This is a genomic window from Pseudomonas imrae (genome assembly GCF_046352735.2).
GTDB classification, from domain to species: domain Bacteria; phylum Pseudomonadota; class Gammaproteobacteria; order Pseudomonadales; family Pseudomonadaceae; genus Aquipseudomonas; species Aquipseudomonas imrae.
Genome location: NZ_CP110853.2, coordinates 5,258,004 through 5,314,037, shown reverse-complemented (window position 1 = coordinate 5,314,037; position 56,034 = coordinate 5,258,004). Strand labels below are relative to the sequence as shown.

Annotated in this window: 52 protein-coding genes and 3 pseudogenes (2 of these 55 running past the window's edge); 24 read left to right on the top strand and 31 right to left on the bottom strand. The window is 58.3% G+C overall.

Annotated features, from left to right (window positions below; all coding sequences use genetic code 11):
• From OQ460_RS24340 to exbB, 6 genes are all read right to left on the bottom strand, one after another.
• Positions 1–1,320: the 5' portion of an HDOD domain-containing protein gene (locus OQ460_RS24340; RefSeq protein WP_410019807.1), read on the bottom strand. The gene continues 81 nt to the left of window position 1, outside the view; the window shows 1,320 of its 1,401 coding nt (coding positions 1–1,320); the start codon lies at positions 1,318–1,320; the stop codon falls past the left edge of the window.
• Positions 1,321–1,425: 105 nt separating this feature from the next.
• Positions 1,426–3,501 (bottom strand): ATP-dependent DNA helicase RecG, encoded by a 2,076-nt coding sequence (recG, locus tag OQ460_RS24335; protein ID WP_410019806.1) that lies wholly within the window; start codon positions 3,499–3,501, stop codon positions 1,426–1,428.
• A 9-nt stretch (positions 3,502–3,510) separates the two neighbouring features.
• A complete protein-coding gene (locus OQ460_RS24330) occupies positions 3,511–4,431 on the bottom strand; it encodes a hydrogen peroxide-inducible genes activator (RefSeq protein ID WP_410019805.1) in 921 nt (306 codons plus the stop codon).
• A 146-nt stretch (positions 4,432–4,577) separates the two neighbouring features.
• Positions 4,578–5,324: an energy transducer TonB family protein gene (locus OQ460_RS24325; RefSeq protein ID WP_410019804.1), complete on the bottom strand. Its 747-nt coding sequence runs from the start codon at positions 5,322–5,324 to the stop codon at positions 4,578–4,580.
• A complete protein-coding gene (gene exbD, locus OQ460_RS24320; protein WP_084381544.1) occupies positions 5,321–5,746 on the bottom strand; it encodes a TonB system transport protein ExbD in 426 nt (141 codons plus the stop codon). The genes OQ460_RS24325 and exbD overlap by 4 nt, the downstream gene beginning before the upstream one ends.
• Positions 5,747–5,752: 6 nt before the next feature.
• Entirely contained in the window at positions 5,753–6,760 is a 1,008-nt protein-coding gene (gene exbB / locus OQ460_RS24315) for a tonB-system energizer ExbB (protein WP_410019803.1), read from the bottom strand.
• A 189-nt stretch (positions 6,761–6,949) separates the two neighbouring features.
• Between exbB and OQ460_RS24310 the strand changes: the two genes are divergently transcribed.
• Complete coding sequence (locus tag OQ460_RS24310; protein ID WP_410019802.1) at positions 6,950–7,801, top strand: SDR family oxidoreductase; 852 nt, start codon at positions 6,950–6,952, stop codon at positions 7,799–7,801.
• A gap of 43 nt (positions 7,802–7,844) precedes the next feature.
• Here the strand turns inward: OQ460_RS24310 and OQ460_RS24305 are convergent, their stop codons facing one another.
• The 6 genes from OQ460_RS24305 to OQ460_RS24280 form a co-directional block, all read right to left on the bottom strand.
• Positions 7,845–8,588, bottom strand: a complete 744-nt coding sequence (locus OQ460_RS24305) for a hypothetical protein (protein ID WP_410019801.1) — start codon at positions 8,586–8,588, stop codon at positions 7,845–7,847.
• A gap of 56 nt (positions 8,589–8,644) precedes the next feature.
• A complete protein-coding gene (locus tag OQ460_RS24300; RefSeq protein ID WP_410019800.1) occupies positions 8,645–9,025 on the bottom strand; it encodes a RidA family protein in 381 nt (126 codons plus the stop codon).
• A gap of 41 nt (positions 9,026–9,066) precedes the next feature.
• Entirely contained in the window at positions 9,067–11,172 is a 2,106-nt protein-coding gene (gene spoT, locus OQ460_RS24295) for a bifunctional GTP diphosphokinase/guanosine-3',5'-bis pyrophosphate 3'-pyrophosphohydrolase (RefSeq protein ID WP_410019799.1), read from the bottom strand.
• A gap of 60 nt (positions 11,173–11,232) precedes the next feature.
• Positions 11,233–11,496, bottom strand: a complete 264-nt coding sequence (rpoZ, locus tag OQ460_RS24290) for a DNA-directed RNA polymerase subunit omega (protein ID WP_003176920.1) — start codon at positions 11,494–11,496, stop codon at positions 11,233–11,235.
• Positions 11,497–11,663: 167 nt separating this feature from the next.
• Entirely contained in the window at positions 11,664–12,284 is a 621-nt protein-coding gene (gmk, locus tag OQ460_RS24285; protein ID WP_410019798.1) for a guanylate kinase, read from the bottom strand.
• Positions 12,285–12,294: 10 nt separating this feature from the next.
• Complete coding sequence (locus OQ460_RS24280; protein ID WP_410019797.1) at positions 12,295–13,158, bottom strand: YicC/YloC family endoribonuclease; 864 nt, start codon at positions 13,156–13,158, stop codon at positions 12,295–12,297.
• Positions 13,159–13,386: 228 nt separating this feature from the next.
• Between OQ460_RS24280 and rph the strand changes: the two genes are divergently transcribed.
• Together rph and OQ460_RS24270 are read left to right on the top strand one after the other, a co-directional pair.
• Positions 13,387–14,109 (top strand): ribonuclease PH, encoded by a 723-nt coding sequence (gene rph, locus OQ460_RS24275; protein ID WP_124388763.1) that lies wholly within the window; start codon positions 13,387–13,389, stop codon positions 14,107–14,109.
• 23 nt (positions 14,110–14,132) lie between these two features.
• Positions 14,133–14,501, top strand: a complete 369-nt coding sequence (locus tag OQ460_RS24270) for a DUF4870 domain-containing protein (protein WP_410019796.1) — start codon at positions 14,133–14,135, stop codon at positions 14,499–14,501.
• A 58-nt stretch (positions 14,502–14,559) separates the two neighbouring features.
• Here OQ460_RS24270 and OQ460_RS24265 read toward each other — a convergent pair whose 3' ends face one another.
• Positions 14,560–15,339 (bottom strand): exodeoxyribonuclease III, encoded by a 780-nt coding sequence (locus tag OQ460_RS24265; protein ID WP_003176915.1) that lies wholly within the window; start codon positions 15,337–15,339, stop codon positions 14,560–14,562.
• An 82-nt stretch (positions 15,340–15,421) separates the two neighbouring features.
• Here OQ460_RS24265 and pyrE point away from each other — a divergent pair, with 82 nt between their 5' ends.
• Positions 15,422–16,066: an orotate phosphoribosyltransferase gene (pyrE, locus tag OQ460_RS24260; protein WP_410019795.1), complete on the top strand. Its 645-nt coding sequence runs from the start codon at positions 15,422–15,424 to the stop codon at positions 16,064–16,066.
• A gap of 270 nt (positions 16,067–16,336) precedes the next feature.
• Here pyrE and argB read toward each other — a convergent pair whose 3' ends face one another.
• From argB to coaBC, 4 genes and pseudogenes are all read right to left on the bottom strand, one after another.
• Positions 16,337–17,242: an acetylglutamate kinase gene (argB, locus tag OQ460_RS24255; protein WP_410019794.1), complete on the bottom strand. Its 906-nt coding sequence runs from the start codon at positions 17,240–17,242 to the stop codon at positions 16,337–16,339.
• Positions 17,243–17,262: 20 nt separating this feature from the next.
• Positions 17,263–18,666, bottom strand: a pseudogene (locus OQ460_RS24250) (phosphomannomutase/phosphoglucomutase); the annotation flags it as partial.
• A 255-nt stretch (positions 18,667–18,921) separates the two neighbouring features.
• Entirely contained in the window at positions 18,922–19,377 is a 456-nt protein-coding gene (gene dut / locus OQ460_RS24245) for a dUTP diphosphatase (protein ID WP_005792483.1), read from the bottom strand.
• Positions 19,378–19,382: 5 nt separating this feature from the next.
• A complete protein-coding gene (gene coaBC / locus OQ460_RS24240) occupies positions 19,383–20,591 on the bottom strand; it encodes a bifunctional phosphopantothenoylcysteine decarboxylase/phosphopantothenate--cysteine ligase CoaBC (protein ID WP_410019793.1) in 1,209 nt (402 codons plus the stop codon).
• Between the two features lie 130 nt (positions 20,592–20,721).
• Here coaBC and radC point away from each other — a divergent pair, with 130 nt between their 5' ends.
• The gene (radC, locus tag OQ460_RS24235; protein ID WP_410019792.1) at positions 20,722–21,396 is read left to right on the top strand and encodes a RadC family protein; all 675 of its coding nucleotides are present in this window, start codon (positions 20,722–20,724) and stop codon (positions 21,394–21,396) included.
• Between the two features lie 50 nt (positions 21,397–21,446).
• Here radC and OQ460_RS24230 read toward each other — a convergent pair whose 3' ends face one another.
• Complete coding sequence (locus OQ460_RS24230) at positions 21,447–23,039, bottom strand: ABC transporter substrate-binding protein (protein ID WP_410019791.1); 1,593 nt, start codon at positions 23,037–23,039, stop codon at positions 21,447–21,449.
• Between the two features lie 458 nt (positions 23,040–23,497).
• Between OQ460_RS24230 and rpmB the strand changes: the two genes are divergently transcribed.
• Complete coding sequence (rpmB, locus tag OQ460_RS24225; protein WP_007920377.1) at positions 23,498–23,731, top strand: 50S ribosomal protein L28; 234 nt, start codon at positions 23,498–23,500, stop codon at positions 23,729–23,731.
• A gap of 11 nt (positions 23,732–23,742) precedes the next feature.
• Complete coding sequence (gene rpmG / locus OQ460_RS24220) at positions 23,743–23,898, top strand: 50S ribosomal protein L33 (protein WP_003176906.1); 156 nt, start codon at positions 23,743–23,745, stop codon at positions 23,896–23,898.
• A 94-nt stretch (positions 23,899–23,992) separates the two neighbouring features.
• On the opposite strand, the gene OQ460_RS24215 is transcribed toward rpmG, so the two are convergent.
• Together OQ460_RS24215 and OQ460_RS24210 are read right to left on the bottom strand one after the other, a co-directional pair.
• Positions 23,993–24,199 carry an I78 family peptidase inhibitor gene (locus tag OQ460_RS24215; RefSeq protein ID WP_410019790.1) on the bottom strand — a complete coding sequence of 69 codons (207 nt, stop codon included), beginning with the start codon at positions 24,197–24,199 and terminating at the stop codon, positions 23,993–23,995.
• 97 nt (positions 24,200–24,296) lie between these two features.
• Positions 24,297–24,659 carry a cupin domain-containing protein gene (locus OQ460_RS24210; protein WP_410019789.1) on the bottom strand — a complete coding sequence of 121 codons (363 nt, stop codon included), beginning with the start codon at positions 24,657–24,659 and terminating at the stop codon, positions 24,297–24,299.
• Between the two features lie 228 nt (positions 24,660–24,887).
• On the opposite strand from OQ460_RS24210, the gene OQ460_RS24205 reads away from it, so the two are divergent.
• Together OQ460_RS24205 and OQ460_RS24200 are read left to right on the top strand one after the other, a co-directional pair.
• On the top strand, positions 24,888–26,381 hold the full coding sequence (locus OQ460_RS24205; RefSeq protein WP_410019788.1) for an aldehyde dehydrogenase: 1,494 nt from the start codon (positions 24,888–24,890) through the stop codon (positions 26,379–26,381).
• Between the two features lie 165 nt (positions 26,382–26,546).
• Positions 26,547–27,689 carry an MFS transporter gene (locus OQ460_RS24200; RefSeq protein ID WP_410019787.1) on the top strand — a complete coding sequence of 381 codons (1,143 nt, stop codon included), beginning with the start codon at positions 26,547–26,549 and terminating at the stop codon, positions 27,687–27,689.
• Here OQ460_RS24200 and OQ460_RS24195 read toward each other — a convergent pair.
• Both OQ460_RS24195 and OQ460_RS24190 read right to left on the bottom strand, forming a co-directional pair.
• Entirely contained in the window at positions 27,686–29,251 is a 1,566-nt protein-coding gene (locus OQ460_RS24195; protein WP_410019786.1) for a phospholipase D family protein, read from the bottom strand. The genes OQ460_RS24200 and OQ460_RS24195 overlap by 4 nt on opposite strands.
• A gap of 62 nt (positions 29,252–29,313) precedes the next feature.
• Positions 29,314–30,747, bottom strand: coding sequence for a PLP-dependent aminotransferase family protein (locus OQ460_RS24190; protein WP_410019785.1), 1,434 nt, complete (start codon positions 30,745–30,747; stop codon positions 29,314–29,316).
• A 165-nt stretch (positions 30,748–30,912) separates the two neighbouring features.
• Here OQ460_RS24190 and OQ460_RS24185 point away from each other — a divergent pair, with 165 nt between their 5' ends.
• Entirely contained in the window at positions 30,913–31,146 is a 234-nt protein-coding gene (locus OQ460_RS24185) for a DUF1127 domain-containing protein (protein WP_410019784.1), read from the top strand.
• Between the two features lies 1 nt (position 31,147).
• On the opposite strand, the gene OQ460_RS24180 is transcribed toward OQ460_RS24185, so the two are convergent.
• On the bottom strand, positions 31,148–32,440 hold the full coding sequence (locus OQ460_RS24180; protein ID WP_410019783.1) for an NAD(P)/FAD-dependent oxidoreductase: 1,293 nt from the start codon (positions 32,438–32,440) through the stop codon (positions 31,148–31,150).
• A 115-nt stretch (positions 32,441–32,555) separates the two neighbouring features.
• Here OQ460_RS24180 and OQ460_RS24175 point away from each other — a divergent pair, with 115 nt between their 5' ends.
• Positions 32,556–32,909 carry a YkgJ family cysteine cluster protein gene (locus OQ460_RS24175; protein ID WP_410019782.1) on the top strand — a complete coding sequence of 118 codons (354 nt, stop codon included), beginning with the start codon at positions 32,556–32,558 and terminating at the stop codon, positions 32,907–32,909.
• A 16-nt stretch (positions 32,910–32,925) separates the two neighbouring features.
• On the opposite strand, the gene OQ460_RS24170 is transcribed toward OQ460_RS24175, so the two are convergent.
• Complete coding sequence (locus tag OQ460_RS24170) at positions 32,926–33,414, bottom strand: Lrp/AsnC ligand binding domain-containing protein (RefSeq protein WP_003206849.1); 489 nt, start codon at positions 33,412–33,414, stop codon at positions 32,926–32,928.
• Between the two features lie 156 nt (positions 33,415–33,570).
• On the opposite strand from OQ460_RS24170, the gene dadA reads away from it, so the two are divergent.
• The 6 genes from dadA to OQ460_RS24140 all read left to right on the top strand — a co-directional run bounded on the left by dadA (position 33,571) and on the right by OQ460_RS24140 (position 39,656).
• Positions 33,571–34,872 (top strand): D-amino acid dehydrogenase, encoded by a 1,302-nt coding sequence (dadA, locus tag OQ460_RS24165; protein ID WP_410019781.1) that lies wholly within the window; start codon positions 33,571–33,573, stop codon positions 34,870–34,872.
• Positions 34,844–35,197, top strand: coding sequence for a RidA family protein (locus tag OQ460_RS24160; protein ID WP_410019780.1), 354 nt, complete (start codon positions 34,844–34,846; stop codon positions 35,195–35,197). The genes dadA and OQ460_RS24160 overlap by 29 nt, the downstream gene beginning before the upstream one ends.
• Before the next feature lie 68 nt (positions 35,198–35,265).
• Positions 35,266–36,339 (top strand): alanine racemase, encoded by a 1,074-nt coding sequence (alr, locus tag OQ460_RS24155; RefSeq protein ID WP_410019779.1) that lies wholly within the window; start codon positions 35,266–35,268, stop codon positions 36,337–36,339.
• A 116-nt stretch (positions 36,340–36,455) separates the two neighbouring features.
• A complete protein-coding gene (locus tag OQ460_RS24150; protein WP_410019778.1) occupies positions 36,456–37,004 on the top strand; it encodes a cupin domain-containing protein in 549 nt (182 codons plus the stop codon).
• Between the two features lie 181 nt (positions 37,005–37,185).
• Positions 37,186–37,596: a c-type cytochrome gene (locus tag OQ460_RS24145; RefSeq protein ID WP_410022094.1), complete on the top strand. Its 411-nt coding sequence runs from the start codon at positions 37,186–37,188 to the stop codon at positions 37,594–37,596.
• Positions 37,597–37,733: 137 nt separating this feature from the next.
• Positions 37,734–39,656 carry an acetyl-CoA hydrolase/transferase C-terminal domain-containing protein gene (locus OQ460_RS24140; protein ID WP_410019777.1) on the top strand — a complete coding sequence of 641 codons (1,923 nt, stop codon included), beginning with the start codon at positions 37,734–37,736 and terminating at the stop codon, positions 39,654–39,656.
• Between the two features lie 139 nt (positions 39,657–39,795).
• On the opposite strand, the gene OQ460_RS24135 is transcribed toward OQ460_RS24140, so the two are convergent.
• Together OQ460_RS24135 and rep are read right to left on the bottom strand one after the other, a co-directional pair.
• A complete protein-coding gene (locus OQ460_RS24135) occupies positions 39,796–40,368 on the bottom strand; it encodes a xanthine phosphoribosyltransferase (protein ID WP_410019776.1) in 573 nt (190 codons plus the stop codon).
• A gap of 56 nt (positions 40,369–40,424) precedes the next feature.
• Positions 40,425–42,434, bottom strand: a complete 2,010-nt coding sequence (rep, locus tag OQ460_RS24130) for a DNA helicase Rep (RefSeq protein ID WP_410019775.1) — start codon at positions 42,432–42,434, stop codon at positions 40,425–40,427.
• A gap of 267 nt (positions 42,435–42,701) precedes the next feature.
• Between rep and OQ460_RS24125 the strand changes: the two genes are divergently transcribed.
• Positions 42,702–44,366, top strand: a complete 1,665-nt coding sequence (locus OQ460_RS24125; RefSeq protein WP_410019774.1) for a putative bifunctional diguanylate cyclase/phosphodiesterase — start codon at positions 42,702–42,704, stop codon at positions 44,364–44,366.
• Between the two features lie 9 nt (positions 44,367–44,375).
• On the opposite strand, the gene OQ460_RS24120 is transcribed toward OQ460_RS24125, so the two are convergent.
• Positions 44,376–45,779 carry a NorM family multidrug efflux MATE transporter gene (locus OQ460_RS24120; RefSeq protein ID WP_410019773.1) on the bottom strand — a complete coding sequence of 468 codons (1,404 nt, stop codon included), beginning with the start codon at positions 45,777–45,779 and terminating at the stop codon, positions 44,376–44,378.
• 151 nt (positions 45,780–45,930) lie between these two features.
• On the opposite strand from OQ460_RS24120, the gene OQ460_RS24115 reads away from it, so the two are divergent.
• The 3 genes and pseudogenes from OQ460_RS24115 to OQ460_RS24105 all read left to right on the top strand — a co-directional run bounded on the left by OQ460_RS24115 (position 45,931) and on the right by OQ460_RS24105 (position 49,015).
• Entirely contained in the window at positions 45,931–46,851 is a 921-nt protein-coding gene (locus OQ460_RS24115; RefSeq protein ID WP_410019772.1) for a LysR substrate-binding domain-containing protein, read from the top strand.
• Between the two features lie 160 nt (positions 46,852–47,011).
• Positions 47,012–48,112: pseudogene (locus tag OQ460_RS24110) on the top strand (Cache 3/Cache 2 fusion domain-containing protein); the annotation flags it as partial.
• 42 nt (positions 48,113–48,154) lie between these two features.
• Positions 48,155–49,015 (top strand): methyl-accepting chemotaxis protein, encoded by an 861-nt coding sequence (locus OQ460_RS24105; protein WP_410022093.1) that lies wholly within the window; start codon positions 48,155–48,157, stop codon positions 49,013–49,015.
• Between the two features lie 3 nt (positions 49,016–49,018).
• Here OQ460_RS24105 and OQ460_RS24100 read toward each other — a convergent pair whose 3' ends face one another.
• Positions 49,019–49,933 (bottom strand): ABC transporter six-transmembrane domain-containing protein, encoded by a 915-nt coding sequence (locus tag OQ460_RS24100; RefSeq protein ID WP_410019771.1) that lies wholly within the window; start codon positions 49,931–49,933, stop codon positions 49,019–49,021.
• A 113-nt stretch (positions 49,934–50,046) separates the two neighbouring features.
• On the opposite strand from OQ460_RS24100, the gene OQ460_RS24095 reads away from it, so the two are divergent.
• Entirely contained in the window at positions 50,047–50,631 is a 585-nt protein-coding gene (locus OQ460_RS24095) for a TetR/AcrR family transcriptional regulator (RefSeq protein ID WP_410019770.1), read from the top strand.
• Here OQ460_RS24095 and OQ460_RS24090 read toward each other — a convergent pair.
• A pseudogene (locus OQ460_RS24090) lies at positions 50,628–51,485 on the bottom strand (YifB family Mg chelatase-like AAA ATPase); the annotation flags it as partial. The gene OQ460_RS24095 and the pseudogene OQ460_RS24090 overlap by 4 nt on opposite strands.
• A gap of 50 nt (positions 51,486–51,535) precedes the next feature.
• Here OQ460_RS24090 and OQ460_RS24085 point away from each other — a divergent pair.
• Both OQ460_RS24085 and OQ460_RS24080 read left to right on the top strand, forming a co-directional pair.
• The gene (locus OQ460_RS24085) at positions 51,536–53,296 is read left to right on the top strand and encodes a recombinase family protein (RefSeq protein WP_410019769.1); all 1,761 of its coding nucleotides are present in this window, start codon (positions 51,536–51,538) and stop codon (positions 53,294–53,296) included.
• A 256-nt stretch (positions 53,297–53,552) separates the two neighbouring features.
• The gene (locus OQ460_RS24080) at positions 53,553–55,178 is read left to right on the top strand and encodes a hypothetical protein (protein ID WP_410019768.1); all 1,626 of its coding nucleotides are present in this window, start codon (positions 53,553–53,555) and stop codon (positions 55,176–55,178) included.
• 97 nt (positions 55,179–55,275) lie between these two features.
• Here the strand turns inward: OQ460_RS24080 and OQ460_RS24075 are convergent, their stop codons facing one another.
• Complete coding sequence (locus tag OQ460_RS24075; protein ID WP_410019767.1) at positions 55,276–55,836, bottom strand: hypothetical protein; 561 nt, start codon at positions 55,834–55,836, stop codon at positions 55,276–55,278.
• A protein-coding gene (locus OQ460_RS24070; protein WP_410019766.1) for a hypothetical protein crosses the window boundary here: on the bottom strand, positions 55,796–56,034 show its 3' end. The gene runs 244 nt beyond the window's last position; 239 of the gene's 483 nt are visible here — the last part of the coding sequence; its start codon lies beyond the right edge, outside the window — the gene reads right to left on this strand; it ends in the stop codon at positions 55,796–55,798. Before OQ460_RS24070 ends, OQ460_RS24075 begins: the two co-directional genes overlap by 41 nt.

The window sequence follows — 56,034 nt, the reverse complement described above, 5'->3', positions numbered from 1 at the left end:
GTCCCGGGTCAGGCCCAGGCGCTCCAGCAATTGGTCGGGGATCTGGGTGTCTGGTCCGGAGCCGATGCCACGGCTGCGCAGCAGGCGCACGGCCAGGCATACCAGGTTCGCGTATTCGGCGTAATCGCCGGCGTAGTCTGGGTCATGCTGGAAGCGCAGGGCGGTGGACAATTCATCCGGCATGTCCCAATGACGCATCAGCCAGGCACCGATCTGCTCACGGCTGATTCCCAGCAAGTGCTGCTCGATATAGCTGTGGCTCAGGTGCGGGTTGGCTTCCAGGTGTCGACAGATCAGCGAAAAATGGGGCGGGAATACGTGGGCCAGTAGCAGGTAACCAAAGTTGTGCAGCAGGCCCGCCAGGTAGGTCAGGCCGGCTTCCGGGCGCTGCGCGCGCGGCATGGCGCGGGTCAGGCCTTCGATTACCGCAGCGGTGTAGATCGATTGCTGCCAGTACGGCGTGGCCTGTTGTGGCTGGTCTTTGGGCAGGCTCAAGGTTTTACCCAAAGCCAGGCCCAGCGCCAGGTTGATCACCAGGTCAAAACCGAGCACCCGTACAATCGCGTCCTCGACCGAGCGGATCTTGCCAGGTGAGGCGTAGTACGGTGAGGCTGCCCAACTCACCACTTGTGCGGCCAGGGCCGGGTCGGTTTCTACCACGCCGGTGATGTCATCGATGTTAGCGTTTGGGTCGACTCGCAGCTTGATGATTTTTTGCGCGGTATCGGCCAGTGGCGGGATTTCAATGGTGGCTTCAAGACGTTGCTGGATGCGTCGGGCGGTAAACGCCTGCACCGCCTGGGTGATTTCCTCGCCGTCGTCATTTGGCCGGTCAATGTTGGGCCGGATATCACTCAAGGGCTCGCCGAATTTGGCGGCGCTGGCTTTGCCCAACATGCGCTTGAAGTCATCGCTGGCGATCTCCAGCAACAGCGAAGCTTTGCCAGAATGAACCAGCAAAGTGGGTTCGTGCAGCAGGCTTTCTTCGTATAGGCACGGCGAGCTGGTCAGTGGTGGTATGCCGGGCAGTTGGCTCAGGCTGTGTTTACCGAGCATGCGCTCCAGGCGGGCCGACGACACCGCAGTCAGCTTGCGGCCGGTGAGTTCGGTGAGACGATTGAGGTCCAGCAACTGGCTCTGGGGAAACAGCACCATCAGTGCGCCTGCCGTATCATCAAGCAATACGGCTTGAACCTTTTGTGTCGGGCTCTGGCCAGGCCGTTCGGCGACTTCCGTGTAGCTGATGGCGAGTTTTGCGAGCAGATTCCCAATCACCGCAGGTGCGGTTGGCGGGGCTGCGGCATGGGCAACTTCTGACATGGCCGGATCCAATCTTCTACATTTCGTTGGAGTATAACCAGCTTGGTTCGGGCGGGTTCGACTAACTACGGTTTGTGACGGCGTCGGGCATTGCAAGGGCAGGCGTCAAACCTGGCCATATTGCTGACCGTGACGCAGCCAGCGATCCAGCAGCGGACTGACGTGTTGTGGCCAGCGCTCCAGCAGAGCCTGGGCTGCGTCCCGCACGGCGGGTAGCAAGTCGGCATCGCGCATCAGGTCGGCGACCTTGAATTGCAGCAGGCCGGTCTGGCGGGTGCCAAGCATCTCACCGGGGCCGCGCAGTTCGAGGTCTTTCTCGGCGATCACGAAGCCATCATTGGTTTCGCGCATGATCCCCAAGCGCTGGCGACCGATCTGTGACAACGGCGGATGATAGAGCAGCACGCAGTGGCTGGCGGCGCTGCCGCGGCCGACGCGACCGCGCAATTGGTGCAGTTGCGCCAGGCCAAGGCGCTCGGGGTTTTCGATGATCATCAGGCTGGCGTTGGGCACGTCGACGCCGACTTCGATCACCGTGGTCGCCACCAGCAGTTGCAGGTTGCCAGCTTTGAACTCGGCCATGACAGCGGCTTTTTCCACCGGCTTCATGCGACCGTGAATCAGTCCGACCTTAAGCTCGCCCAAGGCACTGGTAAGGTCTTCATAGGTGGTTTCGGCCGCCTGGCAGGTGAGCTCTTCCGACTCTTCGATCAGCGTACACACCCAGTAGGCCTGACGCCCTTCGGCGCAGGCGCCGCGTACTCGCTCGATGACTTCGACGCGCCGTGTATCGGTGACCAGCACGGTGTTGACCGGGGTCCGACCAGGAGGCAGTTCGTCGAGGATCGAGGTGTCGAGGTCGGCATAGGCACTCATGGCCAGGGTGCGGGGGATCGGCGTGGCGGTCATGATCAACTGGTGCGGGCTCATGCGGCCACCTACGCCTTTCCGGCGCAGGGCCAGGCGCTGTTGCACGCCGAAGCGGTGCTGCTCGTCGATGATCACCAGCGCCAGGTTCTTGAATTGCACTTCATCCTGAAACAGCGCGTGCGTACCGACCACCATCGGCGCGCCGGCAGCGATCTGCTCCAGGGCTGTCGCGCGGTTCTTGCCCTTGAGCTTACCGGCCAGCCAGGCCACTTCCAGGCCCAGAGGTTCGAGCCAGCGCTTGAAGGTGATGAAATGTTGTTCAGCGAGGATCTCGGTCGGCGCCATCAGCGCTACCTGATAGCCCGCTTCCAGGGCTTGTAGTGCTGCGAGGGCGGCGACCACGGTTTTGCCGGCGCCAACGTCGCCCTGGATCAGGCGCAGCATGGGTTCTTTCTGGCTGAGGTCGTAGGCGATTTCATTGCCCACGCGCTGCTGGGCGCCTGTGGGGGCAAAGCCCAGGTTGGCCAGGTATTGCGCAGGCAGACGCGTGGCCTTGGGCATTGCCGGCGCACGCAGGGAACGCATGCTTTCGCGCAGGCGTTGCTGGGACAGTTGATGGGTCAACAGTTCTTCGAACGCCAGGCGATGCTGGGCCCAGTGATGACCGAGGGCCAATTCGTCGACATCGGCATCGGCCGGTGGATGATGCAGGTAGCGAATCGCATCATCCAGCGGTGCCAATTGATAGTCGCGGGCCAGCTCATGGGGCAGCCAGTCAGGCAGGCTTTGCGGGCCCAGCATTGTCAGGGTTTGCTGGCACAGTTGGCGCAGACGCTGCTGGGTCAGGCCTTCGGTCAGCGGGTAGATTGGAGTGAGGGTGGTGTCTACAGGCGGCGGTTCATCGCCGGTAATGGCGCGGTATTCCGGGTGGTAGATTTCCAGTCCCGAAGCGCCGGGGCGGGCTTCGCCGTAGCAACGCACGCGGGTGCCGCGCTTGAGGCCTTCCTTTTGTGCATTGCTGAAATGATAGAAGCGCAGGCTAAGCCCGCCGGTACCGTCCTGCAGGCGTACCACCAGGCTGCGGCGCTTGCCCATCACCACATCGGCACCGCTCACGGTGCCTTCGATCACCGCATCCTGCCCAGGGCGCAAATGGCCGATGGGCACTACGCGGGTACGATCCTGATAGCGCAGGGGCAGATGAAACAATACGTCCTGGAGGTTCTCCAGGCCGACCTTGGCCAGCTTCTCGGCCATGGCTTCACCGACACCCTTGAGTGCCGTCACCGACACTTGCGACAACTCGCTCATGACGGCAACTCAGTTTGCGGCAGGCGGCTTGGCCACCGAACACAGACGGATCGAGTCGGCGAGGATTTCAATGGCTTTTGGTCGTGGGAAGCTGGCACGCCAGGCAATCGCCACGGTGCGGAACGGTACCGGTGGCGTCAATGGGCGTACTTCAATGACACCTGTAGCGTAGTGATGGCTGTCCACTGCCGACAGCGGCAGGATCGAAATACCCAGGCCGGACGCGACCATATGGCGAATGGTCTCCAGAGAGCTGGATTCCACCGTGGTGTGCTTGGCGCCGTCGTTGCCCTTGGCCAGGGTTGGGCACGCCTCCAATACCTGATCGCGGAAGCAGTGGCCTTCGCCGAGCAGCAGCAGGCTCTTGTCGTTGAGCAAGCCGGCGTCGATGGTGTCTTTTTTGGTCCACGGATGGGACGCGGGCATCAGCACGTAGAACGGCTCGTCGTAGAGCGGCAGGGTCAGCACGTCTGCTTCGTTGAAAGGCAGCGCGATGATGATCGCGTCCAGCTCACCGTTACGCAGTTTGTCGCGCAGCACGTGGGTGAAGTTTTCTTCGATATACAGCGGCATCTGCGGTGCGACGCGGTGCAGTTGCGGAATCAGGTGCGGGAAAAGGTATGGGCCAACGGTATAGATCGCGCCGACTTTCAGCGGAGCGGTCAGCTGGTTCTTACCCGCCTGGGCCAGCTCGCGGATACTTTGCGCCTGTTCCAGTACCTTCTGGGCCTGGGCAACAATGCCTTCGCCTACTGGCGTGAGGCGCACGGCACTTTTGCTGCGCTCGAAAATCAGCACACCGAGTTCGTCTTCAAGCTTTTTCACACCCACCGACAGCGTCGGCTGGCTGACATGGCAACGTTCAGCCGCATGGCCGAAGTGTTGCTCTTGGGCGAGGGTCACGATGTAGCGTAATTCTGTAAGAGTCATAGCGGACGTCCATGAGGTTGCGGGCCAAGCATACCGGCTGCAATTGATAGACGCACGTTATCAGAACTTTGGCTGGGATTGAGCCGCTGCTACGCAAGATTTTGCGCAAATGTGGGAGCGGCCAGGTCCGCTCCCACACACGCCCACTAACGGCGGCGTTTCTCGATGTTGTAGACAAACGGCGCAACGATTTCGATGCTGCCATTCTTCAGCATGTCGGCCGGCGGCTTGGGCAGCGGTTGGGCGCGACGGATCATTTCGAGGGTGGCGCGGTCCAGGTCAGCGTTACCGGAACGGCCCACCAACTCGTAGGACAGCACCTTGCCTTCGGCATCTACCACGAAACGCAGACGGTTCAAGCCTTCCTTGCCGCGTGACTGGGCACCTGGCGGATATTTCTTGTACTTCGCCAAGTGGCCGAGCAATGTGCTTTGCCAGGTGGCCTTTGCCGCAAGCTGCGCAGGCGAAGGGCCCGGTTGAGGTTGCGCCGATTTTTCCGCTGGCGGATTGTTCTGAGGCGATTCGCTGGGCGGCTGTTCGGAAGGTTTTTCCTTGGGCGGCTCAGGCTTCTTCTCAGGTTTGGGCGGCTGCGGTTTTGGCTTGGGCTTTACTGGTTTTGGCGCCGAAATGGTTGGTTTCGGCGCTTCGGCCAGTTTCGGCAATGGCAGTTCTTCCACCGGCGCGGGCGGTTGCGGCGGCGTCACCACCTTCGGCGGGGCCGGAGGCGGTGGTGCCGGCATCGGTGCCAGATCGATGACCATGGCGGCCGGAGGCAGCTGGACCATCTGTGGCGCCGACCACTGGAGCGCGATGATGATCGCGACGGCGTGGACGCCCAGCACGACGGCAAGGCTGGTGCCATAACGCGTCAGTTTGTGGCGCGTCGTGATCATTTCTTGGCTGCCGTCTCAAGTCCGACCAGGCCTACCTTGAGGTAGCCGGCTGCCCGCAGGGCATCCATCACGCTCATCAGGTCGCCGTAGTCCACGCCTTTATCGGCCTGGAAAAAGATCGTCGTGTCTTTCTTGCCCTGGGTCTTGGCGTCGAGCACCGCACCGAGGGTTTCGGATTTGACCTCTTCTTCGCCCAGAAACAGGCGTTGATCAGCCTTGACGCTGAGGAACACCGGTTTCTCGGGCCGTGGCGCGGGTTTTGCGCTGGAAGCCGGGAGGTCGACTTTGATGTCCACCGTGGCCAATGGAGCGGCCACCATGAAAATGATTAACAGCACCAGCATCACGTCGATAAACGGAGTGACGTTGATTTCGTGGTTCTCGACGAGTTCGTCGTCGCCTTGATTCAAATGCAGGCCCATGGCCGATTACCCCACTTTCACCATGTGCGGTTGCGAGCTGCGCTCGGAAGGCTGGTGATCGAGGTCACGGCTGACCAGCAACAAGACTTCCGCCGAAGCGTCCGATACCTGGGCCTTGTAGCCGGCGATGGAGCGGGCGAAGACGTTGTAGATTACTACCGCTGGAATCGCTGCCACCAGGCCCAGTGCCGTTGCCAGCAAGGCTTCGGCGATGCCGGGAGCAACGACGGCGAGGTTGGTGGTCTGGGTTTTGGCGATGCCGATGAAGCTGTTCATGATGCCCCACACGGTGCCGAACAGGCCTACGAACGGCGCAGTAGAACCGATGGTTGCCAATACGCCAGTGCCGCTGCTCATGTTGCGACCACATGCCGCGACCAGGCGCTCGAGGCGGAAGCTGACTCGCTCCTTGATGCCTTCTTTTTCACGGCTGTTGGCCGACAGGTGCATCTCTTCCAGTGCATCGTGAACCAGCAGGTGCGCCAGGGTGCCCTTGATCGCCGCGCTTTCGCTGGCTTCTTTGAGGGTGGAAGCTTTTTTCAGGCTGGCGATTTCGGAGCGCAGGCGGCGTTTGGCACCCAGCAGCTCGAAGCCTTTGGCGATCCAGATGGTCCAGGTGATGATCGAGGCGATGGCCAGGCCGATCATCACGATCTTCACGATGATGTCAGCGTTCTGGTACATGCCCCAAGGTGACAGGTCGTGGGCCATGCCCAGGGTGTTGTCTTCTTCCAGTACTACGCCGGTATCATCAGTTGGGGCGATACCTTCGGCGGCGGCCGGCTCAACGGCAGGCGCGGCAACCGGTGCATCGGGCGCTGCGGCGTTCTGCTCGGGCGCAGGCGTTGCTGCTACCGGAGCGGTGGCCGCAGGTTGAGCGGCCGGAGCCGTGACATCGGCGAGTGCGGCGGTCGGTGCCAGCAGAACGCTGAACAGCAGCGCAGCAATCGCACGCCAGGCGCGGGATGGGCTGGGGAGCTTGGTTGGCGAAGCGGGGAGTTTATTGCGTGTCATGCTGGCCGGACCTGAGAGAAAAAATGAGTGATCGTCCTTCCAGACCCAAAAGGGGTCGAGGACAAATGGGCGGTCATTATTGCAAGTAATTCTTGTTAACAGAAGTAATACAGTTACTTTATTTCTCAGTTTCCTAGCCGCTGGTCATCTGTGGGGGCTAATCTTGACCTTTGAGAATGGAGTTTTGTGATGTCTGCACCTTCTGTAGTGATTGCCGGTTGCGGCGATGTGGGGAGTCGACTGGCCAGTCAGTTGCTGGCCTCGGAATGGGAGGTTCATGGACTGCGACGCAGTGTCTCGCTACTGCCCGAAGGAGTGATTGGCATCGCAGGCGACTTGTTCAAAAAAGATTGTCCTGACACCTGGCCGATCGGCGGGGTGGATTACCTGGTGTACTGCGCAGCCGCGACTGACCATGACGAGGCCGGCTACCGCAGGGCTTATGTCGAAGGTTTGCAGCATGTGTTGGAGTGGCTGAAGGATTACGGGCAAGAGCCCAGGCACCTGTTGTTCGTATCCAGCAGCAGTGTGTACGGGCAGCAGAACGGCGAGTGGGTCGACGAGTCGTCCGAGACTCAGGCGCAGGGTTATTCCGGGCAGGTGATGTTGGAAGCCGAGCAGGTGGCGCTCAACAGCGGCATCCCGGCGAGTATTGTGCGGTTGACCGGAATTTACGGTCCGGGCCGCGAGTGGCTGTTGACCCAGGTACGCCGTGGCTACCGCGTGGCAACTGATCCCCCTTTGTATGGCAACCGTATCCACGCGGATGACGCGGCGAGCCTGCTGGCCTTTTTGCTGCGCCATGTGGAGCAGGGCGGGTCGCTGGACAAGGTCTATATCGGTGTCGACGACGCACCGGCACCGTTGGCGGACGTGGTGGGCTGGTTACGTGAATATCTGGGCGTTACCGAGTGGTCCGATGACGCCAGTGTGCGGCGCGCAGGCAGCAAGCAATGCAGCAACGCTCGAGCCCGAGCGTTGGGTTGGGCGCCGACATACCCCAGTTACCGCGAAGGCTACGCCGCTATTCTGAAAGGCTGACCCATACCCTGGAGGAGTCGAAAACCCGGCTCCTGCAAGGGGGTTACTGTTTCTCCAGCAACCACTGGCGTGGTCCGGGGGTAAACGAAGGCACTTCGTCGGCCTGGGAGGTATTGATTGCCTGGAAGATCTCCAGTTGCTTGCCGCTGCGGGCAAAGATCCACGGATTGCCCAGGCCGCCTTGCTGCAGCCAGATGCTGTCGTAACCGCCGCTCATCGACGCGCAATCCCCGGCGAGGCACAGCGAATACTGATCGACACCCGGCAGGCCGCTCACCTGACCATTGGCCTGGAACTGTACGGTAGCGCCTTCGCCATTTCCGCTGGTGATTTTCCAACTGCCGCCCATATAGGACGAATACAGCGCGCGCTCGAAGCTGGCGCCCAATGGCGCTCCTTCGGGAGTTGGCTCCTTGGGTCGGTCAAACAGCTGCTCTGGCTCGTTATCATTGGCCATTTGCAGCAATTGTTTGCCATCGCGCTTGAGTTCGGTGGTCGAGCTGCCGTAGAAGTCCACGCTCCAGATACCGGACTGTTCTCCCTGCAACGTACCTTCGGGGCGTTCGAAACCGTTGAAGTAGCGTGCCTGGTTGGCCCGGGTGTTGACCTCCCATTCGAGGTTCGGGCCGTTGGCCTGCAACGCTTCACGCAAAGGGCCGCCCTGGGATGCGGCATCGATGGCCACCTGATTGATCCAGGTACCGCTGACATCGCGATCGGCAGGATTACTGGCGCAGCCACTGAGTAGCAGCGCGAGCAGCGAGGAAGCAACGAGCGCTTTGCGCATGACGAAATCCTTATAAAACGAAATCGGCGCAACCTCTATGGATTGCGCCGGGTGTGTTACTCGATGACCAGAATGGCGTCCATCTCGACCTGGGCACCCTTGGGCAGGGCAGCCACGCCGATGGCGGCGCGGGCCGGGTAAGGTTGTTCGAAGTATTTGCCCATGATCTCGTTGACCTTGGCGAAGTGGCCCAGGTCGGTGAGGAAGATGTTCAGCTTGACGATATCCTTGAACGAGCCGCCCGCAGCTTCGGCTACCGACTTGAGGTTCTCGAAGACCTGGACGGTTTGCGCTTCAAAGCCTTCGACCAGTTCCATGGTCTTTGGGTCCAGTGGGATCTGGCCGGACATGTAGACGGTGTTACCCGCCTTGATCGCCTGGGAATAAGTACCGATGGCGGCAGGTGCCTGGTCGCTGGTGATAACAGTCTTGGTCATGAATGACTCCTTGTAATGGCTGGGCTATAGGGGGGGGGGCGTTATGCGCGCATGCGAGTGATGCGGATAACCCCGGTCAGGGCGCGCAGTTTCTTGATCACGCGGGCCAGGTGTACACGATCGTGGACGCTGACCACCAGTTGGACCACGCTGATGCGACCATCGCGTTCGTCCATGCTGATTTTCTCGATATTGCCGTCGGCCGCATTGACGCTGCTGGCCAGCAGCGCGATCAGGCCGCGCTGGTGTTCCAGTTCCACCCGCAGCTCGACGTTGAATTCGCCGGTGACATCCTTGGCCCAGGACAGCTGGATGCATTTTTCCGGATTGTGGCGCACTTCACTGATATTTCGGCAGTTGTCCAAGTGCACCACCATGCCTTTGCCGGCGGACAGGTGCCCGACAATCGGGTCTCCCGGGATCGGCGTGCAGCACTTGGCGTAGCTGAGTACCAGGCCTTCGGTGCCGCGAATGGCCAACGGACCCTCGGGGCTTGGCAATTGCTCGCCTTCGCCCAATAGTCGGCGTGCCACCACATAAGCCATGCGATTGCCCAGGCCGATATCTTCCAGCAAGTCCTCGATCGTTTCCTGTCGATACTCGTGGAGCATCGTTTGCACACGCTCGGCGGAAATCTTGTCGAGGGAGCTGTCAAAGCCATTGAGCACCTTGTTCAGCAGGCGTTCGCCCAGGCTGATGGACTCGGAGCGGCGTTGCAGCTTCAGGGCGTGGCGGATGTGGGTGCGCGCCTTGCCGGTGACGACGAAGTTGAGCCACGCCGGGTTCGGGCGTGCGCCCGGTGCGCTGACGATCTCCACCGTGGAGCCACTTTGCAGCGGCTCGGACAGCGGGGCCAGGCGTCGGTTGATCCGGCAGGCGATGCAGCTGTTGCCGACATCGGTGTGTACCGCGTAGGCGAAATCGACCGCCGTGGAGCCTTTGGGCAGCTCCATGATCCGGCCCTTGGGCGTGAAAACATAAACCTCGTCCGGGAACAGGTCGATCTTCACGCTTTCGATAAATTCGAGGGAATTGCCGGCACGTTGCTGCATTTCGAGCACGCCCTTGACCCATTGGCGCGCACGGGCATGGGTGCCTTTGGGCTGCTCGTCGCCCGTGGACTTGTACAGCCAATGGGCGGCGATGCCGTTGTTGGCCATCTCTTCCATCTCGCGGGTGCGAATCTGGATTTCGATCGGCACCCCGTGCATACCGAACAGCGTGGTATGCAGCGATTGATAGCCGTTAGCCTTGGGAATGGCGATGTAATCCTTGAAGCGCCCCGGCAGGGGTTTGTACAAATTATGTACAGCTCCCAGTACGCGGTAGCAAGTATCGACTTTGTCGACGATGATCCGGAACGCGTAGACGTCCATTATCTCGTTAAAGGCGCGACGCTTGCCGCGCATCTTTTTATAGATGCCGTAGATGTGCTTTTGGCGCCCGCTGACCTCGCCTTCAATCTCATCGATTGCCAGGCAGTGGCTCAGGGACTCTTCGATCTTGTTGACGATTTCCTTGCGGTTGCCCCGGGCGCGCTTGACCGCCTGGTAGATGCGCGCGGAGCGCATCGGATGCATGGCCTTGAACCCGAGGTCTTCGAATTCGATACGAATGGCATGCATGCCCAGCCGGTTGGCAATGGGCGCGTAGATTTCCAGGGTTTCCTTGGCGATGCGCCGGCGTTTTTCGCCGGATAGCACCTCCAGCGTGCGCATGTTGTGCAGCCGGTCGGCCAGCTTGACCAGGATCACCCGGATATCCCGGGCCATGGCCATGGCCATCTTCTGAAAGTTTTCCGCCTGGGCTTCCGCTTTGGTTTCGAAGTTCATCTGGGTCAGTTTGCTGACCCCGTCGACCAGATCGGCCACGGTTTCGCCAAATTGCGCACAGAGCGCCTCTTTGGCAATGCCGGTGTCTTCGATCACGTCATGCAGCATCGCGGCCATCAGGCTTTGATGGTCCATGTGCATGTCGGCAAGAATGTTTGCCACCGCAAGAGGATGGGTGACGTACGCCTCGCCACTGCGGCGGCGTTGGCCGTCGTGGGCTTGTTCGGCGTAGAAATACGCTCGGCGGACCAGGTTGACCTGGTCGGGACCGAGGTAGGTCGATAAGCGATCGGCGAGGGCGTCTATGCTCGGCAAAGTGTGAACTCCTGCCGTGGGCTGTGACCCCGCGCCGTGCTACGTCGACCAGGCATAGGCTTAGACGGCCTCGTTGGACTCATCCTCGAACGCTGCAAACAGCGGTTCGTCTTCAACGATTTCGGCGTTGGCGATGAACTCGTAGCTCATCAGGCCTTCAGCGATTTCGCGCAGGGCCACAACGGTAGGCTTGTCGTTTTCCCATTGGACCAGTGGCTCTTTGCCGCCAGTGGCCAATTGACGGGCACGCTTGGTAGAGAGCATGACCAGCTCAAAGCGGTTATCCACGTGTTCTAGGCAGTCTTCAACGGTTACGCGGGCCATGGTATTCCTCGGAGCGAATGCAAGATGCGCGCTGCCCGGTTGGGCGAGCGGACTCAACAGTTTAAAAAATCACCAGCGTTTAGGGAAGCGCTGTTTTTTCGGCGGCCATCGCAAACGGGTTGTAAGCGCCAATGTAAGGCCCTTGCAACGGTTTTGGGAAGAGCCAATTAACCCAGCAGCTCAGCCAATAATTTGCCGAAACGCTGCTGTTGACGTTTTTGCTGGAGCTGATTGGCGCGGAAAATCGCCTTCAGGTCATCCAGCGCGTGGGCAAAATCGTCGTTGATGATCAAGTAGTCGTAGTCGACGTAGTGGCTCATTTCGCTGACAGCTTCACGCATGCGGCCCTCAATCACTTCGTCGCTGTCCTGGCCGCGGTTGTTCAGGCGCTGGCTCAAGGCTTCGAGCGACGGTGGCAGGATGAAGATCGAGCGCGCCTTGGGCATCAGTTGGCGCACCTGTTCGGCACCCTGCCAATCGATTTCCAGGATCAGGTCGTGTCCTTCGTCCAGGGTCTGCTGTAAATGACTCTGGGAGGTGCCATAGAGGTTGCCGAACACTTCGGCGCGCTCCAGGAAGTCACCGTGCTCGATCATCTTCACGAACTCGCTGCGCTCGACGAAGTGATAGTTTACGCCGTTCACCTCACCGGGACGCATGGTGCGAGTGGTGTGGGAGACGGAAACGCGGATCTCCTGGTCAGCGTCGGTCAGGGCCTTGACCAGGCTGCTTTTGCCCGCGCCCGAAGGGGCGGAAATGATGTACAGGGTGCCAGTGCTGTGGGTCATGGAAGTTGCCTTACTCAATATTCTGTACTTGTTCGCGCATCTGCTCGATCAACACTTTGAGGTTGACCGCAGCCGTGGTGCTGCGCGGGTCGAAAGCTTTGGAACCCAGTGTATTGGCTTCGCGGTTGAGTTCCTGCATCAGGAAGTCCAGGCGCCGACCAGCGGCGCCGCCGGACTTGAGCACGCGACGGACTTCCAGAATGTGGGTGCTCAGCCGGTCGAGTTCCTCGGCGACATCGCTCTTCTGTGCCAGCAGGACCATTTCCTGCTCCAGGCGCACGGGATCCAGATCGGCTTTCATGTCTGTGAAACGGTCGAGGACCTTTTGGCGCTGGGTGGCGAGCATCTGTGGCACCAGTTCGCGCAGGGTCACCACGTCTTGCTCGATCGCGCTCAGGCGCTCATTGATCAGGCGTGCCAGTTCCGCGCCTTCGCGCTCTCGGCCGGCCTTGAGTTCCTTGAGGCCTTGGTTGAACAGGGCCAGGGCTTGAGCGTTGAGGGCTTGCGGGTCAGTGGCGTCGGCGACCAGTACGCCGGGCCAGGCCAGGACTTCCAGCGGGTTCAGCGCGGCAGGCTGCTTGATCAGGCTGGCGATGGTTTCAGCGGCGGCGACCAGTTGCGCCGCGCGGTCGCGATCAACCTGCAATGGCTTGCCGGTGGTTTCTTCGGTGAAGCGCAGGGTGCATTCCAGTTTGCCGCGGGAAATGCCCTGGCGCAGTGCCTCACGTACGGCGCCTTCCAGATCGCGAAAGGATTCCGGCAGGCGCAGGTGCGGTTCCAGGTAGCGACTGTTGACCGAGCGCAGTTCCCAGCTCAGGGTGCCTTGGGCGCCGGCTTTTTCGACGCGGGCAAAGGCGGTCATGCTATGAACCATGGAGGTACCTCGCGATACAGTCCCGCAAACGGGGGCTGATAGGTAGATTGAAGCCGACAGGCTGCGAAGGCGCAGGATTGTAGCGCAGTGGGGCGAGTGCGCCCAATCAGTGGCGATAACAAAGGGGCGCGGTCGACCATTCGTAACCGAATTTTTTAGAAGTGCCCTGAATCGGTTGGCAGCCCTATAATGCTCGGCAGTTTTTCGTCCTCAGTACAGGTATTCCCTATGAAACGTCCAAGTGGTCGCGCTGCCGATCAGCTCCGCTCGATCCGCATCACCCGCAACTACACCAAACACGCCGAGGGTTCTGTACTGGTCGAGTTTGGCGATACCAAGGTTATCTGCACCGTCAGCGTCGAAAATGGCGTACCGCGGTTTCTCAAGGGGCAGGGCCAGGGTTGGTTGACTGCTGAATACGGCATGTTGCCTCGGGCGACCGGTGAGCGTAACCAGCGTGAAGCCAGCCGTGGCAAGCAGGGCGGTCGTACCCTGGAGATCCAGCGTCTGATCGGTCGTTCCCTGCGTGCCGCGCTGGACATGTCCAAGCTGGGCGACGTTACCTTGTACGTCGATTGCGACGTGATCCAGGCTGACGGTGGCACGCGCACGGCGTCCATCACAGGCGCCATGGTTGCCTTGGTCGACGCGTTGAAAGTCATCAAGAAGCGCGGCGGCCTGAAAGGTGGCGACCCGCTCAAGCAGATGATTGCCGCTGTGTCGGTGGGCATGTACCAGGGCGAGCCTGTGCTGGACCTGGACTACCTCGAGGACTCGGCAGCCGAGACAGACCTGAACGTGGTGATGACCAGCACCGGTGGTTTCATCGAAGTGCAGGGTACTGCCGAAGGCGCGCCGTTCCAGCCGGCCGAACTGAATGCCATGTTGGCCCTGGCCCAGAAAGGCATGAGCGAGATATTCGAGCTGCAGAATGCCGCGCTGGCTGACTGACGCCAGCCCCAAGGAGAAGAGCCATGAGTGACAACCAGCTTCCCGTACCCGCTCCGAACAAGGAAGTGCGCCAGTGGGCGATGCTCTGTCACTTCGCGGCTTTTTTTGGCCTGGTGTTTCCCTTTGGTAGCCTGTTGGGGCCGCTGATCCTGTGGCAGGTGAAGAAGGACATGGATCCGCTCATCGATGATCAGGGTAAGGAGGCGCTGAATTTCCAGATCACTGTGGCCATCGCCTGGCTGGTTTGCATCGTGCTGGGGTTTGTGGTGATTGGCTTCCTGCTGATGGGGGTCGTGGTGATCGCCGCGCTGGTTCTGACGATTATCGCCGGCATCAAGGCCAACAAGGGGGTTGCCTACCGCTATCCCTTGACCTGGCGACTGATCAAGTAGCGACCGCCCACAAAAAAACCGACATTGCTGTCGGTTTTTTTGTGCCTGGGCAATGACCTCAGATGGTCAAGGTCCAGTCGTAGTCCACGATCAGTGGCGCGTGTTGCGAAAAGCGCGGCTGACGCGGCAGGCGTGCGCTGCGTACAAAGCGGCGCAGGCCAGGGGTCAGCAACTGGTAGTCAAACCGCCAGCCCAGATTGAGCATCTCAGCCTGTTCGTTGTCTGGCCACCAGCTGTACTGGTCGCCTTCGCGGCTGACTTCGCGCAGGGCATCCACATAGCCCATATTGCCGACAATCTCGTCCATCCAGGCCCGTTCCGGCGCCAGGAAGCCCGGGGATTGCTGGCTGTCGCGCCAGTTCTTGATATCCAGCTTCTGTTGCGCCACATACAGCGAGCCACAATAAATGTACTCGCGACGTTTGCGCCGCTGTTTATCCAGGTAACGGGCGAAATCGTCCATTAGCTTGAACTTCTGGTTCAAGTCTTCATCGCCGTTCTGCCCTGATGGAAGCAGCAAGGTCGCGATGCTGACCTTGTCGAAATCGGCTTGCAGGTAGCGCCCGTAGCGGTCGGCTGTCTCGAAGCCGAGGCCGCTGATGACCGCCTTGGGTTGCAACCGCGAATACAAAGCCACGCCACCTTGGGCAGGGACTTCGGCATCGCAGGCATAAAGGAAGTAGCCATCCAGTTGGAAGGCTGGGTCGTCCAGTTCAAAGGCGGAGGCGCGGGTGTCCTGCAGGCAGATGACGTCGGCATTCTGGGCTTGCAGCCAACTGAGCAAACCACGCTCGACTGCAGCCTGAATACCATTAACGTTCACACTGATGATCCGCATAAATGGCCCCAAAAATCACGTGCGTGTATGATACACGCCGTCCACCTAATTAGCTAAATCCGTGGTATCTGAGGCTTTTTTCATGCAGGCGTATCAACGCGATTTCATTCGTTTTGCCATCGATCGCGGAGTTTTGCGCTTCGGTGAGTTCACCCTCAAGTCGGGGCGTACCAGTCCGTATTTCTTCAATGCCGGCCTGTTCAACTCCGGTTCTGCCCTGGCGCAGTTGGGGCGTTTCTACGCCGCTGCCATTGTTGAAAGTGGTATTTCCTTCGACGTGCTGTTTGGCCCGGCCTACAAAGGTATTCCGTTGGCCGCCGCGACCGCTGTGGCACTGGCTGAACACCACGGGCAGGATTTGCCATGGTGCTTCAACCGCAAGGAAGCCAAGGCTCACGGCGAAGGCGGTAGCCTGGTCGGGGCACCGCTCGAGGGCGATGTGTTGATCATCGACGACGTGATCACCGCAGGTACTGCCATTCGTGAAGTGATGCAGATCATCGCTTCCCAGGACGGCGCCAGGGCCGCTGGCGTACTGATCGCGCTGAACCGCCAGGAGCGTGGCAACGGTGAGTTGTCGGCGATCCAGGAAGTGGAGCGTGATTTCGGTATTCCGGTTGTGAGCATTGTTTCGTTGAACCAGGTCTTGCAGTTCCTGGAAGACGATCCGCAGCTCAAGCAGCATTTGCCGGCTGTCAAAGCGTACCGCGAGCAGTTCGGTGTCTGACACAGCAGCCCATGTGGGTGGCAGGCTTGTGTGGGAGCGGGCTTGCTCGCGATAGCGGTAGTGCATTCAACACTGATGTTGACTGACAAATCGTCATCGCGAGCAAGCCCGCTCCCACAGGGGATCTCCACTCTGCTGCAGATTGGCGCACATAAAAAAGCCCCCGTTCAATCAGGTTGAACGGGGGCTAATGAGATGGTCACCCCCGCACCCTGCGAGGGCTACGCTTTCGCAGGGTGCGGGGGTGACCATAGATTTTTGTTCCAGCGGTTACGGACGCTTGCGGTTACTGATCAGCGTACCCATGCCGGTGTCGGTGAAGATTTCCAGCAGGACCGCATTTGGTACCCGGCCATCGATAATCAACGAGCTGCCGACGCCGCCTTGTACTGCCTCCAGTGCGCATCGGATCTTCGGCAGCATGCCGCCATAGATGGTGCCGTCAGCGATCAGGTCATCCACCTGCTGAGTGGTCAGGCCCGTCAGCACCTGGCCTGACTTATCCATCAGGCCGGCGATGTTGGTCAGCAGCATCAACTTCTCGGCCTTCAGCGCTTCAGCGACCTTGCCGGCCACCAGGTCGGCGTTGATGTTGTAGGACTCGCCATTGGCACCCACACCGATAGGCGCGATTACCGGAATGAAGTCACCTTTGACCAGCAGGTTCAGCAGATCGGTGTTGATCCCGATCACTTCGCCCACCTGGCCGATGTCGATGATTTCCGGTTGGGTCATCTCTGGGGTCTGGCGAGTGACCGTGAGTTTTTTCGCGCGAATCAGCTCCGCGTCTTTGCCGGTCAGGCCGATGGCGCTGCCGCCGTGACGGTTGATCAGGTTCACGATGTCTTTGTTGACCTGGCCGCCGAGGACCATTTCCACGACGTCCATGGTCTGTGCATCAGTGACGCGCATACCGTCGATGAAGTGACTCTCGATGGACAGGCGCTTGAGCAGGTCGCCGATTTGCGGACCGCCGCCGTGTACCACTACCGGGTTGATACCCACGGCTTTCATCATCACGATGTCGCGGGCAAAGCCGGTTTTCAGCTCTTCGCTTTCCATGGCATTGCCGCCGTACTTGATCACCAGCGTCTTGCCGACATAGCGTCGAATATAAGGCAACGCTTCGGAAAGGACCTTGGCGGTATTGGCAGCGGCTTCGCGTTCGAGGGTCATTCAGGGCTCCGGGGCAAAAATCAGAACGGTAATTGGAGATCAGGGGCAACACGTTTCAACTGGGCGTGGAACACGTCCTTGATGCGCTGCAACTCGGCCTCGGTATCCGCCTCGAAACGCAGGACCAGCACCGGTGTGGTGTTGGACGCGCGAACCAGGCCCCAGCCTTCGGCATAATCGACTCGCACACCATCAATGGTGGTCAGGTTGGCGCCTTCGCCCCATTGCGCATCGTGCAGTGCGTCAATGATGCTGAATTTGCTCTCTTCGGTCACATGGATATTGATTTCCGGCGTGGAAATATCATTCGGAAAGGTCTGGAACAGCTCTTCAGCCGTGGCTTTTTCCTTGCTGAGGATCTCCAGCAGGCGCGCCGCGCTATAAATGCCGTCATCAAAACCGAACCAGCGCTCCTTGAAGAACACGTGGCCACTCATTTCGCCGGCCAGCAGGGCACCGGTTTCCTTCATTTTCTTTTTGATCAGCGAGTGGCCGGTCTTCCACATCAGTGGCCGACCGCCGTATTCCTTGATCAGCGGCGTCAGGCGACGAGTACATTTCACGTCAAAGATGATTTCGGCGCCTGGATTGCGGGCCACAACATCACGGGCAAAGAGCATCAGCAGGCGGTCCGGGAACACGATACTGCCGGTGTTGGTCACCACGCCAACGCGGTCACCGTCGCCGTCGAATGCCAGGCCAACGTCGGCGCCGACTTCCTTGACCTTGGCGATCAAGTCCACCAGGTTCTCAGGCTTGCCCGGATCCGGGTGATGGTTGGGGAAATTGCCGTCGACCTCGCAAAACAGCGGGATCACTTCGCAGTTCAAGGCTTCGAGCAGTTGTGGGGCGATCACGCCGGCTGCGCCGTTGCCGCAATCCACCACCACTTTCAGGCGGCGGTCGAGCTTGATGTCGCCAGTGATCTTATCCGAGTAACGCTGAAGAATATCGACCCGGGTGATGCTGCCCTCGCCACGGGTCAGGTCATTGGTCTTGAGGCGCGTGTGCAGCGCCTGGATCTGTTCGTTGGCCAGGGTGTCGCCCGCGATCACGATCTTGAAGCCGTTGTAGTCCGAAGGGTTGTGGCTGCCGGTGAGCATCACGCCCGATTTGCCGGCCAGCACGTTGGCGGCGTAGTACAGCGCAGGTGTTGGTACCAGGCCGACATTGCTAACATCGCAACCGCTGTCAGCCAGGCCCTGGATCAAGTGCTCGACCAGCTCGGGGCCGGACAGGCGGCCGTCACGACCTACCGAAACATTTGCTTCGCCCTGGGCCAGGCTCTGGGAACCAATGGCGCGGCCGATCCAGTAGGCGGTTTCGGCAGTCAGGGTTTTGGGAACGACACCACGGATGTCATAGGCGCGGAAAATGCTGTCGGGAAAGATCGGTGCGACGTGGGCTGCGTTGCTCATCACTGGGAAACTCCATGGATACGGGGCTGGGCAGGCCTGAATATTGCTGAACAGCAGGCTCAAACTGAAAGGTAAGACGGTGTTTCTGGCATAGAGTTCGTGGTGCAAAAATGCCATCGCGGCCGAAACACGGCTTTTCTGTTTGTCTAACACATTGATTTTTAAATAAAAATCTTACTGATTAGAACTGCTTATTCTTCTTCCTTAAGGGTGATGCATGGCCCGCAAGCCGGGTGGGGCACCCGGCTTGTCTCAACGAAGTCAGTGGCTGCCGGAATGCCCGAAACCACCTGCGCCGCGCTGAGTTTCGTCAAACTCCTGTACCAGCTCGAAGTGTGCCTGCACGACTGGCACCAGCACCAGTTGTGCGATACGTTCACCGACGGCGATGTTGAACGCAGTCTGGCCACGGTTCCAGCAGGAGACCATCAGTTCGCCCTGGTAGTCGGAATCGATCAGGCCCACCAGGTTGCCCAGCACGATCCCGTGTTTGTGGCCCAGGCCGGAGCGCGGCAGGATCAGCGCTGCCAGGCCTGGATCGCCGACGTAGATCGACAGACCGGTGGGGATCAGGATGGTCTGGCCCGGCTCAAGGATGGTGTCCTCCTTGAGCATGGCGCGCAGGTCCAGGCCGGCGGAGCCCGGTGTGGCGTAGGCCGGCAGTGGGAATTCGTTGCCGATGCGGGGGTCGAGGATCTTGGCTTGCAAAGCGTGCATGGAAATTAAACCTGGTTCAGCCGTTGGGCGATAAAGGAGATCAGTTGACGGGCAATCTTGCCCTTGCTGGTCTGCGCGAAAAGGGTGGCATGCAGATCGCGATCGATCACGCTGCAGGCGTTTTCCTCGCTGTTGAAGCCGATGCTCGGGTTGGCGACATCATTGGCAACGATCAGGTCGAGGTTCTTGTCTTTCAATTTGCGCGCGGCGTAGTCCAGCAAGTGTTCGGTCTCGGCGGCGAAACCGACGCTGAACGGACGATCCGAACGGGTTGCGATGGTAGCCAGAATGTCCGGGTTACGGACCATTTGCAGGAGCAGGCCGTCGCCACTTGTAGGGTCTTTCTTGAGTTTCTGTGGCGCAACGACTTCAGGGCGGTAATCCGCTACCGCCGCCGAGGCGATAAACAGGTCGCAGGGAATCGCTGCCTCGCAGGCCGCCAGCATGTCCCGGGCGCTGACCACGTCGATGCGCGTGACTCGATCCGGCGTCGGCAAATGCACCGGGCCAGTGATCAGGGTGACGCGAGCGCCTGCCTCAACCGCAGCTTCGGCCAGGGCAAAGCCCATTTTGCCTGAGCTATGGTTGGTGATGTAGCGCACCGGGTCGATATTTTCCTGGGTCGGGCCGGCGGTAATCAATACGTGCCTGCCGGTCAGGGCCAAGTGCTGGAAGCACTCGGCGGCGCACAGCGCCAAGTCGTTGGCTTCGAGCATGCGGCCCAGGCCGACATCGCCACAGGCCTGGCTGCCGGAAGCCGGGCCGAAGACCTTGAGGCCACGGCTTTGTAGCAGTTGGGTGTTGGCCTGGGTAGCCGGGTCACGCCACATGGCCTGATTCATCGCCGGGGCGATGGCGACGGTTGCGTCGGTGGCCAGCACGAGGGTGGTCAGCAGGTCGTCGGCAATGCCTTGTGCAAGGCGGGCGATCAGGTCGGCGGTGGCTGGTGCTATCAGCACCAGGTCTGCCCATTTGGCCAGTTCGATATGGCCCATTGCAGCTTCGGCTGCAGGGTCCAGCAGGTCCAGGTGTACTGGATGGCCCGATAGCGCCTGCATGGTCAAAGGCGTAATGAATTCGCTGCCGCCACGGGTCATGACCACGCGCACTTCCGCGCCATGGTCCAGAAGCCGGCGAACCAGCTCTGCGCTCTTGTAGGCGGCAATGCCGCCGCCGACGCCGAGAACGATGCGTTTCCGATACAGACGCTGCATTGGCTTGCCTTTCCAGTTCAGTGAAGGCGTTGCGATCCCCCCTCCCCAGGAGAAATCGCACGCAAAAAGAGGGGCTACGATAACACAGCGACCGTCTTGCAACAGCGGCGCACATGCACAGGGAGGTGCTATGAGTATTCGCGATTGGCCGGCAGCGGAGCGTCCGCGGGAGAAGCTTTTGGAGTGGGGTGCAGCGAGCCTTTCGGATGCTGAGCTGCTGGCGATTTTCTTGCGTACGGGGGTGTCTGGCAAAAGTGCGGTGGACCTGGCGCGCCATCTTCTGGTGCAATTTGGCAGCTTGCGTGGGCTGTTGGAGGCGGAGCAGGTGGTGTTCAGCCAACATCTGGGGCTGGGGCCGGCAAAGTTTGCGCAGCTGCAGGCAGTGCTGGAAATGTCCCGACGGCATCTGGCCGAGCGCGTACGCAACGATTCGGTGCTCGAGAGCCCCCTGGCCGTGCGTGATTACCTCAAGGCGCTACTGCGTCATGAACCCCACGAAATATTCGGCTGCCTGTTTCTTGATTCCAGGCATCGAGTGTTGGGGTTCGAGGCGTTGTTTCAGGGCACGATCGACAACGCCACTGTTTATCCCCGGCAAGTGGTCAAGCGTGCCCTGGCGCATAATGCAGCGGCCTTGATCCTGTGCCACAACCATCCGTCCGGAAGCGCCGAGCCGAGTATCGCGGATCGAAGTCTGACCAGGGTTCTGCAAAAAGCCCTTGAGGTCGTCGATGTGCGAGTGCTGGACCACATCATCGTAGGCGAGGGCGACCCGCTGTCGATGGCGGAATACGGCTGGATGTAGGAGCAGAGTCATAGCAGGCTGCAAACCACAAGTAGCTTGCAGCCTGCAGATTACGGTTTGACGCTGGCCTTGGAGTAATCCTGGCGCCCGAACGGGCTGATCTGATACCCCTCGACATTCTTGCGCGTCAAGGCAAAGGCCGTGGGGTGCGCCAGGGGTAGCCATAATGCCTGTTGCTGGATCTGCGTCTGGGCCTGCTGATATAGCTTGCTGCGCACTCCTTGCTCGTTGGTGGTCTTGCCGGCACTTATCAATTTGTCCAGTGCCGGGTCGCAGTAGCGGGCGAAGTTGGTCCCGGACTTCACGGCTGCGCAGGAAAACTGCGGGGTCAGGAAGTTATCCGGATCGCCATTGTCGCCGGCCCAACCCATAAACAGCAGGTCATGCTCGCCGGCCTTGGCGCGGCGGATCAGCTCGCCCCATTCGATCACGCGGATGTCTGCCTGGATGCCGACTTTGGCCAGGTCGGCCTGCAACAATTGGGCGCCAAGGGCCGGGTTAGGGTTCAGCAGGCTGCCCGAAGGTCGGGTCCAGATTGTGGTTTTGAAGCCTTCCTCGAGTCCGGCGCGGGCCAGCAATGCCTTGGCCTTGGCGATATCCAGGGGATAGCCGGGCAGTTCTTTGGCATAACCCCAGGTGGTAGGTGGATAAGGGCCGTTGGCCGCTTCGGCGGTGCCTTCAAACACGGCTTTGAGGTAGCTGGTCTTATCGAAGGCCAGGTTGATGGCCTGACGAACTTCGGGTTTGTCCAAGGGCGGATGCTGGCTGTTGATGGCCACGAACGCGGTCATGAACGCTGCGGTTTGTTCAACCTTGAGCTTGGTGTCCTGCCGGGCTTCGCCGATATCCAGCGGTTTGGGAGACAGGGCAATCTGGCATTCGTCACGGCGCAACTTCTGCAAGCGCACATTGGCGTCCGGGGTGATGGCAAAGATCAAGTTGTCCACAGCGGGTTTGCCGGCGAAGTAATTCGGGTTGGCCTTGTAGCGAATCGAAGCGTCTTTCTGGAAGCGCCCGAAGATAAACGGGCCGGTACCGATAGGCTGGCTGTTGAGTTTTTCGGGCGTGCCGGCCTTGAGCAGTTTATCGGCGTATTCGGCAGGGTAGATCGAGGCAAATCCCATGCTCAGTGTGGCCAGGAACGTCGAGTCGGCGTGATCCAGGGTAAAGCGCACAGTCAGCGGGTCCAGGGCGTCGATTTTCTTGATCAGGGCTGGCAACTGCAGGGATTGGGCGTGTGGGAAGCCGCTTTGCGCAACCTTGTGCCATGGATTGGCCGGGTCGAGCATGCGCTCGAAGCTGAAGCGCACGTCTTCGGCGGTCAGGGTGCGAGTCGGGGTGAAATATCCGGTGCGGTGGAATTTGACGTCCGGATGCAACGTGAATGTGTAAGTCCGCCCATCCGGCGATACCTCCCAGCTGTCGGCCAGGCTGGGCGTCAACTTGCCACTGGCAGAGTCGAAGTCCACCAGGCGATTCATCAGTACATCAGCCGATGCGTTGGTAGTTGTCAACGAGTTGTACTGCACCACGTCGAACCCTTCGGGACTGGCCTCGGTGCAAACGCTCAGGTAAGTGGCCGCCTGCGCCAGCGGCGCAATAAAAAGAGGGGCAAACAATAGCGGTAGGGCTGCGAGGCGCATATCTGGTTTCCTTTGCAGATCGAAGACCCATCTGCGAGTGCAGTCTGGAAAAGTCCTACCGTAGTAGTCTGACTGGAAAATGACTAGTCCATTTTTGGCTGTGCTTTTATGGAAAATGCTGTTTTGATGGTGCCTCACGTCTTTTGGCCCGGCACATTGCGGTGAGCGCGGGGGCAGTAAATCATTCTGTGCGACGAGCGGTGTATTTGCGCGTGGCCCTGTTGTGGCGGCGGTTCAGGCCTCCACACAGCAGATTTAGCCTGGGAAATGCACACCGGCTGTTGTTGCGCTTGGGTCTTTCTGGTATAAAGCAGCGCTCTTTTCTAGGGGCCCGGTTCCTTCGCTTGTAGGTGTAGCCGGTAAGACCCTTAAAGAAACGCGGCGCCTGGCGCCAAATGACTGAGAGATTAAGCGGCCAACCCATGCCGGGTTGGGCATGAGGTTTAGAGGGCTGAGGCATGTCGAGAGTCTGTCAAGTTACCGGTAAGGGTCCGGTGACTGGGAATAACATTTCCCACGCAAACAACAAAACCCGTCGTCGTTTCCTGCCAAACCTGCAGCATCACCGCTTTTGGGTTGAAGAAGAGAAACGTTTTGTCCGTCTGCGCGTATCTGCCAAAGGCATGCGCATCATCGACAAGCGTGGCATCACTGTCGTGCTCGCTGAACTGCGCCGCGACGGCAAAATCTAAGGAGCTATATCATGCGTGAATTGATTCGAATGATCTCTAGCGCCGGTACTGGTCACTTCTACACTACCGACAAGAACAAGCGTACTACCCCGGACAAGCTCGAAAAGAAAATGTTCGACCCGCGCGTTCGCAAGCATGTGATCTACAAAGAAGGCAAAATCAAGTAATTGGTTTTCTTTCTTGTGAAAAAGCCCGCATCTCACGATGCGGGTTTTTTTTGCCCTCGAAAAGCCCAGTCGACAGTTCTGGGGGCCTTTTGCTTCAGCCAAAGGTGATGCCTGTAATCACACCCTGCTCATCCATCTCCAGGTTGATGCGCTCTGGGCAATAATCCGTGGTGCCGTAATGGCCGGCTCGAACCGGGCGTAGGCTTTCCTGTTGCACCTCACGAAGAATGGCCTGTGAGTATTGCTGGCCGATGATGTGCTGAAAGTCGTCGATTACCTGTTCATCGGTAAGCCTGGTCATGCTACCTCCTGCTCTGTTGATCTCATCGCGTGCCTTGGGCTCAAGGCAGTGCAGCAGAGTCGCGTAGCGTGTGCGGACAAGGGAGGTAGATAAATAATCAGGCTTTTCTTTCGAACACCACGTAGATCTTGCGACAGGTTTCCAGCACCTCCCAGGTGCCGCTGAAACCAGCCGGAATCACGAAGCGGTCACCGGCGCGCAGAGTCTTGGCATTGCCATCGGTATCACGCAGCACCGAAACGCCCTGGACGATTTCGCAATACTCGTGCTCGGTATAGTTCACCTTCCATTGTCCGACTTCCCCCTCCCAGACCCCGGCATTCATCTGGCCACAGGGGCTGTTGTAATGGTTGTAGACCGTTTGTTGCGGGTCGCCCTTGAGGATTTTTTCTGCGGCGGGGCTGTAGCGTTCGGCGGCGGTGCTGGCCTGGCTGAAGTCGACGATATTCTGAATGCTCATGTGCGTGTCCCGTCTAGGCCCGTGGTTGTAGAGCCAAAGTCTATGTTTATTAAAATGAACATCGCAAGGGCGTTTGCTGCTGTTATGTCAAATATATTGAAACATCCCCGGTGGCTGGTTTAGGGTGGCGGGTGCCTTGAGCCGAACAGATGGCTGGCCGGGCAAGCATTCTTTGAAGGTGGCTGGGGACTTACCAGGCGCTTTACTTAATAAGAGGAGGACACTCGCATGACCACCCTGACCCGTGCCGACTGGGAACAACGCGCCAAGGATCTGAAGATCGAAGGCCGCGCCTACATCAATGGCGAATACACCTCTGCCGTTTCCGGCGACACATTCGAATGTATCAGCCCGGTGGACGGCCGCCTGCTGACCGCGGTCGCCAGCTGTGACGTCGCCGACGCCCAGCGCGCGGTTGAAAACGCCCGCGCTACCTTTGACTCTGGCGTCTGGTCACGCCTGGCTCCTGCCAAGCGCAAGGCCACCATGATCCGTTTCGCCGCGCTGCTCAAGGCTAACGCCGAAGAGCTGGCGCTGCTGGAAACCCTGGACATGGGCAAGCCGATCAGCGATTCCCTGGGTATCGATATCCCAGGTGCAGCCCAGGCACTGAGCTGGAGCGGCGAGGCCATCGACAAGATTTACGACGAAGTTGCCGCGACCCCACATGATCAGTTGGGTCTGGTGACCCGTGAGCCGGTGGGTGTGGTGGGTGCCATCGTGCCGTGGAACTTCCCGCTGATGATGGCCTGCTGGAAGCTGGGGCCTGCGCTGTCTACGGGTAACTCGGTGGTGCTCAAGCCGTCCGAAAAATCTCCGCTGACGGCCATCCGCATCGCCGCACTGGCTGTTGAGGCCGGTATTCCCAAGGGCGTGCTCAACGTCTTGCCGGGCTATGGCCACACCGTGGGCAAGGCCTTGGCGCTGCATATGGACGTCGACACCCTGGTATTCACCGGTTCCACCAAGATCGCCAAGCAATTGATGATCTATTCCGGTGAGTCGAACATGAAGCGCGTCTGGCTGGAAGCCGGTGGCAAGAGCCCCAACATCGTGTTTGCCGATGCGCCAAACCTGCAGGCTGCCGCTGAGTCGGCCGCAGGCGCCATTGCGTTCAACCAGGGCGAAGTCTGCACCGCTGGCTCACGCCTGTTGGTAGAGCGCTCCATCAAGGATACATTCCTGCCACTGGTGATCGAGGCCCTCAAGGGCTGGAAGCCGGGCAACCCACTGGACCCGGCCACCAACGTTGGTGCGCTGGTGGACACTCAGCAGATGAACACCGTGCTGTCGTATATCGAGGCGGGACACGCCGATGGCGCCAAGCTGGTGGCCGGTGGCAAGCGTACCTTGCAGGAAACCGGGGGCACTTACGTTGAACCGACGATTTTCGACGGTGTGACCAACGCCATGAAAATCGCCCAGGAAGAGATCTTCGGCCCGGTACTGTCGGTGATCACCTTCGACAGTGCCGAAGAAGCCGTGGCGATTGCCAACGACACCCCGTACGGTCTGGCCGCCGCGGTGTGGACGTCCGACATCTCCAAGGCACACCTGACCGCCAAGGCCCTGCGAGCTGGCAGCGTTTGGGTCAACCAGTACGATGGCGGCGATATGACTGCACCTTTTGGTGGCTTCAAACAGTCGGGTAATGGCCGTGACAAGTCGCTGCATGCGTTCGACAAGTACACCGAACTGAAGGCGACCTGGATCAAACTGTAAGTCGGGACCCAGGGACCAAATTGCAGTAGATCCAAGGTGGGAGCGGGCTTGCTCGCGAAGGCGATGGGTCAGTCATACATGTGCTGACTGAAACCCCGCCTTCGCGAGCAAGCCCGCTCCCACACTGTTTTGTGTGACCTGATAATCATCTACAGGAGCGTAGTAATGCGTTGGGCGACTTATTTCGCCGTCCTGTGCTCGGTGCTGAGCGTCGGCCTTGCGTTGGGCGTGAGCATGCCGCTGGTATCGCTGCGCCTGGAAAGTTGGGGCTATGGCAGTTTTGCCATCGGGGTCATGGCGGCCATGCCCGCGTTCGGGGTGTTGCTGGGGGCCAAAGTATCCAGCCGCCTCGCCGCTGGGTTTGGCACGGCGAATCTGATGCGCCTGTGCCTGTGGGCCGGGGCAATCTCCATTGGTTTGCTCGCGGTGTTGCCCAGTTACCCGGTGTGGTTGGTGCTGCGATTGATGATCGGTGTGATCCTGACCATCGTGTTTATTTTGGGTGAGAGTTGGATCAACCAACTGGTGGTGGAGCGCTTGCGTGGCCGATTGGTGGCGCTGTATGGCTGCAGTTATGCCTTGAGCCAGCTGTCGGGCCCGCTGCTGTTAGGCGTCCTCGGCACCGACAATGATCTCGGCTTCTGGGTCGGTGCAGGGCTGCTGATCATCTCGCCTGTGCTGTTGCTCGGGCGTACTGGGGCGCCGACTGCCGACTCTTTCAGTGTGACCTTTGGAGACCTGCTGCGGTTTTGTCGGGGCTTGCCGGCGATTGCCTGGGCAGTGGCGTTGTTTGCTGCGTTTGAAGCGATGATTCTCACGTTGTTGCCGGTGTACTGTCTGCAACAAGGCTTCACCGCCGAAATCGCCTTGGCGATGGTCAGTACGGTGGTAGTGGGCGACGCGTTGCTGCAATTGCCGATAGGCGTGTTGGCGGATTACCTGCCCCGGCGCACTCTGTTTCTTGCCTGTGCTGTGTTGTTGCTGGCGTCTAGCCTGGCGATTCCGGTGTTTTTGGATACGTGGCTGATCTGGCCGATATGGGTGCTGTTCGGCGCCAGTGCCGGAGGGCTGTTCACCTTGTCGTTGATCTTGATCGGCGAGCGTTATCGCGACGATGCGCTGGTGCGGGCCAACGCCCACATTGCCCAGCTGTGGGGGATTGGCTGCCTGATCGGGCCTTTGGTGGCTGGCGCCGGCAGCCAGTGGATCAATGGGCACGCGGTGCCGTTACTGATGGCGGCGGGGGCGTTGGGCCTGGTGGTTCTGTTGCTGCGTCAGGGCGCTTTCGGCACCGTGCAGTTGGCCTAAAGCATGCGCTCCAGCCCGACCGTGGTGGCAAACCAGGCATTGAACCGTCGCCACCACGTCCCGGGTTCACGGGCCAGGGTGTGCAACTGGCCATTGTCCTCGGTTACCCACACCACGTGGCCCTCCTGCAGTTTCGCTTCATAGCTCAAGGCCGGCGCCATGCCTTGCAGCGCAAGGTTGCGTACATGTTCGGCAAGTTGCGGGCTGTCTACCAGCACACCGACTTCGGTGTTCCACAACACCGAGCGCGGGTCGAAGTTGAAGGAGCCGATAAACGACTTTTTCCGATCAAAAATCATCGCCTTGCTATGCAGGCTCGAGTCCGAGCCGTAGATCGAGCGGCTGCCCAGCAGGTGCGGCCCGCTGCCGCCGCTATCGCCCGTTTGGCGGCGCAGTTCATAGAGTTTCACCCCGTGCTCGAGCAGCGCCTTGCGATACGGTGCGTAGCCGCCATGCACGGCCGGTACGTCGGTGGCTTCCAGGGCATTGGTCAGCAGGCTGACCGATACTCCGGCGTCGGCCCGGCCGGTCAGGTACAGCAAGCCGGGCTCGCCGGGCACGAAGTAGGATGAAATCATCATCAGTTCCTGGCTGACACCTTCCAGTTCCGGACCCAGTTGAGTGGTCAGCAACAATTGCGGGTCGGGATCGGCCTTGGCCAGCACCTTGCTCGGTGCGTCCCACAGCGCCTGGTTCCAGGCCCAGATCAACTCGCGACGCCAGATGTCCATGCGCGGCTGGGTCTTGTAGGCACTCAGGCGGTTGTACAGCACATGACTTTGCTGGCGGGACTGGGCGAGGGAGTCTTCCAGTTGCGAACGCATGACGGCCAAGTCTCGTGAGGACGGTGCGCTGGAGATGAATTGATCAATGGGTTTGCTCAGTGCGCTGTTCCAATACTGATCGAAACTGTGACCCAGTTGCTCGGCTACCGGCCCGACGCTGAGCATGTCGATATCGGTGAAATTCAGATTGGGCTCGGCATCAAAATACTCATCGCCCAGGTTGCGCCCGCCGACAATCGCCACGCTGTTGTCGGTCAGCCACAGCTTGTTGTGCATACGCCGGTGCTGGCGCGACAGGTTGAACAGTCGGCCCATGGCGCGGGTCACGCCGGTGCTGCGGCCCAGGTGCAGTGGATTGAACAGGCGGATCTGGATCTGCGGATGTGCGGCCAGGGTGGCGATGATCTGGTCGAGTCCGTCGCTGGTGGTGTCGTCCAGCAGGATACGTATTCGTACGCTCCGGTCAGCGGCTTTGAGCAACTCGTCCACCAGCATGCGCGTACTGATGCCGTCGTGGACGATGTAGTACTGCAGATCGAGGCTGGCGCGGGCGTTACGGATCAGTTCGGCGCGGGCCATGAACGCTTCGCTGCTGTTAGGCAACAGCCGAAACCCGGAGCGGCCCAGGTAGGGCGCGGCCTGGGCCTGGATCGAGCGGCCAAAGGACGAGTCTGTCGCCGGTAACGCCTGGCTGGGTTCGCGTGGCACGCTCATGTTGGCGCAACCGCCCAGGCTCAGCAGCCCTAACAGGAAAAACGCTAAAAGCCGCTGGCTCATCAAGGCTGTGGGTTCCGGATCAATGCAGTTGTTGGCATATGACGGCTGTTCTTCCTGAAAGGTCAGTCCAGGCCCTGTTCGACTTTGGCCAGCATTCTGCTCGCCGCAGCGCCGACCTTGCGCACTGCTTCTTCAATCTGCGGCGTTGGTTTGGCAGCGTAGTTCATTCGCAGGCAGTTACGGTATTTACCGGACGCGGAAAAGATACTGCCGACGGCAATCTGCACACCTTGCTCGACCAGCGCGCGATTGAGCTTCAGGGTGTCAAAGCCTTCTGGCAGTTCGATCCACAACAGGAAGCTGCCTTGAGGGCGGCTGGCCCGGGTGCCATCGGGAAAATAACGGCTGACCCAGTCGAGCATCAGGTCGCGATTGCGCTGGTATTGGCTGCGCATCCGCCGTAAATGAGGCTCGAAGTGACCGTTCTTCAGAAACTCGGCGATGGCGATCTGTGGTTGGGTGGCGGTGGAGCCGGTGCTGATGTATTTCATGTGCAGCACCCGCTCCAGGTAGCGCCCGGGGGCTACCCAGCCAATCCTTAGACCCGGTGCCAGGGTTTTCGAGAACGAACTGCAGAGCAGGACACGGCCGTCCTCATCGAAGGATTTGATGGTGCGCGGGCGAGGGTAGCTATAGGCCAGCTCGCCATACACATCGTCTTCGATGATCGCCACGTCATAGCGTTGGGCCAGGGTCAGCAGTGCGCGCTTGCGGGCTTCCGGCATGATGTAGCCCAACGGATTGTTGCAGTTGGGTGTCAGCTGGATGACCTTGATCGGCCACTGCTCCAGGGCCAGCTCCAAGGCTTCGAGACTGATGCCGGTCAGCGGGTCCGTAGGGATTTCCAGGGCTTTCATGCCCAGCCCCTTGAGCGTCTGCATGGCGCCATGGAAGCTGGGTGAGTCCACTGCGACAATATCGCCAGGTTCGCAAATGGCACGGATGCTGGCGGACAAGGCTTCGTGACAACCGGTGGTGATCACGATGTCCCGGGCGTCGAGCTGACAGCCTGAGTCCAGTGACAGTCGGGCAACTTGCTCACGCAACTCCATACAGCCGTAGATATTGTCGTAGTACAGGCCAGGCAAGTCCTGGCGCCGACTGACCTGCGCCAGGCTGCGTAGAAGCGGCTTGAGCGTGGGAGACAAGACATCGGGCATACCTCGCCCCAGCTGTATGACATCTTTTCGCGGTACGGCGCGTATCAGTTCCAGCACCTGGTCCCACTGGGAAATATCCACCGGCCGCTGCGCCGGGCGACCCACCGCCGGCAGTGCCGGCAGCTCACGTCCTGCCGGGACGAAGTAGCCGGACTTGGGTTTTGGCATCGCCAGGCCGTGGTCTTCCAATACGCGGTAGGCCTGCTGCACGGTACTCAGGCTGACCCCGTGCTCGACGCTCAAGGCCCGTACCGAGGGTAGCCGGTCGCCTGGACGATAGAAGCCCTGTTCGATACGGGTGCCCAACAGTTCCGCGAGGTTGACGTAGAGAGTCATGGTGGTCGCTCCTGAGTGACCAGTACAGATGAGGACAAAATACAGGATTCAATCGCAGATAGGCAGCAACTGTATGGATTTAATAAAGTGTTGCTGGATCTGTAATGGTTTTGCTTGTGGACTCATTCTAGTCACTCATGGCAACAGGCAAATGAGGGCAGGACGATGAGCGGCTTGAGTGATGTGCGGCTGGTATTACGCAATCAGGAACTGGAAGCTGGGCAGCGGCGGTCGATGGTGGGGCTGGAGCCGGCAGCGATCAGTCGCTGGGCACTGTTCTGGCGCCGCCGGTATACGCGCAAGGCCTTGCTTGAACTGACCCACGAGCAATTGCACGATATCGGGCTGAATGTCGAACAGGCGCGCCAGGAAGGTTTGAAACCGTTCTGGCGCGGGTGATTCAGACCAGCTCTTTCAAGCGGTGCCAGAGCATTCCCAGTGCCAGGAGCGGCGAACGCAAGTGTTTGCCGCCGGGGAAGGTAATGTGCGGCACTTTGGCAAACAGGTCGAAGCGGGCGCTTTGCTGGCCGCTGATGGCTTCGGCCAACAGTTTGCCCGCCAGGTGAGTAGCGTTCAGACCGTGGCCGGCGTAGGCCTGGGCGAAGTACACGTTGGGCTGGTCCGCGAGACGACCAATCTGCGGCAGGCGATTGGCGCCGATGCCGATCATGCCACCCCACTGATAGTCGATTTTGGCGTCGGCCAGTTGTGGGAAGACTTTTAGCATTTTGGGCTGCATGTACGCGCCGATATCCTTGGGATCCCGTCCCGAATAATGACAGGCGCCACCGAACAGCAAGCGTCGGTCTGCCGAAAGGCGGAAGTAATCCACAGTCACCCGCTGGTCACACACCGCCATGTTCTGCGGCAACAGCTGCGCAGCTTGCGCTTCGCTCAAGGGCTCGGTGGCAATGATGTAGCTGCCGGCGGCCAGTACCTTGCCGCTGAGGTGCGGGTTGAGGCCGTTCAAATAGGCATTGCACGCCAGCACCAGGGTTTTGGCTCGCACGCAGCCTTGGGCGGTGTGGGCTTTGACTTCAGGGCCGTAGTCGATACGCAACACTTGCGACTGTTCAAACAGCTTGACCCCCAATTGCTGCGCCGCGGCGGCTTCACCGAGGACCAGGTTCAACGGGTGCAAGTGGCCGGAGCCCATATCGATCATGCCGCCGACGTAGCGGTCGGAGCCGATTACGCTGCGCATTTGCCCCGCTTGCAGCAGGCGCAGTTCATGGCGATAGCCCAGGCCGTGAAGTTCCTCGGCATCGGCGGCCAGGCTTTCCAGGTCGCGGGGTTTGTTGGCCAGGTCGCAGTAGCCCCAGGTCAGGTCGCAGTCGATCTGGAAGCGCTCGACTCGCTGGCGCACGATCTCTACGGCTTCCAGGCCCATCAGCTTCATTTCGCGTACGCCGTCGGTACCGACGATGCTCGTGAATTGGTCCAGGCCGTGGCCCACGCCACGGATCAATTGCCCGCCGTTGCGCCCGCTGGCACCCCAACCGATCTTGCGGGCCTCCAGCAGCGCCACGCTAAAGCCTCGTTCGGCCAGCTCCAGCGCGGTGTTCAGCCCGGAAAACCCACCGCCGATCACGCACACATCAACCACCACCTCGCCCGTCAGCGCAGGGTAATCAGGTTGAGGCAGGCTGCTGGCGGCGTAGTAGGAAGCGGCGTGCCGGGCGCTGGCGGTCATGGGAAGCATCCGTGTCTGGAAAATTTGACGCAGGATACAGCGGTCGGCCCAAGCTGTCTCACCAGGGATTTTTAAGGCAGAATTCACGCCTATTCGCCGTTCGGTATGTGCTTCGATGAGTTGTAACAGTCAGAAAGTCAGCGCGTTGCGTCGGCAGATTCCTTCATTCGAATGCGTGCCGGGCTGCCATGACTGCTGTGGGCCGGTGACTACGTCCACTGAGGAAATGTCGCGCCTGCCGCGCAAGACGGCAGGCGAGCAGCAAGCGGCCATGGACGAGTTGAATTGCGTACATCTGGGGCCCAACGGTTGCACCGTGTATGACGAGCGACCATTGATCTGCCGGCTGTTTGGCACCACGCCCAGCCTGCCCTGTCCCAACGGCCGGCGCCCGGTGGAGCTGATTCATCCGCGGGTGGAGAAGCAGATCCATGACTACATGGCGACGACGCGACAGGTGCTGGTCTGATCCCTTGAGCCGCTGTTCAATCCGGGATGGGCAGGTTCAGGCTCTCCTTCACTTCTTCCATCACGATGTAGCTTTTGGACTCCCGTACATGGGGCAGCTTGAGCAAAATATCGCCCAGCAATTTGCGGTACGAGGCCATCTCGGAAATCCGTGCCTTCACCAAATAGTCGAAATCCCCTGACACCAGGTGGCATTCCAGCACATGGGGCAGTTTCAGCACGGCCCGTCGGAACTCTTCAAAGGTATCGCCGGATTTGTAGTCGAGGCTGATCTCGACAAACACCAGCAGGCTTCCCTTCAAATGCTGCGGATTGAGCCGTGCGTTGTAGCCCATGATGATCCCCTCGCGCTCCAGGCGCCGGACCCGTTCGGTGCAAGGCGTAGTCGACAGGCCGACCTTCTCCCCCAGTTCGGTAAACGATATCCGTCCGTCCGCCTGCAGGATGCGCAGGATATTGCGATCAATCTTGTCCAGCTCCCGCTTGGTCTGAGTGTTGGTCCGCATAGGGGATACTCCTCCATGAAAAGGGTTTTTGCCGAGAATTGTCGCCAAATATAGGCATTTATATAGTGAAATGCACTGGCAAATGCTTTTTATACTGCCGACATCTTTGTGCTGAACAACAAACGTCAGCGGTCAGGCCGTGATGAGGGTATAAAAATGCGGGTTTTGGTCTTGGGTAGCGGTGTCATTGGTGTGGCCAGTGCCTACTATTTGGCGCGGGCCGGTTTCGAAGTGGTCGTGGTCGACCGCCAGCCGGCTGTTGCCATGGAGACCAGTTTCGCTAACGCTGGTCAGGTTTCACCTGGCTACGCTTCGCCATGGGCTGCACCAGGCGTGCCGCTCAAGGCTATCAAATGGCTGCTGCAGCGCCACGCGCCACTGGCTATCAAGGCCACCGCCGACGTCGACCAATACCTGTGGATGGCGCAGATGCTGCGTAACTGCACCGCCAGCCGTTACGCGGTGAACAAGGAGCGCATGGTGCGCCTGTCCGAGTACAGCCGTGACTGCCTCGACGAGCTGCGCAGCGAAACCGGCATCGCCTACGAAGGCCGCAATCTGGGCACCACCCAGTTGTTCCGCACTCAGGCCCAGTTGGATGGGGCCGCCAAGGACATCGCGGTGCTGAAAGAGTCCGGCGTACCCTTCGAGTTGCTGGACCGTGCCGGTATTGCCCGCGTCGAGCCGGCCCTGGCCGGTGTCACCGATATCCTGGCCGGTGCCCTGCGCCTGCCTAACGATCAGACTGGCGACTGCCAGATGTTCACCACCCGCCTGGCGCAAATGGCAATCAAGTTGGGCGTCGAATTCCGTTTCGGGCAAGACATCCAGCGCCTCGATTCTGCCGGTGACCGTATCAACGGCGTGTGGATCGACGGCAAGCTGGAGACTGCCGATCGTTATGTGCTGGCGCTTGGTAGTTATTCACCGCAGTTGCTCAAACCGCTGGGAATCAAGGCGCCGGTGTATCCACTCAAGGGCTATTCCCTGACCGTGCCGATCACAAACGGAGCAATGGCGCCGACCTCGACTATCCTCGACGAAACCTACAAGGTGGCGATCACCCGTTTCGACAACCGCATCCGGGTGGGGGGCATGGCTGAAATTGCCGGTTTTGACCTGTCCTTGAACCCGCGTCGACGGGAAACTCTGGAGATGATCGTCAACGACCTTTATCCTCAGGGCGGTGATCTGTCCCAGGCCAGTTTCTGGACCGGCCTGCGGCCTACTACACCGGACGGCACCCCGATTGTCGGCGCTACCGTATTCAAAAACCTGTTCTTGAACACTGGCCATGGGACCCTCGGTTGGACCATGGCCTGTGGTTCTGGTCGTTTGCTGGCGGACCTGATAGCAAGGAAAACCCCGCAGATCAGCGCCGAAGGCCTCGATATTTCCCGTTACGGCAATCCACAGGAGTCCGCAAAACATGTCAATCCAGCGCCAGCTCACCAATGAGCGCATGAGTCAGATCGTTGTTCACAGTGGTACCGTCTATCTGGCGGGGCAAGTCGGCGACGACATGAGTGCCGGGATTGAACAGCAGACTCGTGAGACCCTCGCCAATATCGAGCGTTTGCTCGACCTGGCGGGCACCGACAAGAGCAAATTGCTTTCGGTGACGATCTACCTGAAAGACATCGATGCCGATTTCGCCGGGATGAACGCGGTATGGGACCAGTGGCTACCTAAAGGCGTAGCACCGGCCCGTGCCACGGTTGAGTCGAAACTGTGCGAACCGCAAATCCTGGTAGAACTGTCCGTCGTGGCCGCCCTGCCTTAAATATGATCCCGGTGCCGCTGTAGTTGGCGCCGGTTTTTCCTTCCTCCGCCGCCCAGAAGCCAGCCTCCATGCGCCCAGCCCGTGCCCTGATCGATCTTCAAGCCTTGCGCCACAACTACCAATTGGCGCGTGAACTGACGGGGGCCAAGGCTCTTGCCGTGGTCAAGGCTGATGCCTATGGTCATGGCGCAGTGCGCGTAGCCCAGGCGTTGCAAGCCCAGGCAGATGGCTTTGCCGTGGCCTGTATCGAAGAAGCGCTGGAGTTGCGAGCTGCCGGTATCAGTGGGCCGATACTCTTGCTGGAAGGCTTTTTCGAAGCAGACGAACTGCCGCTGATCATCGAGCATGACCTCTGGTGCGTAGTGCACTCGTTGTGGCAGTTGGAGGCGATTGAACAAGCGGCCTTGAGCGCGCCGCTTACGGTCTGGCTGAAGCTGGATTCGGGCATGCACCGTGTCGGATTGCACCCAAAGGACTATCACGACGCCTACCAGCGCCTGCTGGCCAGCGGCAAAGTGACGAAGATTGTGCTGATGAGCCATTTCGCCCGCGCCGATGAGCTGGACTGTGCGAGCAGCGACGAACAGGTCGCCGTGTTTGAAGCGGCGCGCCAGGGCTTGGCGGCCGAAGTCAGCCTACGCAACTCGCCATCTGTCATGGGCTGGCCGAGTGTATCCAGCGACTGGGTACGTCCAGGGATCATGCTCTACGGCGCCACGCCATTTGGCGAAAACCAGGCCATTGCCGCGCGCTTGCAGCCGGTGATGACCCTGGAGTCGAAAGTCATCAGCGTGCGTGAGTTGCCGGCTGGCGAGCCAGTAGGCTATGGCGCCCGATTCATCACCCAGAAACCGATGCGCATTGGCGTAGTTGCCATGGGGTATGCCGATGGGTATCCACGCCATGCCCCCACGGGTACACCGGTGCTGGTTGCCGGCCAGCGCAGCCAGTTGTTGGGACGGGTGTCGATGGACATGCTGTGTATCGATCTGACCGATGTCCCGCAGGCGGACCTGGGATCGACGGTCGAACTGTGGGGCAAAAATATCCTCGCCAGTGATGTTGCCACGGCTGCCGATACCATCCCGTATCAGATTTTCTGCAACCTGCGGCGAGTGCCACGCGTCTATTCCGGCGCTTAGCCGTTGCCGGCAAACGACGTCGACCGGGATTCAGGTCAAAGTGTTGTAAATACTGAACGCTGTCGCCATGATAACGCTCAATTACAACAAAGCCTGAATCCTAGGAGGCTCCTGCATTGGACGTCGGCGAACGACTGCAATCCATCCGTAAACTCAAGGGTCTTTCCCAGCGTGAACTCGCCAAGCGTGCGGGCGTCACCAACAGCACCATTTCGATGATCGAGAAAAACAGTGTCAGCCCTTCTATCAGTTCCTTGCGCAAGGTCTTGGGCGGCATCCCCATGTCCATGGTCGAATTTTTCTCCGAGGAAATCCTCCAGGAAAAACCGACCCAGATCGTCTATAAAGCCAATGAGCTGATCGATATCTCCGATGGCGCGGTGACCATGAAACTGGTGGGCCGGGCGCATCCAAGCCGGGCGATCGCGTTTTTAAACGAAATCTACCCGCCGGGTGCCGATACCGGTGATGAAATGCTCACCCACGAGGGCGAGGAGACCGGGATTTTGCTGGAAGGGCGCCTGGAACTGGTGGTGGGCCTTGAAACTTTTGTGCTTGAGGCCGGCGATAGCTACTACTTTGAAAGCACCAAGCCGCACCGTTTCCGTAATCCGTTCGAGGTGCCGGCGCGACTAATCAGCGCAGCCACACCCGCGAACTTTTAATAAAAGAGGCGCCCTGCCTACCTTGCAGAGGTGTCCGCAGTTGTATTCCGTCATGCTGAATCTCCCTTTGGACAATAGGGTTGTTTCAGCGCGACGGGCTAACCGTTATACTTTCGCCGCCTGCGAAACCGTGGCCGCAGGCGTGAATAGCCACCATGAGGGTGAACGCGTGAACCTAATTATGAAAATGCTGGCTGTACCAGCAACCGTACTGGCCCTTTGGGCTGTCAGCGCTCAAGCTGCGACCAATGATGAGATTGCCAAGCGACTTGAACCCGTCGGGAAGGTCTGTGTTCAAGGCGAAGAATGCAAGGGGATGGAAGTCGCTGTAGCAGCGGGTGGCGGCGGCGCGAAAACGCCGGACGATATCATTGCCAAGCACTGCACTGCCTGCCACAGCACCGGTTTGCTGGGCGCACCGAAAATCGGTGACACCGCAGCCTGGAAAGAACGTGCCGACCACCAGGGCGGCCTCGATGGCATCCTGGCCAAGGCGATCACCGGGATCAACGCCATGCCGCCAAAAGGTACCTGTGCCGATTGCTCGGATGAAGACCTGAAGGGTGCGATCAAGAAGATGTCCGGGTTGTAACAGGCCGATCTTCGTTGAAAAAGCCGCTGACCAGCGGCTTTTTTGTGCCTGCGATTTTCCTCGCGAGGCTGTTCATTGCAGCAAAGACCCGGCAAGCTCGGTCCAACCCCAATTCATGGAATGTTCGGGAGGGTCGGATGGTGCAGTTGTGTTCAATCGAGCAAGCGGTCGACGATGTACTGGAACGCTTGCCAGCGCATATTCATTTGGGTATGCCCTTGGGGCTGGGCAAGCCGAACCTGTTCGCGAATGCCTTGTACCGACGCATCGCCAAGTTGCCGGATCGTGCGCTGACGATCTACACCGCCTTGAGCCTGGGCCGTCCGCCGTTGGGCGAGGGTTTGCAAAAGCGCTTCCTGGAACCCTTTATCGAACGGGTATTCGGTGATTATCCCGAGCTGGATTTCCTGGCCGACCTGCACAAAGACAGCCTGCCGGCCAACATTCATGTGCAGCAGTTCTTCATGCAGCCCGGCAGCATGCTCCACAGCGCCACGGCCCAGCAGGATTATGTCAGCAGCAACTACAGCCATGCAGCCCGGGATATCAACGCCGCTGGCCTGAACCTGGTGGCGCAACTGGTGGCCAGCAGCAGCGAGCATCCGGACCGACTGAGCTTGAGCTGCAATCCCGATATCACCCTTGACCTATTGCCAATGATCGCCAGGCGCCGCGCAGCTGGGGAAACGATTCTGGTGGTAGGTCAAGTACATAACGACTTGCCCTATATGCCCGGCGATGCTGAGCTGGGCATGGATGAGTTCGATTTTCTGATCGATGAAAAAGACCGCACCACGCTGTTTTCCACGCCGAATATGCCAGTGGGCTTCCAGGATCATTTTATCGGCCTGCATGCCAGTACGTTGGTGCGCGATGGAGGTACTTTGCAGATCGGCATTGGCTCCATGGGCGATGCGTTGACCGCTGCATTGTTGGCGCGCCAGGCGGATAACGAAGGCTATCGGCAGTTACTCAGCGACCTGGATGTATACCAGTGGGCGCCGTTGATCAGTCGTGAAGGTGGGGTCGAGCCTTTTGCCCGTGGCCTGTACGGTTGCAGTGAGATGTTCGTCAATGGCTTGCTGGTGTTGGCCGACGCGGGGATTGTGCGGCGTAAGGTCTACCCGGATGTCGCGACCCAGGAGCAGGCCAACGCCGGAACGCTGGACGAAGCTGCGCAGCCGGATGGAATCTCGGTGCATGGCGGCTTCTTCCTCGGCCCGCGCAGCTTTTATGAGCGGCTGCGGGATATGCCGCAGAGCAAGCGCCTTGAGTTCAACATGACGCGCATCAGCTACATCAACGAGCTGTATGGGCAAGAGGAACTCAAGCGTTTGCAGCGCCTGGATGCACGGTTTATCAACAGTGCCTTCACCGTGACCCTGCTGGGCGCAGGCGTGGCGGACCAGTTGGAGGATGGACGTGTGCTCAGTGGCGTTGGCGGGCAGTACAATTTTGTGGCCCAGGGCCATGCCCTGGAGGGTGCCCGCTCGATCCTGATTTTGCGCAGCTGGCGCGAGTCGGGCGGTGAAGTCAGCTCCAATATTGTCTGGGAGTACGGCCATTGCACGATTCCGCGCCACTTGCGCGATATCGTGATTACCGAATATGGAATTGCTGACCTGCGCGGGCAGACTGACGCTAAGGTGATTGAGGCGCTGCTTAATATCACTGACTCACGGTTCCAGGCCGACTTGATCGAGCAGGCACAAAAAGCCGGTAAATTGCCCAAGGGCTTCCAACTCAATCCGCGTTTTGCCGACAACACACCCGAGCGCTTGCAGGCGATTCAGGCGCATCATTCAAGGCTGTTTCCGGAGTATCCCTTGGGCAGCGACTTCACCAATGAGGAGCGGGACCTGTTGCGCGCGCTGAACTGGCTCAAGAGCAAGTTCAAGCTGACGGAGGTTCTGGAGCTGGGCAAGGCGGCGCTGGATGCACCGGAGCCAGCGGCGTTTCCTGCACATCTGCAGCGGATGCGCCTGGACAGGCCGGAGGGGCTTAAAGAGGATCTGTATCAGCGGCTGCTACTCGCCGGCCTGAAGGCCACAGCGCACTGACAGCCAATACAAAACCAAATGTGGGAGCGGGCTTGTTCGCGAATACGGTGGGCCAGTCAATAAATCTGGTGACTGATATACCGCATTCGCGAGCAAGCCCGCTCCCACATTTTTAATTGTGCCCAGTCAAGCGCATCGCTTATTCGATGAAGGTCACGACCCCACCGGCCAGCGATTTTACGCGGGCCAGGGATTCGACCCGATAACCCTGCGCATCCAACTCCGCACGGCCACCCTGGAACGACTTCTCGATCACGATTCCCAGGCCCGCCACGGTGGCGCCGGCCTGCTTGATGATCGATATCAGTGCCTGGGACGCCTTGCCGTTGGCCAGGAAGTCGTCAATGACCAACACGCGATCGCTGCTGGTCAGGTGGCGTGGGGAGATCGCCACGGTGCTTTCCACTTTTTTGGTGAACGAATACACCGTTGCCGACAGCAGGTTTTCCGTCAGTGTCAGGGATTGTTGCTTGCGGGCGAAGATCACCGGCACGCCAAGGTTCAGACCGGTCATGATCGCTGGCGCGATCCCTGAGGCTTCGATGGTGACGATCTTGGTGATTCCCGAATCCTTGAACAATGCGGCAAATTCGTCGCCGATCAGCTTCATCAGCGCCGGGTCGATCTGATGGTTCAGAAAGGCATCGACTTTGAGTACATGGTCGGAAAGCACGATGCCTTCTTCGCGAATTTTCTTGTGCAGTGCTTCCACAAAAGCTTCCTCTGGTGGCGCAAGGGGCGCCGAAAGTGATTAAAAAGTAGTCGATTCTAGCGCTTTAGCATTGCGCGGATATCGGCCAAAGCGGTATTGCCGCGAACGGCTTTCACTTCGGTCGGCGTGTCGTCATTGCCTTCCCAGGCCAGATCGTCCGGCGGCAGCTCATCAAGAAAGCGGCTGGGCGCGCAATCAATGATTTCGCCGTACTGCTTGCGTTTGGCGGCAAAGGTAAAGGCCAGGGTCTGACGAGCGCGGGTAATGCCCACGTAGGCCAGGCGTCGTTCTTCTTCGATGGTGTCGGCTTCGATACTGGAGCGGTGGGGGAGGATTTCTTCCTCCATGCCCATGATGAATACGTAGGGGAATTCCAGGCCCTTGGAGGCATGCAAGGTCATCATCTGCACGCCTTCGGCGCCGTCTTCCTCTTCCTGCTGGCGTTCGAGCATGTCCCGCAGGACCAGCTTGCCGATCGCATCTTCGACGGTCATTTCGCCGTCTTCGTCTTTTTCCAGGGTGTTCTTCAGCGCTTCGATCAGGAACCAGACGTTGCCCATGCGGTAATCCGCGGCCTTGTCGCTGGAGCTGTTGGTGCGCAGCCAGTTTTCATAGTCGATGTCCATGACCATGCTACGCAGGGCGCTGATCGGGTCTTCGCCGGCACATTGCTCGCGCACCTTGTCCATGAAGCGCTTGAAGCGCGCCAGGCGATCGGTGAAGCGCGTGTCCAGGTGTTTGCCCAGGCCGATTTCGTCGGTGGCGGCATACATCGAGATCTTGCGTTCGGTGGCGTAGTTGCCCAGTTTTTCCAGGGTCGTCGAGCCGATTTCCCGGCGCGGCACGTTGATCACCCGCAAGAAGGCGTTGTCGTCGTCCGGGTTCACGATCAGGCGGAAGTAGGCCATCAAGTCCTTTACTTCCTGGCGCCCGAAAAAGCTGTTGCCGCCGGACAGGCGATACGGAATCTGGTGGTGCTGCAACTTCAACTCGATCAGCTTGGCCTGGTAGTTGCCGCGATAGAGGATGGCGAAGTCGCTGTAGGGGCGGTCAGTGCGCAGGTGCAAGGTCAGTAGCTCCACGGCCACGCGCTCGGCTTCGGCGTCTTCGTTGCGGCAACGGATCACACGGATTTCGTCGCCATGACCCATCTCGCTCCACAGCTGTTTTTCAAACTCGTGGGGGTTGTTGGAGATCAACACGTTGGCGCAACGCAGGATGCGGCTGGTGGAGCGATAGTTCTGCTCCAGCATGACCACTTTCAGTGACGGGTAGTCGTCCTTGAGCAGCATCAGGTTTTCCGGGCGGGCGCCGCGCCAGGCGTAGATCGACTGGTCATCGTCGCCCACCACGGTGAACTGGTTGCGGATACCGATCAGCAGTTTCACCAGCAGGTATTGGCTGGCGTTGGTGTCCTGGTATTCGTCCACCAGCAGGTAGCGGACTTTGTTCTGCCACTTTTCGAGGATGTCGGTGTGTTCCTGGAACAGCTTGACCGGCAGCAGGATCAGGTCGTCGAAATCCACGGCGTTGAACGCCTTGAGCGTACGCTGGTAGTGGGTGTAGACGATGGCGGCAGTCTGCTCCTTGGGGTTGCGCGCGTTTTCCAGGGCTTCGGGCGGCAGGATCAGATCGTTTTTCCAGGCGCCGATCATGTTCTTGATCTCGTCGACGCCGTCGTCGCCTGCGTACTCTTTCTGCATGATGTCGGTCATCAGCGACTTCACGTCGGTCTCGTCGAAGATCGAGAAGCCCGGCTTGTAGCCCAGGCGCACATGCTCCTTGCGGATAATGTTCAGGCCCAGGTTGTGGAATGTACACACGGTAAGGCCACGGCCTTCGCCACCCTTGAGCAGGGTGCCGACACGCTCTTTCATCTCGCGCGCAGCCTTGTTTGTAAAGGTCATGGCGACGATGTACTGGGCGCGGATGCCGCAGTTCTGGATCAGGTGCGCGATCTTGCGGGTGATCACGCTGGTTTTGCCGGAGCCAGCGCCGGCGAGCACCAATAGAGGGCCGCCGACGTAGTTCACGGCTTCTTGCTGCCGGGGATTGAGTCGGGACATACGAGTTTTTGGGGGTCATCGAACAAAAAGGGCAGGCATTTTAACAGGCTGGCAAGATTCTGCTGCCTCTGTACGACAGTGTGACGTACCACTCGATCTAAATTTGCCGCTTTTGTTACTTTGCCGCAGGATGTGCCGGGTATTTGGTCTATTGTTCGATCTGAAATCACACTGTGCGTATTTGATAACCAATATCATTGGTCATTATCAGGCTGCACGTCATAATGCCCGCCGCCAACGAAATCTTGCAGAGTCTAGGGAGCTAGCTTGTCTACGCCTGTCGAACCCTTGCGTTTGCTGCTACTGGCCGAAGAGCCAGTGTGGGCAGCGTTATTGCGCGAGTGCCTGGCGCCGATGGGCGATGGGGCTGTGCTGATCAGTGCGCCAAACTGGGAGTCGGTAAGCAGTCTGTTCGATGACGACCATACGGCCATATTGCTGACCACCCCCAGCCTGCAACCCGGTCCCGGCCGCTGCAGCCTGCCTACCGTGCTGCTGCTGGACCTGGAGCCACTGGTCCCGCCTCTGGGCGCCAGCGACTGGTTGATTCGTGGCTCATTGGATAGCGACACCTTGCGCCGCTGCCTGCGTCATGTCCGCGAGCGGGGCGTGCTGGAAAACACCCTGCAACGCCTGGCCGAGCAGGACCCGCTGACTGGTATCGCCAATCGCCAGGGCTTCCAGACCTTGCTGGCCGCGCGCTTGGCGGAAAACGACGGGCGTGGCCTGGCCCTAGGTCACCTGGATCTGGACAACTTTCGTCACGCCAACGATGCCCTGGGTCACCAGGCCGGCGACCGGCTGATCCTGCAGGTGGTCTCGCGGCTCAAGAGTCAGTTGGAGGTCGGCGATCAGCTGGCGCGCCTGGGCAGTGACGAATTCGCCTTGTTGATCGACACCCGTCGAGCGCCCCAACGTGCCGAGTGGATGGCCGAGCGCATCACCGAAGCCCTGGCCGAACCCTATTGGGTCGATGGCGAGAGCCTGCTGATCGGTTGCAGCCTGGGCGTGGCCCATGCTCGCGCCAAGGCTGGCGCCGACCCGTTGATGTGGCACGCCCATATCGCCATGCAGCAAGCCAAAAGTACCCAAGGTTGCACCTTTCATATTTTCAACGAGCGCATCAACCGCAATGCCCGCAGTCTCGCCGACCTGGAAAGCGAACTGCGCCGGGCGCTGCGTCGTGACGAGCTGGAGTTGCACTACCAACCCCGGCTGGACCTGGATGATGGGCATATCGTTGGCCTGGAGGCCCTGGTGCGTTGGCGTCATGGCGAGCGCGGCCTGCTGCCACCCAGCGAGTTCGTGCCGCTGGCCGAGCAGAGCGGCTTGATTGTGCCGTTGGGGTACTGGGTGATTTCCCGTGCCCTGCGTGACATGCAAGACCTGCGCGAGCGCGGCCTGCCGGCGTTGCATATGGCGGTCAATCTGTCCTTTCGCCAGTTTCAGGACAGCCAGTTACTATCGACTTTGAGCCGCTTGATTGCCGAACGCGGGGTTGAGGCCCAGTGGCTGGAATTCGAACTCACCGAAACCGCGGTAATGCGCCGCAGTGATCTGGTCAAGCAGACCATGGATGCCCTCGGGCGCCTGGGCGTGCGCTTCTCCCTGGATGATTTCGGTACCGGATTCTCATCTTTCGTCCACCTCAACAGCCTGCCGATTGCCTTGCTGAAAATCGACAAGAGTTTTGTCAGCGGCATGGAAGAGCGGGAGGAAAATCGCAAGTTGGTCCATGCGATGATCAACCTGGCCCACAACCTCAACCTGGAAGTGGTGGCCGAGGGCGTGGAGACACCGGAGCAGCTTGAGCTTTTGCGATTGTTCGGTTGTGACCAGGCCCAGGGTTATCTGATAAGCAAGCCGCTGCCATTGTCGAAGTTGGTGGAATATCTGACGTTTGGCAATAGCCAGCAGGCGTTACTGGGCTAAGCCTGGTGGCTAGTCAGGCAGTGCAGCCTGGAATCCCCGGAGAATGGCTGGCTCCTGCCGAATCATCCGCTTCATCTTCGCCTCGAACGCCCATGTCAGGCTTACCGCCGCACACGCCAGGCCCAGGGCTAAACCCCACCAGACGCCGGTCGGCCCCCAGCCCAGGGTGAACGCCATCAGCCAGGCCGAGGGCGCCCCGATCAGCCAGTAGCAGCCCAGGCCCACCAGAAAGGTGGTCTTGGCGTCCTTCAACCCACGAATGCAGCCCATGGCGATGGTCTGGACGCCATCGAACAGCTCGAACCAGGCCGCCACGGCCAACAGGCTCACCGCCAGGCTGATGACATCGCGAAAGGCGGGGTCGTCATGGTCCAGGAACAGCCCGATCAGTGGGTTGGAAAACAACCAGAACACCATGGCAAACCCCAGCATCACCACCGCGCCGAAGACAATCCCGACCCGCCCGGCCCGCCGCGCATCGAGCAATTGCCCTGCACCGTAATGCGAGCCGATGCGCATGGTGATGGCGTAGGACATACCGGCCGGAACCATGAACGCCACCGAAACAATTTGCAGGGCAATCTGGTGCGCGGCCAGTTGAGTGCTGCCCATGGTGCCCATGCACAGTGCCGCAAAGGCGAACAAGCCGACTTCAACCGCGTAGGTCCCGCCAATCGGCAAGCCCAGCCGCCACAGTTCCCGCAGATAGTGCAGGTTGGGGCGCATCAGGCCCTGGCCCAATGGATAAGCGGCGTAGGAGCGGTTGTATTTGATGTACCACAGCAGTGCCAGGGCCATGCAGTTGGCAACAATCGCGGTCACGAGGCCGATGCCCATCAGGCCGAGCTTCGGCAGGCCGAACATACCTTCGATCAACGCATGGTTCAGCAGATAATTGATCACCGTGCCGCCGAGGCTGATGATCATCACCGGTGTTGCCTTGCCGATCGCGCTGGTGAAGCCGCGCAAGGCCATGAACGTCAGGTAGCCGGGCAGGGCGAACGGCAGGATCATCAGGAACTGCCCGGCCGACTGCACGTTGGTTTCAGTCTGGCCGAACAGCAGCAGTACCGGCTTGAGGTTCCACAACAGCACGCCGGCTGCCAGTGCCATCAACCATGCCAGCCAGAGCCCGGCCTGGGTCAAGCGGGTGGCGCCCTCGATGTCGCCCGCGCCCTGGCGAATGGCGACCAGAGTGCCGACAGCGGCGATCACGCCGATACAAAAGATCGAGACGAACGAATAGCTCGCCGCCCCGAGGCCGCCGCCAGCCAGGGCTTCGGGGCTCAGGCGGGCCATCATCAAGGTATCGGTCAGCACCATCAGCATGTGGGCCAACTGTGAGGCAATCAACGGCCCTGACAGCCGTAGAATGGCCCAGAGTTCGGTACGTACCGGATGCTGCATGGTCATCACGCTCAACGATTCAAGGAATGGCGAAAGGCTTGATTTTCGGCGCTCTCAGCGCATTGCACAAAGGGATAAATGCGATCATTCACATGATTAAAACTCATGCATTGATGATTCTGGTAGGGTGCAGTGTCGTACTGTCGGAGCGTTTTCCATGTCTCGTCGTCTTCCTCCACTTTATGCTTTGCGCGCTTTTGAAGCTGCGTCCCGGCACAACTCCTTCACCCGTGCGGCTGAAGAGCTGTCCATCACGCAAAGTGCGGTCAGCCGGCATATTCGAACTCTCGAAGAGCACTTCGCCTGTCGCCTGTTCCAGCGCAGCGGACGTACCTTGCAGCTCACCGAGTCTGCGCGCCTGCTGTTACCCGGCGTGCGCGAGGGCTTTGCCGCGCTGGAGCGTGCCTGCCATACCTTGAACGCCGAAGATGACATCCTGCGCATGAAAGCGCCGTCCACCTTGACCATGCGCTGGCTGCTGGCGCGATTGAGTCGGTTCCGGCATTTGCAGCCGGGCAACGAAGTACAACTGACCAGTGCCTGGATGAGCATTGATGAGGTGGACTTCAACCAGGAACCGTTCGACTGCGCGGTGCTATTGAGCGATGGCCACTTCCCGCCGGACTGGGAAGCCAGCTACCTGTTTCCCGAATTGCTGATACCAGTGGGAGCGCCCAACTTGCTCAGCGATGGGCCGTGGGATGTCGCGCGCCTGGCCGCCGCCGAGTTACTGCATCCCACGCCAGACCGTCGCGACTGGCGGCGGTGGTTGGAGCGCACCGGGCTTGCGTCGCAGGTCGCGATCAAGGGCGGGCAGGTGTTCGACACCCTGGAGCTGGGCATGATTGCCGCGGCCCGCGGGTACGGCGTGTCCATGGGGGATTTGCTGATGGTGGCAGAAGATGTCGCCCAGGGCCGTTTGAGCCTGCCGTGGCCGACCGCCGTGGCCAGTGGCGAGAGCTACTATCTGGTATGGCCGAAAACCCGCCCCGGTGGCGAACGCCTGCGCAGGCTTTCGGATTTCCTCCAGAGTGAAGTGCATGCCATGCAATTACCCGTGGTCGAACGTCTCGACTGAATCGATATTGCGCCCCGAGGTAATGCATGCAGCGGATACCCTTGTGATTCGCTCAAGTATTGCCGGGCGACGCCGAAGTAAAGGTGTCGCAGCTGCCACTGCATTGCGGCCCAGCGTGCCCCCCTATTAGAAAACTGCCGATGAGCGCTGTGAGATCAGGATGATCCGGCCTCGGCCAGGAGCTGTCATGTCTCAACCACGCGCCCGCATTGCTTCGCAACTGGGCATAGCCTTAGCGGTGATATTGGCTGTCGTTATCAGCGCCAGTACCGTCTTTGCCCTGCGCTCCCTGGACGCCGCCAACCTCGACACCCGGGAAGAACATCTGGCCAGCGAAGCGCGCTTGCTCGCCGACCAACTCACTACCTTCCACAGCACCCTGCGCGAGAGTACTCAACGCTTGAGTGGGCTCTTCGAAAAGCGTTTTGGTGCCGGCTTGAGTGTACGTGCCGAGCAGCCGGTCAACGTGGCAGGCATGCAGACACCCGGTCTGTATCTGGGCAGCGAGGTGCTGAACAATAACTTTGATGATGTGGATGAGTTCAAGCAGATGTCCGGCGGCGTCGCCACGGTGTTTGTGCGCAGCGGTGAAGACTTTATCCGCATCAGTACATCCCTGACCAAGCAGGATGGCAGTCGCGCTATCGGCACGGTGCTGGATCGCCAGGGGCCGGCCTATCAACGTTTGATTGCCGGGCAAAGCTACATTGGCCGCGCCGTACTGTTCGAACGTTCCTACATGACCCAGTACAGCCCGGTGCTTGATACCAGCGGCAAGGTCATCGCGGTGTTGTTCATCGGCTTTGACTACACCGATGCGCAGAACGCCCAGTTCGCCAACCTCAAGCGTTTTCGCATCGGCAAGACCGGCTCCCTGGCCTTGCTCGATGAGCAAAAGCGCTGGCTGGTTGCGCCGGCAGGTGTACAGGCGCCGGAGCAGGCTGTCACGGTAATGCTCGACCTTGCCGGCAAACCGGGTGAGGGGCGTTTCTGGAGTGACAAGAGCGAAGACTTTTATAGTGTTTCGGTACCGTTCGACGGTGGCCCATGGTCGGTGGTGGCCAGCATGCCCAAGGCCGAGATCCGTGCGGTGACGTGGGAAGTGGGACTGCGCCTGGTGATCGGCAGTGTGTTGGCGATGTTACTGGCGGTAGGCGCGACAGTCTGGTTGCTGCGCAGCAAATTGCAGCCCTTGGGGGATCTGGTGCGCCAGGCCGAGGCTCTGGGTGCGGGTGATTTGAGTGCGCGCCTGAACGTGGCAAGCCACGATGAAATAGGCCAGTTGGCGCGCAGTTTCAACCAGATGGGGGAAGCGCTGTCGACCATGGTGTCGCATATCCGCAAGGCTGCCGAAGAGGTCAATAGTCGCGCCCAGGCGCTGTCTGGGTTGTCTGGCGGTGCCTACGAAGGCATGGAGCAGCAGTCCGGTGAGATCACCAGCATGGCTGGCGCGGTGGAGGAATTCAGTGCCACCTCCCTGAACATTGCCGACAACATGGGCAGTACCGAACGCCTGGCCCAGGAAAATACCCAACAAACCCGGATCGGGCGAGCTTCGATGCAAGAGGCGTCTTCATCCCTGGAGCATATCGCCACTGCACTGAACAGTACGGCCACGGTGATCAATACCCTTGGCCAACGTTCCCAGGAAATCGGCGGGATTGTCGGGGTGATTACCGCGATTGCCGAGCAGACCAATTTGCTCGCGCTCAATGCGGCTATCGAAGCCGCGCGGGCCGGTGAGCAAGGCCGGGGTTTTGCGGTGGTCGCTGATGAAGTCCGCAACCTGGCGTCGCGTACCCGCCAGGCCACCGATGAGATTTCCGGGATGATCCAGAGCATCCAGCAGGAAACCGGCAACGCCATCAGTACCATGGAGCAAGGCAATGTATTGATGCAGGAAGGCCTGTCACGCAACGCTGACGTGGCGTTGGCACTGGAGCGCATCGACGAGCAAAGCCGCTCGGCCGGCCAGCAATTCGCGGCAATCACCACCGCGACTCAGGAACAGAGCAGCACTGCGACCCTGCTCAGCAGCAACTTGCAAAGCATTGCACTGGCTAACAGCGAGCAGCGTGAAGTGGTGTCGAACCTGGCAATCACTGCCAAGGAACTGGAAACCCTCGCGGCCGGTTTGCGCCACGAGGTCGATCGCTTCCGCTGAGGCTTATCGATCCCCTAGCCCCGGGTCCACGCGTTTGCCGATGTCCTTGAGACGCGCCAGTTGGTCGACCATCCCTGGCGCTTCATCCAGGCTGCCGACAAAGGTCCATAGATAGGTCATCACCGCATACACATGACCGGCCTTGACCGCAGGTGACATTGCCAACTGGCTGATTGCGATGACGAACAGCAGTGCCGCCAGTGAACCAATAAACAGAAACGCGGCGGCCTCGCGGTCCGACAGCCAGATGCGCAGGCGCGACAGCACTTGATAGTGGCGTTGCAAGGTCTGGGCGCCGACTTTTTCCACCAGGCCGATTTCCTTTTCGAGCCGGTCATTCAGACGTTCATGCAACTCCTGGTTCTTGCGCGCGAAGCGTGGCAACAGCGTGACGCACAAGATCAGTGCCGTCAGGCATGCCAGGCCAACCCATGGCTCGATCACCAGCAGCATCACCGCCGCACCGACGATGGACACCAGCGCGGTGGCGATGATGGGAACGTGCTTCTCGAAAAAGTCGACAAAGTCTCGCGCCAACACTACCCGCGCCGCGGCACGTGAGGTGCTGTGGTTTTGCAGGCGCTGATTGAGAATCACCGGCACAGCGAGGTCGGCGTAAATACGGGTGAAGGTGCGGGTATCCAACGCCCGTCGTGCCGCCCCGACTACCCAGAACGCCAAGACTACAGCTGCGTAGAGCACTGCGCTGGCGGCGTCGCCGCGAATGATCGAGTCCACGGCGAACCCTGCGAACAGTGGATAGGCCAGCAGCAGAGCGTTCTCCAATCCTACCAGCGATAGCGTGCAAAACAGCTTGCCGGGGTAAGCCCTGGCAATCGCCTTGAGGGTCTGGCTGGCGGATTGCTGGCCGATTTTTTTGCTTTCTTCGATGAGGATCTGTGGGGTTACGGATGACATGGCGTGTACCAAAGGAGGAATAGACGCTATTATTGAGCGACTGCTCAAGTATCCTTGAGCGATCGCTCAAAAAGCAAGTGCCGCTTATCTGCCGGTGCTCAAAGGAAGTGCACATGTCGCGTATCGATCGTAAAGACCAGATCATCGCCGCTGCCCTGGAGCTGTTTCGCAGCAAGGGTTTTGCTGATGTTTCCACCCGCGATCTGGCCGACCATGCCGGCTTGTCCCGCAGCCACGTCTATCACTATTTCAGCGACTGGAAAGAACTGCGCCGCGAAGCATTCGTGCGGTTCGCCAACGAGCAACTGGACGAAGTGCGTGCGCCCCTGGCAGATGCTCCGCCCATGGACGCGCTGTTGGGGTTCCTGCGTGATTGCCTGCCTTGCACCGCCGATGCGGGCTGGGCACTTTGGCTGGATGCGTGGGACGAGGCGATGCATGATCCGGAATTGGCCCAGGCTTACCTGGTCATTAACGCCCAGTGGCCCTCCATGCTCGCCGAGGTAATCGAGCGGGGTGTCACGAGCGGGGCGTTTCGTTGCGACTCGCCCACACGCGCTGCCCGCCAGTTGTTTGCCGTGGCGATGGGCTATGCCGATGACCTGATGCTCAAGCCCTCCACCGAGTCGGCGGCGGCGGCGCTGGATGAGGTGTTGGAAGTGGCGGGGTTACTTTTGGATTTGCCCAGGGACCATTAGCTGGTCGCTGCTGGCCGATACTGCAGCGCTTCAGCCAGGTGATGGCGGGCAATGCCATCCATCTGCTCGAGATCTGCCAGGGTGCGCGCTACCTTGAGCAGCCGGTGCGCGGCGCGCAGCGACAAGGTCAAACGCTCGCAGGCCGTCTCCAACCAGCCTTCATCTGCTTTCGACAGGGCACAGTGGCGCCTTAGCCCCGGCAGGTCGAGGAACGCATTGGCGCAGCCCTGGCGTCGTTGCTGGCGCTCCCGCGCTGTGGCTACCTGCAATGCTGCGGTGGCGGTGGTGTCGCCGCTCTGTTGGCTCGGGTTCAGCGTCGTGCTTTCCCGGGCTACGGTGAGGTGCAGGTCGATACGGTCCAGCAGCGGCCCGGAGAGCTTGTTGCGATAGCGCTGAATCTGCTCCGGTGTACAGCGACAGCGCCCGCTCGGTTCACCCATGTAGCCGCAGGGGCAAGGGTTCATCGCGGCCACCAGTTGAAAGCGTGCCGGAAAGCTAACCCGGTCACGCGCGCGGGAAATCACAATGTAGCCGGACTCCAGCGGCTCGCGCAGCACTTCCAGGACCTTGCGATCAAATTCCGGCAGCTCGTCCAGAAACAGCACGCCATGATGGGCGAGGGTAATTTCCCCGGGTTGCGGTTTGGAGCCGCCGCCTACCAGCGCCGGACCTGATGCCGAATGGTGGGGTTGGCGAAACGGCCGGTTCGGCCAGTGACTCAACGGCGCCAGGCTGACCACGGATTGGATGGCAGCCACTTCTAGCGCTTCCTGTTCGGTCAAGGGTGGCAACAAGCCTGGCAGACGGCTGGCGAGCAAGGTCTTGCCGGTGCCGGGTGGCCCGCTGAACAGGATTTAGATTACCATTGGACCCATTAGACCTTTTACAAAAAAAGAGTCCCAAAATGCCCAAAATCTGGCCATATGTTCGTTTCAGTAGCGAAGAACAAAAAAGAGGTGACAGCTTACGCCGCCAGAAGGAGTTGATAGCTCGGTTTTCAGCTCGACCTGAGATAGTCGCTGAGGGCGCTCAAATAGACGAGAGCCTGAATCTAAATGACCTCGGTGTTTCGGGATATACAGGAAAAAACCTGCTAAAAGGTCGCTTTAAAGCATTTTTAGACGCGGTAGATAGTGGAGTAGTCAAGGCGGGAGATTATCTTGCTGTAGAGGCATTAAATCGCATTACACGCTTGAACCCTCTTGAAAGTCTTCCAATCATACTCAGACTTGTTCAAGAAAAGGGCGTGCGAATCGCTATAACTTCTGGTTCTCAAATCTATCAGAGAGGCGACGATATTAGCGCGCTCTATATAGCTATTGGGGAGTTGCAGCGCGGTTACAAAGAGTCTCAAGAAAAAGGTATGAGGGTAAAGGAAGCTTGGAATAGTAAAAAAAGACGTGCAGCAGATTTTGGAGAGATTGCAACATCTAGAGTCCCATTGTGGCTGTCGGTTGACTCTATCAAGCTAGAAAGTGGTGGCATCAAGAGGGTGATAAAGGAAATAGATACCCGTGTGGCGGTAGTCAAAGAAATATTCCGTTTGTCAGATAGCAATATTGGAGCAGTTGCTACAGCCCGAATTTTAACAGAGCGCGGTGTGCCGACATTTACAAGAGAAAATGCCAGAAAAAATAGTAACTATGGCGACTTTTGGCAAGTGACGTATGTTAGAAAAATACTTGCAAATAGGGCTGTTCTAGGGAATTACCAACCTATGCAGTGGTTGGAAGTTGGCGGGAAACGTACCAGAGTAAAGCATGGCAGCGAGATAGAAGGTTATTTTCCTCAGATAATAGCAAGGGAACTTTTTGATCGTGTTCAGATTAAGAAGGATGCTCGGAAGATTGAGGGGCAGGGAAACAAAGGTTTGAGATTTAGTAATCTCTTCACAAAAATAGCTTTCTGCTCTGCATGCGGGGCTGTTGCTCATCACGTTAATAAAGGGAAAGACCCAAAAAAAGGGGGCAGATATCTAGTTTGTTACAGAGCTAAGTACGGTTCCTGTTCGTATAAATCATGGAAGTATGAAAAAGTTGAAGCTATGATTCTCAGCTATCTAGCAGAAGCAGACATAAAAAGCATAATGCGTGATGAGGATAAAGTCGAGCTACTCGTAAATGAGCGGTATAAAGTTGAAAGTGAGCGAGTTGCTATTGGCGAAATGCTCGATAATTTCAAACTTGACTTTAAAGAGCTAAAGGGGCGAGTTTCCAATGTTGAAAGGGAGCTAGCTATCGAAAATGAAGCGAGGCTGGCAGAAATAAAGTCGCAGTTGCACGCGTTGGACGCTCGTATTCTAGAGGCAATCGAGCAGCAAAAGGCGGACTTAAAAAATGAGGTCAGGGCTCTGCAAGAGTTGGATAGTGTGGCTGATGAAAATACGGTATTCGAAATAAGGTCTAAGATAAATGCAAGGCTGAAACTTATAGTCGATAGTATAGTTTTAAACTTTGACTTACAGGTTGCCGAAGTAAGATTTAAAAGCGGCATTGTAAGGTATGTTCATGAGCGGGGCGTTTTTGCAAATATATTACCGCCAGCGACACCTGAGCAAAGTATGAAAGACATGAGAGAGATCGAAGAATGGGCTAGTTTGAGTAATGAAGAGAAAAAAGCTAAATGGGCCAATGACGAATTTAGAATCGTTCCTTTGAGGATATAGGGCTGTCCGAGCGTGATTTAATCGATACTATCGGATCTTGAAAAGATTGAAACACATGATAGGATAAAGTTAGGTAGATTAAAAATGCGAATTTTTATCAACCCGTTGATGAAATTCTCACACTTTCCTTCGGAAAGACGCTTCGCTTGAGAGTATTTCACGGGTTCCTGCCGGAACGGCAGAAGCAGAAGAAAAGATAACAACCTATGAGGACTTAATGAATGATCTAAAGAATACTACCATGCTATGGAAACGAATGAATTACTCTGCCCAACGAGGCAAAGTAAAAAATACCCCCGGCCTATCTCAGTTGAAGAGTTCACTTGACCACAGCTTACGCTTAGTCATGAAGAAGGAACTTGAATTTAATTTAGACTTATCTGATCGGAACTTCATCCTTCAAAATAACAAGCTGGTTAGACTTGACAGTTTGACGCTTGAGGATAGGCAAGCAATTGTTGATGAGATAATGAAGTCGGTTCAGAATGATTTAGACATTCACCGAGATCTTTCAAAGCTCAAAGACGACCGCTCCAAATACGCCCACAAGCTTAAAAAGCTATTAATCAAGGAGGATGAACCGGAAGCCATCAAAACACTTATAAAGCGCATTCTGGAAGCCCACAACAGTAAGTTATTACCTTCTCTGATTGATGAAGTCGATTTTATAGGTGTGAGGCGCGCAAACGACAAGAAAAATGCCATAGGCCGTTACGTAGAACTACACAACAAGATTATTGCAATAGGCAATAACTCATTGCACAAAAGCAAAACTGTAGTACAGGAATGCTTTTTTAAATTCCCAGCCAGAAACAATATTGACGAAATAAAACCTGTTGACTATGTTCGCATAATCTACGACTTTCACAAGAGATACCTATCAGATTACGAAATTAAAGCTTGCGTCTTTCATGGTGATGAAGTTTCAAGTCTAGAGCAAATTGATAATGGCGTGCATCCTCACATATTCATATTTGGCAAGAATTCGAAAACGGGTCAATATGATCTAGTACAGGCCCAGCTTGATTTGGTAAATAGATACCTTAAAAGCAAGGGTGAGCCAGCCAAGGCGAACAATTCATTCAAAGCATCACAAACAATAGGTGAGTCTTATCAGCGTCTTGTTTATGAGTACGTAAATAAGCGACTATCCAATTTTGGCTATGGAATAGAAGCATCTATACATGAGAAAACAGAAGCGCATAAGAAAAAGCTTGAGCTAATAGCAGAAGACGCTCATAAAGCAAAAATAATGAGGGGCTTTAATCTGTTGAGTATGTCAAAGAGCGAGTTGGCAAAAGCAGAGCAGCAAAAAAATATCCTAACGACACAACAAGATCGACTTCGTAAGAATATATCGTCTGGTGACAGGCTAAGGTCGAGACTTGTGAAAAAGAACAAGCTGCTCGCAGAACAAACCAACCTGATTATTTTAAATAACCTAGCACTTGAGAAGGAGTTCAATGATACCAAGGCCGCCATTGAGGCTTTAAATAACCAGAAACTTATTCTGGAGCGCGAAAATAACTCTCTACTGGAAAATATTCAAGCGAATGGAAAGGCTCTAGCTAATCAAGTCTGGGCTGTAGAAAAGTCTATTGCTCTATTGGCTCATACAGCTAGTGAACAGCTCGACATGAGGCGTGTATTTGCAGAGTTCAAGAGTGAAAATTTTAGGATGCTCAGTTCTCTATCTCCTAGTGATAGAGTCTATTATATGTATAACATGCGTGAGCGTTTACTACGGGAATGTCTTGATATTCCGAACGACAAAATACACACTAAGACTGATAGATTTAAGCTGAATATTTTAGACGCTTGCAATAGCCTGAAGAAACTAGTTTCCAAAAGAAAATCCAAAGCAAGGCTTCCAGAGCTATAATTTATATACGCTTATGCAAAAGAAAATCAGATGAAGATATGTCAGCGCAGAATATAGAAAAGCCCGCTTTTCAAAAGTGGGCATATATAACTTAAAGTTAACGGTTGGCTTTTTTTCTTAAGAGTTCTGATTCTTCATTAGCTCTCTTCATGAACTCATCCTTAGAAGATTTACTTATTTTATACGTGCCATGACCTGTGTATCCTACAGGGTAGTAAAGTTCAGCGTTGTCACCCGCCCCAATGACCTTAACGCAAATAGCTTTATCTGGCAGGTTGGTTACAGTAAAACCTGTCGTATATTTAAAATCATCGCATGCCTTTTCCAGCACTTCAGCCTTTGCTGGAATTGCTCTTTGCATTGCATAGGTGAAATATTCTTTATTGCCATAAAGCTCTTTTTTCTTTTCAATAATGAACCAGCACTTCTTGTTGATGTTTTCTTTCTCGCAGCCATCGTATACCCAAAATCCTGCAAATCGACCAAAATCGAGGTTGACGTCTGCTTGTGTAACTTCTGCTTTTGCACTAGCAGAAAGAATTGAAAAACTAATTGTTACCCACATAATCATTTTATTCATGGTTTCTGTCTCTCGCTTGTTGACGTTTTTTAAGAGCTTACCAGTTTGTATTTTTTCGCATATTTTTGAATCTTTCATCACTTCTTTTCATGAATTCGTCCTTGGATGATTTGCTGATTTTGTAAGTCCCGTGCCCGGTATATCCAACCGGGTAATACAGCTCTGCTTGATTGCCCGCTCCAATGACTTTAATGCAAATGGCCTTGTCTGGTAAGTTGGTAACAGTAAAGCCTGTCGTATATTTAAAATCGCCGCATATTTTTTCCAACACTTCAG

Bases quoted from the DNA above. Each gene is read 5' to 3' on its own strand.
- recG (WP_410019806.1), bottom strand. From the start codon at position 3,501: ATGAGCGAGTTGTCGCAAGTGTCGGTGACGGCACTCAAGGGTGTCGGT.
- OQ460_RS24330 (WP_410019805.1), bottom strand. From the start codon at position 4,431: ATGACTCTTACAGAATTACGCTACATCGTGACCCTCGCCCAAGAGCAA.
- OQ460_RS24325 (WP_410019804.1), bottom strand. From the start codon at position 5,324: ATGATCACGACGCGCCACAAACTGACGCGTTATGGCACCAGCCTTGCC.
- exbD (WP_084381544.1), bottom strand. From the start codon at position 5,746: ATGGGCCTGCATTTGAATCAAGGCGACGACGAACTCGTCGAGAACCAC.
- exbB (WP_410019803.1), bottom strand. From the start codon at position 6,760: ATGACACGCAATAAACTCCCCGCTTCGCCAACCAAGCTCCCCAGCCCA.
- OQ460_RS24310 (WP_410019802.1), top strand. From the start codon at position 6,950: ATGTCTGCACCTTCTGTAGTGATTGCCGGTTGCGGCGATGTGGGGAGT.
- OQ460_RS24305 (WP_410019801.1), bottom strand. From the start codon at position 8,588: ATGCGCAAAGCGCTCGTTGCTTCCTCGCTGCTCGCGCTGCTACTCAGT.
- OQ460_RS24300 (WP_410019800.1), bottom strand. From the start codon at position 9,025: ATGACCAAGACTGTTATCACCAGCGACCAGGCACCTGCCGCCATCGGT.
- rpoZ (WP_003176920.1), bottom strand. From the start codon at position 11,496: ATGGCCCGCGTAACCGTTGAAGACTGCCTAGAACACGTGGATAACCGC.
- gmk (WP_410019798.1), bottom strand. From the start codon at position 12,284: ATGACCCACAGCACTGGCACCCTGTACATCATTTCCGCCCCTTCGGGC.
- OQ460_RS24280 (WP_410019797.1), bottom strand. From the start codon at position 13,158: ATGGTTCATAGCATGACCGCCTTTGCCCGCGTCGAAAAAGCCGGCGCC.
- rph (WP_124388763.1), top strand. From the start codon at position 13,387: ATGAAACGTCCAAGTGGTCGCGCTGCCGATCAGCTCCGCTCGATCCGC.
- OQ460_RS24270 (WP_410019796.1), top strand. From the start codon at position 14,133: ATGAGTGACAACCAGCTTCCCGTACCCGCTCCGAACAAGGAAGTGCGC.
- OQ460_RS24265 (WP_003176915.1), bottom strand. From the start codon at position 15,339: ATGCGGATCATCAGTGTGAACGTTAATGGTATTCAGGCTGCAGTCGAG.
- pyrE (WP_410019795.1), top strand. From the start codon at position 15,422: ATGCAGGCGTATCAACGCGATTTCATTCGTTTTGCCATCGATCGCGGA.
- argB (WP_410019794.1), bottom strand. From the start codon at position 17,242: ATGACCCTCGAACGCGAAGCCGCTGCCAATACCGCCAAGGTCCTTTCC.
- dut (WP_005792483.1), bottom strand. From the start codon at position 19,377: ATGCACGCTTTGCAAGCCAAGATCCTCGACCCCCGCATCGGCAACGAA.
- coaBC (WP_410019793.1), bottom strand. From the start codon at position 20,591: ATGCAGCGTCTGTATCGGAAACGCATCGTTCTCGGCGTCGGCGGCGGC.
- radC (WP_410019792.1), top strand. From the start codon at position 20,722: ATGAGTATTCGCGATTGGCCGGCAGCGGAGCGTCCGCGGGAGAAGCTT.
- OQ460_RS24230 (WP_410019791.1), bottom strand. From the start codon at position 23,039: ATGCGCCTCGCAGCCCTACCGCTATTGTTTGCCCCTCTTTTTATTGCG.
- rpmB (WP_007920377.1), top strand. From the start codon at position 23,498: ATGTCGAGAGTCTGTCAAGTTACCGGTAAGGGTCCGGTGACTGGGAAT.
- rpmG (WP_003176906.1), top strand. From the start codon at position 23,743: ATGCGTGAATTGATTCGAATGATCTCTAGCGCCGGTACTGGTCACTTC.
- OQ460_RS24215 (WP_410019790.1), bottom strand. From the start codon at position 24,199: ATGACCAGGCTTACCGATGAACAGGTAATCGACGACTTTCAGCACATC.
- OQ460_RS24210 (WP_410019789.1), bottom strand. From the start codon at position 24,659: ATGAGCATTCAGAATATCGTCGACTTCAGCCAGGCCAGCACCGCCGCC.
- OQ460_RS24205 (WP_410019788.1), top strand. From the start codon at position 24,888: ATGACCACCCTGACCCGTGCCGACTGGGAACAACGCGCCAAGGATCTG.
- OQ460_RS24200 (WP_410019787.1), top strand. From the start codon at position 26,547: ATGCGTTGGGCGACTTATTTCGCCGTCCTGTGCTCGGTGCTGAGCGTC.
- OQ460_RS24195 (WP_410019786.1), bottom strand. From the start codon at position 29,251: ATGAGCCAGCGGCTTTTAGCGTTTTTCCTGTTAGGGCTGCTGAGCCTG.
- OQ460_RS24190 (WP_410019785.1), bottom strand. From the start codon at position 30,747: ATGACTCTCTACGTCAACCTCGCGGAACTGTTGGGCACCCGTATCGAA.
- OQ460_RS24185 (WP_410019784.1), top strand. From the start codon at position 30,913: ATGAGCGGCTTGAGTGATGTGCGGCTGGTATTACGCAATCAGGAACTG.
- OQ460_RS24180 (WP_410019783.1), bottom strand. From the start codon at position 32,440: ATGACCGCCAGCGCCCGGCACGCCGCTTCCTACTACGCCGCCAGCAGC.
- OQ460_RS24175 (WP_410019782.1), top strand. From the start codon at position 32,556: ATGAGTTGTAACAGTCAGAAAGTCAGCGCGTTGCGTCGGCAGATTCCT.
- OQ460_RS24170 (WP_003206849.1), bottom strand. From the start codon at position 33,414: ATGCGGACCAACACTCAGACCAAGCGGGAGCTGGACAAGATTGATCGC.
- dadA (WP_410019781.1), top strand. From the start codon at position 33,571: ATGCGGGTTTTGGTCTTGGGTAGCGGTGTCATTGGTGTGGCCAGTGCC.
- OQ460_RS24160 (WP_410019780.1), top strand. From the start codon at position 34,844: ATGTCAATCCAGCGCCAGCTCACCAATGAGCGCATGAGTCAGATCGTT.
- alr (WP_410019779.1), top strand. From the start codon at position 35,266: ATGCGCCCAGCCCGTGCCCTGATCGATCTTCAAGCCTTGCGCCACAAC.
- OQ460_RS24145 (WP_410022094.1), top strand. From the start codon at position 37,186: ATGAAAATGCTGGCTGTACCAGCAACCGTACTGGCCCTTTGGGCTGTC.
- OQ460_RS24140 (WP_410019777.1), top strand. From the start codon at position 37,734: ATGGTGCAGTTGTGTTCAATCGAGCAAGCGGTCGACGATGTACTGGAA.
- rep (WP_410019775.1), bottom strand. From the start codon at position 42,434: ATGTCCCGACTCAATCCCCGGCAGCAAGAAGCCGTGAACTACGTCGGC.
- OQ460_RS24120 (WP_410019773.1), bottom strand. From the start codon at position 45,779: ATGACCATGCAGCATCCGGTACGTACCGAACTCTGGGCCATTCTACGG.
- OQ460_RS24115 (WP_410019772.1), top strand. From the start codon at position 45,931: ATGTCTCGTCGTCTTCCTCCACTTTATGCTTTGCGCGCTTTTGAAGCT.
- OQ460_RS24105 (WP_410022093.1), top strand. From the start codon at position 48,155: ATGGGGGAAGCGCTGTCGACCATGGTGTCGCATATCCGCAAGGCTGCC.
- OQ460_RS24100 (WP_410019771.1), bottom strand. From the start codon at position 49,933: ATGTCATCCGTAACCCCACAGATCCTCATCGAAGAAAGCAAAAAAATC.
- OQ460_RS24095 (WP_410019770.1), top strand. From the start codon at position 50,047: ATGTCGCGTATCGATCGTAAAGACCAGATCATCGCCGCTGCCCTGGAG.
- OQ460_RS24085 (WP_410019769.1), top strand. From the start codon at position 51,536: ATGCCCAAAATCTGGCCATATGTTCGTTTCAGTAGCGAAGAACAAAAA.
- OQ460_RS24080 (WP_410019768.1), top strand. From the start codon at position 53,553: ATGAATTACTCTGCCCAACGAGGCAAAGTAAAAAATACCCCCGGCCTA.
- OQ460_RS24075 (WP_410019767.1), bottom strand. From the start codon at position 55,836: ATGAAAGATTCAAAAATATGCGAAAAAATACAAACTGGTAAGCTCTTA.